General features: G+C 69.6%; 48 protein-coding genes, 1 tRNA gene, 3 rRNA genes and 1 pseudogene (2 of these 53 running past the window's edge). 42 read left to right on the plus strand and 11 right to left on the minus strand.

All coding sequences use genetic code 11. The features are described 5' to 3' along the window. The 13 genes from pheS to FHX68_RS00360 all read left to right on the plus strand — a co-directional run. Positions 1-624, plus strand: partial view of a phenylalanine--tRNA ligase subunit alpha gene (gene pheS / locus FHX68_RS00300; protein ID WP_141380253.1) — the 3' portion only. The gene continues 417 nt to the left of window position 1, outside the view; the window shows 624 of its 1,041 coding nt (coding positions 418-1,041); the start codon falls outside the window, past its left edge; its stop codon occupies positions 622-624. After that, positions 624-3,143, plus strand: a complete 2,520-nt coding sequence (gene pheT, locus FHX68_RS00305) for a phenylalanine--tRNA ligase subunit beta (protein WP_141380252.1) — start codon at positions 624-626, stop codon at positions 3,141-3,143. The genes pheS and pheT overlap by 1 nt, the downstream gene beginning before the upstream one ends. Positions 3,144-3,222: 79 nt before the next feature. Continuing rightward, entirely contained in the window at positions 3,223-3,993 is a 771-nt protein-coding gene (locus tag FHX68_RS00310) for an ABC transporter ATP-binding protein (RefSeq protein ID WP_141380251.1), read from the plus strand. Next, positions 3,975-5,558 (plus strand): hypothetical protein, encoded by a 1,584-nt coding sequence (locus FHX68_RS00315; protein WP_141380250.1) that lies wholly within the window; start codon positions 3,975-3,977, stop codon positions 5,556-5,558. Before FHX68_RS00310 ends, FHX68_RS00315 begins: the two co-directional genes overlap by 19 nt. 8 nt (positions 5,559-5,566) lie before the next feature. Then, a complete protein-coding gene (locus tag FHX68_RS00320; protein WP_141380249.1) occupies positions 5,567-6,571 on the plus strand; it encodes an NAD-dependent epimerase/dehydratase family protein in 1,005 nt (334 codons plus the stop codon). A 298-nt stretch (positions 6,572-6,869) separates the two neighbouring features. Then, on the plus strand, positions 6,870-7,916 hold the full coding sequence (gene argC / locus FHX68_RS00325) for an N-acetyl-gamma-glutamyl-phosphate reductase (protein ID WP_141380248.1): 1,047 nt from the start codon (positions 6,870-6,872) through the stop codon (positions 7,914-7,916). Continuing rightward, complete coding sequence (gene argJ, locus FHX68_RS00330) at positions 7,913-9,088, plus strand: bifunctional glutamate N-acetyltransferase/amino-acid acetyltransferase ArgJ (protein WP_229661520.1); 1,176 nt, start codon at positions 7,913-7,915, stop codon at positions 9,086-9,088. The genes argC and argJ overlap by 4 nt, the downstream gene beginning before the upstream one ends. After that, positions 9,085-10,011, plus strand: a complete 927-nt coding sequence (argB, locus tag FHX68_RS00335; RefSeq protein ID WP_141380247.1) for an acetylglutamate kinase — start codon at positions 9,085-9,087, stop codon at positions 10,009-10,011. The genes argJ and argB overlap by 4 nt, the downstream gene beginning before the upstream one ends. Then, a complete protein-coding gene (locus FHX68_RS00340; protein ID WP_141380246.1) occupies positions 10,008-11,285 on the plus strand; it encodes an acetylornithine transaminase in 1,278 nt (425 codons plus the stop codon). Before argB ends, FHX68_RS00340 begins: the two co-directional genes overlap by 4 nt. Next, positions 11,282-12,205 (plus strand): ornithine carbamoyltransferase, encoded by a 924-nt coding sequence (gene argF, locus FHX68_RS00345; RefSeq protein ID WP_141380245.1) that lies wholly within the window; start codon positions 11,282-11,284, stop codon positions 12,203-12,205. The genes FHX68_RS00340 and argF overlap by 4 nt, the downstream gene beginning before the upstream one ends. After that, on the plus strand, positions 12,202-13,308 hold the full coding sequence (locus tag FHX68_RS00350) for a heparan-alpha-glucosaminide N-acetyltransferase domain-containing protein (protein WP_229661519.1): 1,107 nt from the start codon (positions 12,202-12,204) through the stop codon (positions 13,306-13,308). The genes argF and FHX68_RS00350 overlap by 4 nt, the downstream gene beginning before the upstream one ends. Before the next feature lie 129 nt (positions 13,309-13,437). Next, on the plus strand, positions 13,438-14,910 hold the full coding sequence (gene argH / locus FHX68_RS00355; RefSeq protein ID WP_373288702.1) for an argininosuccinate lyase: 1,473 nt from the start codon (positions 13,438-13,440) through the stop codon (positions 14,908-14,910). Positions 14,911-15,066: 156 nt separating this feature from the next. Beyond that, positions 15,067-15,717, plus strand: coding sequence for a SatD family protein (locus FHX68_RS00360; protein WP_244926819.1), 651 nt, complete (start codon positions 15,067-15,069; stop codon positions 15,715-15,717). 4 nt (positions 15,718-15,721) lie between these two features. On the opposite strand, the gene FHX68_RS00365 is transcribed toward FHX68_RS00360, so the two are convergent. After that, entirely contained in the window at positions 15,722-16,315 is a 594-nt protein-coding gene (locus FHX68_RS00365) for a hypothetical protein (protein ID WP_174799107.1), read from the minus strand. 136 nt (positions 16,316-16,451) lie between these two features. Here FHX68_RS00365 and tyrS point away from each other — a divergent pair, with 136 nt between their 5' ends. From tyrS to der, 26 genes are all read left to right on the plus strand, one after another. Next, the gene (tyrS, locus tag FHX68_RS00370) at positions 16,452-17,765 is read left to right on the plus strand and encodes a tyrosine--tRNA ligase (RefSeq protein ID WP_141380243.1); all 1,314 of its coding nucleotides are present in this window, start codon (positions 16,452-16,454) and stop codon (positions 17,763-17,765) included. Between the two features lie 9 nt (positions 17,766-17,774). Next, positions 17,775-18,572 carry a DUF4184 family protein gene (locus tag FHX68_RS00375; protein WP_141380242.1) on the plus strand — a complete coding sequence of 266 codons (798 nt, stop codon included), beginning with the start codon at positions 17,775-17,777 and terminating at the stop codon, positions 18,570-18,572. Between the two features lie 19 nt (positions 18,573-18,591). Beyond that, positions 18,592-19,665 (plus strand): LacI family DNA-binding transcriptional regulator, encoded by a 1,074-nt coding sequence (locus FHX68_RS00380; RefSeq protein ID WP_141380241.1) that lies wholly within the window; start codon positions 18,592-18,594, stop codon positions 19,663-19,665. 184 nt (positions 19,666-19,849) lie between these two features. After that, positions 19,850-21,397 carry a multiple monosaccharide ABC transporter ATP-binding protein gene (mmsA, locus tag FHX68_RS00385; protein WP_141380240.1) on the plus strand — a complete coding sequence of 516 codons (1,548 nt, stop codon included), beginning with the start codon at positions 19,850-19,852 and terminating at the stop codon, positions 21,395-21,397. Further along, on the plus strand, positions 21,394-22,767 hold the full coding sequence (mmsB, locus tag FHX68_RS00390) for a multiple monosaccharide ABC transporter permease (protein WP_141380239.1): 1,374 nt from the start codon (positions 21,394-21,396) through the stop codon (positions 22,765-22,767). The genes mmsA and mmsB overlap by 4 nt, the downstream gene beginning before the upstream one ends. A gap of 65 nt (positions 22,768-22,832) precedes the next feature. Then, entirely contained in the window at positions 22,833-23,957 is a 1,125-nt protein-coding gene (locus FHX68_RS00395) for a substrate-binding domain-containing protein (protein ID WP_141380238.1), read from the plus strand. A gap of 922 nt (positions 23,958-24,879) precedes the next feature. Beyond that, a 16S ribosomal RNA gene (locus FHX68_RS00400) occupies positions 24,880-26,403 on the plus strand. A gap of 378 nt (positions 26,404-26,781) precedes the next feature. Beyond that, positions 26,782-29,885, plus strand: a 23S ribosomal RNA gene (locus tag FHX68_RS00405). 101 nt (positions 29,886-29,986) lie between these two features. Continuing rightward, positions 29,987-30,102: ribosomal RNA gene (gene rrf / locus FHX68_RS00410) — 5S ribosomal RNA — on the plus strand. The 16S, 23S and 5S rRNA genes sit together here, the layout of an rRNA operon. Positions 30,103-30,188: 86 nt before the next feature. Further along, positions 30,189-31,661 carry a putative RNA-binding protein gene (locus tag FHX68_RS15620; protein ID WP_244926820.1) on the plus strand — a complete coding sequence of 491 codons (1,473 nt, stop codon included), beginning with the start codon at positions 30,189-30,191 and terminating at the stop codon, positions 31,659-31,661. Further along, a complete protein-coding gene (locus FHX68_RS00425; RefSeq protein ID WP_141380907.1) occupies positions 31,661-32,698 on the plus strand; it encodes an HAD-IIA family hydrolase in 1,038 nt (345 codons plus the stop codon). The genes FHX68_RS15620 and FHX68_RS00425 overlap by 1 nt, the downstream gene beginning before the upstream one ends. 109 nt (positions 32,699-32,807) lie before the next feature. Continuing rightward, positions 32,808-32,969 (plus strand): hypothetical protein, encoded by a 162-nt coding sequence (locus tag FHX68_RS15060; protein WP_170214257.1) that lies wholly within the window; start codon positions 32,808-32,810, stop codon positions 32,967-32,969. Beyond that, on the plus strand, positions 32,966-33,778 hold the full coding sequence (locus tag FHX68_RS00430; protein ID WP_141380908.1) for a TlyA family RNA methyltransferase: 813 nt from the start codon (positions 32,966-32,968) through the stop codon (positions 33,776-33,778). The genes FHX68_RS15060 and FHX68_RS00430 overlap by 4 nt, the downstream gene beginning before the upstream one ends. Continuing rightward, positions 33,775-34,752 (plus strand): NAD kinase, encoded by a 978-nt coding sequence (locus tag FHX68_RS00435; RefSeq protein ID WP_141380909.1) that lies wholly within the window; start codon positions 33,775-33,777, stop codon positions 34,750-34,752. Before FHX68_RS00430 ends, FHX68_RS00435 begins: the two co-directional genes overlap by 4 nt. Continuing rightward, positions 34,749-36,446: a DNA repair protein RecN gene (gene recN, locus FHX68_RS00440; RefSeq protein ID WP_141380910.1), complete on the plus strand. Its 1,698-nt coding sequence runs from the start codon at positions 34,749-34,751 to the stop codon at positions 36,444-36,446. The genes FHX68_RS00435 and recN overlap by 4 nt, the downstream gene beginning before the upstream one ends. A gap of 14 nt (positions 36,447-36,460) precedes the next feature. Next, positions 36,461-38,167 (plus strand): CTP synthase, encoded by a 1,707-nt coding sequence (locus FHX68_RS00445; protein ID WP_141380911.1) that lies wholly within the window; start codon positions 36,461-36,463, stop codon positions 38,165-38,167. Next, positions 38,160-38,861, plus strand: a complete 702-nt coding sequence (locus tag FHX68_RS00450) for an NUDIX domain-containing protein (protein WP_141380912.1) — start codon at positions 38,160-38,162, stop codon at positions 38,859-38,861. The genes FHX68_RS00445 and FHX68_RS00450 overlap by 8 nt, the downstream gene beginning before the upstream one ends. Beyond that, complete coding sequence (xerD, locus tag FHX68_RS00455) at positions 38,858-39,781, plus strand: site-specific tyrosine recombinase XerD (protein ID WP_141380913.1); 924 nt, start codon at positions 38,858-38,860, stop codon at positions 39,779-39,781. The genes FHX68_RS00450 and xerD overlap by 4 nt, the downstream gene beginning before the upstream one ends. Before the next feature lie 73 nt (positions 39,782-39,854). Beyond that, positions 39,855-40,502 (plus strand): vitamin K epoxide reductase family protein, encoded by a 648-nt coding sequence (locus tag FHX68_RS00460; RefSeq protein WP_229661576.1) that lies wholly within the window; start codon positions 39,855-39,857, stop codon positions 40,500-40,502. Positions 40,503-40,651: 149 nt separating this feature from the next. Further along, the gene (locus FHX68_RS00465) at positions 40,652-41,485 is read left to right on the plus strand and encodes a ParA family protein (RefSeq protein WP_141380915.1); all 834 of its coding nucleotides are present in this window, start codon (positions 40,652-40,654) and stop codon (positions 41,483-41,485) included. Continuing rightward, complete coding sequence (locus FHX68_RS00470; protein WP_141380916.1) at positions 41,469-42,329, plus strand: segregation and condensation protein A; 861 nt, start codon at positions 41,469-41,471, stop codon at positions 42,327-42,329. The genes FHX68_RS00465 and FHX68_RS00470 overlap by 17 nt, the downstream gene beginning before the upstream one ends. Then, positions 42,319-42,888: an SMC-Scp complex subunit ScpB gene (gene scpB / locus FHX68_RS00475; RefSeq protein WP_141380917.1), complete on the plus strand. Its 570-nt coding sequence runs from the start codon at positions 42,319-42,321 to the stop codon at positions 42,886-42,888. The genes FHX68_RS00470 and scpB overlap by 11 nt, the downstream gene beginning before the upstream one ends. Further along, on the plus strand, positions 42,885-43,667 hold the full coding sequence (locus FHX68_RS00480; protein ID WP_141380918.1) for a pseudouridine synthase: 783 nt from the start codon (positions 42,885-42,887) through the stop codon (positions 43,665-43,667). Before scpB ends, FHX68_RS00480 begins: the two co-directional genes overlap by 4 nt. 9 nt (positions 43,668-43,676) lie before the next feature. Next, the gene (locus FHX68_RS00485; protein WP_141380919.1) at positions 43,677-44,798 is read left to right on the plus strand and encodes a prephenate dehydrogenase; all 1,122 of its coding nucleotides are present in this window, start codon (positions 43,677-43,679) and stop codon (positions 44,796-44,798) included. Continuing rightward, the gene (cmk, locus tag FHX68_RS00490) at positions 44,795-45,487 is read left to right on the plus strand and encodes a (d)CMP kinase (RefSeq protein WP_141380920.1); all 693 of its coding nucleotides are present in this window, start codon (positions 44,795-44,797) and stop codon (positions 45,485-45,487) included. The genes FHX68_RS00485 and cmk overlap by 4 nt, the downstream gene beginning before the upstream one ends. Then, positions 45,477-47,000 (plus strand): ribosome biogenesis GTPase Der, encoded by a 1,524-nt coding sequence (gene der / locus FHX68_RS00495; RefSeq protein WP_141380921.1) that lies wholly within the window; start codon positions 45,477-45,479, stop codon positions 46,998-47,000. Before cmk ends, der begins: the two co-directional genes overlap by 11 nt. Positions 47,001-47,190: 190 nt before the next feature. On the opposite strand, the gene FHX68_RS00500 is transcribed toward der, so the two are convergent. Both FHX68_RS00500 and FHX68_RS00505 read right to left on the minus strand, forming a co-directional pair. After that, entirely contained in the window at positions 47,191-47,931 is a 741-nt protein-coding gene (locus tag FHX68_RS00500) for an anaerobic ribonucleoside-triphosphate reductase activating protein (protein ID WP_141380922.1), read from the minus strand. Continuing rightward, on the minus strand, positions 47,901-49,865 hold the full coding sequence (locus FHX68_RS00505; protein ID WP_373288714.1) for a ribonucleoside triphosphate reductase: 1,965 nt from the start codon (positions 49,863-49,865) through the stop codon (positions 47,901-47,903). The genes FHX68_RS00500 and FHX68_RS00505 overlap by 31 nt, the downstream gene beginning before the upstream one ends. 97 nt (positions 49,866-49,962) lie before the next feature. On the opposite strand from FHX68_RS00505, the gene FHX68_RS00510 reads away from it, so the two are divergent. Both FHX68_RS00510 and FHX68_RS00515 read left to right on the plus strand, forming a co-directional pair. Beyond that, on the plus strand, positions 49,963-50,865 hold the full coding sequence (locus FHX68_RS00510; RefSeq protein ID WP_141380923.1) for an NUDIX hydrolase: 903 nt from the start codon (positions 49,963-49,965) through the stop codon (positions 50,863-50,865). 50 nt (positions 50,866-50,915) lie between these two features. Next, entirely contained in the window at positions 50,916-51,293 is a 378-nt protein-coding gene (locus tag FHX68_RS00515; RefSeq protein WP_244926821.1) for a ribosomal maturation YjgA family protein, read from the plus strand. On the opposite strand, the gene FHX68_RS00520 is transcribed toward FHX68_RS00515, so the two are convergent. From FHX68_RS00520 to FHX68_RS00535, 4 genes are all read right to left on the minus strand, one after another. Further along, entirely contained in the window at positions 51,256-52,092 is an 837-nt protein-coding gene (locus tag FHX68_RS00520; protein WP_229661573.1) for a lysoplasmalogenase family protein, read from the minus strand. The genes FHX68_RS00515 and FHX68_RS00520 overlap by 38 nt on opposite strands. 74 nt (positions 52,093-52,166) lie before the next feature. Beyond that, positions 52,167-52,529: an RNA-binding S4 domain-containing protein gene (locus tag FHX68_RS00525; RefSeq protein ID WP_141380924.1), complete on the minus strand. Its 363-nt coding sequence runs from the start codon at positions 52,527-52,529 to the stop codon at positions 52,167-52,169. Positions 52,530-52,557: 28 nt separating this feature from the next. Further along, entirely contained in the window at positions 52,558-52,953 is a 396-nt protein-coding gene (locus tag FHX68_RS00530) for a tautomerase family protein (protein WP_141380925.1), read from the minus strand. 15 nt (positions 52,954-52,968) lie between these two features. Continuing rightward, positions 52,969-53,547: a GNAT family N-acetyltransferase gene (locus tag FHX68_RS00535; protein ID WP_141380926.1), complete on the minus strand. Its 579-nt coding sequence runs from the start codon at positions 53,545-53,547 to the stop codon at positions 52,969-52,971. A gap of 183 nt (positions 53,548-53,730) precedes the next feature. Here FHX68_RS00535 and FHX68_RS00540 point away from each other — a divergent pair. Beyond that, positions 53,731-53,804, plus strand: a tRNA-Pro gene (locus tag FHX68_RS00540). A gap of 191 nt (positions 53,805-53,995) precedes the next feature. Here the strand turns inward: FHX68_RS00540 and FHX68_RS00545 are convergent. The 4 genes and pseudogenes from FHX68_RS00545 to FHX68_RS00560 all read right to left on the minus strand — a co-directional run. Next, entirely contained in the window at positions 53,996-54,844 is an 849-nt protein-coding gene (locus FHX68_RS00545) for a tyrosine-type recombinase/integrase (RefSeq protein WP_229661572.1), read from the minus strand. Positions 54,845-54,867: 23 nt separating this feature from the next. Next, positions 54,868-55,146 (minus strand): annotated as a pseudogene (locus FHX68_RS00550) (integrase core domain-containing protein); the annotation flags it as partial. 34 nt (positions 55,147-55,180) lie between these two features. Next, a protein-coding gene (locus FHX68_RS00555; protein WP_425325853.1) for an IS3 family transposase occupies positions 55,181-56,379 on the minus strand; the annotation gives its coding sequence in 2 pieces (ribosomal slippage) (positions 55,181-56,107 and positions 56,110-56,379; 1,197 coding nt in all). A gap of 170 nt (positions 56,380-56,549) precedes the next feature. Beyond that, positions 56,550-57,671 carry the 3' portion of an ATP-binding protein gene (locus FHX68_RS00560; RefSeq protein ID WP_141381579.1) on the minus strand. 402 nt of this gene lie beyond the right edge of the window, so only the last 1,122 of its 1,524 coding nucleotides appear in the window; its start codon lies off the right edge, out of view — the gene reads right to left on this strand; it ends in the stop codon at positions 56,550-56,552.

The following is a 57,671-nucleotide window of genomic DNA, read 5'->3' on the forward strand; positions in this document are numbered from 1 at the left end:
GAGCTCGAGCACGAGTGGTTCAACTTCGACGCCCTGAACTTCGACCTCGACCACCCGGCACGTCAGATGCAGGACACGTTCTTCGTCGACCCGGTCGAGCGTCACCTGGTGCTGCGCACCCACACGAGCCCCGTGCAGGTGCGGTCGATGCTCGAGCGCGAGGTGCCGATCTACGTGCTGTGCCCGGGACGGGTCTACCGCACCGACGAGTTCGACGCGACGCACCTGCCCGCCTTCGTGCAGTTCGAGGGACTCGTCGTCGACAAGGGCATCTCGATGGCGAACCTCAAGGGCACGCTCGACCACGTCGCGCGCCAGCTGTTCGGACCCGAGGCGAAGACCCGCTTCCGCACCAACTACTTCCCGTTCACCGAGCCGTCGGCCGAGCTCGACCTGTGGCATCCGACGTTCAAGGGCGGCGCCCGCTGGATCGAGTGGGGCGGCTGCGGCATGGTGAACCCCAACGTGCTGCGCGCGGCCGGGATCGACCCCGAGGTCTACTCGGGCTTCGCGTTCGGGATGGGAGTCGAGCGGGCGCTGATGTTCCGCTCCGACGTGCAGGACATGCGCGACATGGCCGAGGGCGATGTGCGCTTCAGTGAGCAGTTCGGAATGGTGGTCTGATGCGCGTCCCTCTCTCCTGGCTGCGTGAGTACGTCGACGTCCCGGCGGATGCCACGACGGACGACATCTTCGCGGCGCTCGTCTCGATGGGTTTCGAAGAGGAGGAGGCGCTCTCCTTCGAGGTGACCGGCCCCGTCGTCGTCGGCCAGGTGCTCTCGTTCGACGAGGAGCCGCAGAAGAACGGCAAGACGATCCGCTGGTGCCAGGTGGACGTCGGCGAGGCGGAGCCGCGCGGCATCGTGTGCGGCGCCTCGAACTTCTTCGTCGGCGACAAGGTCGTCGTCTCGCTCCCCGGCGCCGTGCTGCCCGGCCCGTTCCCGATCTCGGCCCGGAAGACCTACGGACATGTCTCGGACGGCATGATCGCCTCGGCGCGCGAGCTCGGACTCGGCGACGAGCACTCCGGCATCCTGCGCCTCGGCGAACTCGGCCTCGACCCGGCGCCGGGGACGGACGCGATCGCCCTGCTCGGCCTCGACGACGTCGCGGTCGACGTGAACGTCACGCCCGACCGCGGCTACGCACTGTCGATCCGTGGCATCGCCCGCGAATACGCGCACGCGACGGGAGCGGAGTTCCGCGACCCGGCCGCGCACGAGTGGGATGACGTGCAGCCCGGCAGCGGCTTCCCGCTCGCCGTCGACGACCAGAGCCCGATCCGCGGCCGCGTCGGCGCGAGCGAGTTCGTCGTGCGCGTCGTCCGCGGCGTCGACCCGGCGCGTCCGACCCCGCCGTGGATGGTCGCACGGCTCACGCTTGCGGGCATCCGCTCCCTCGGCATCCTCATCGACATCACCAACTACGTGATGCTCGAGCTCGGCAACCCGATCCACGGCTACGACCTCGACCGCCTCCAGGGCGGCATCACGGTGCGCCGCGCCGGCGCGGGGGAGAAGCTCACGACCCTCGACGGCAAGGAGCGCGCGCTCTCGACCGAAGACCTGCTCATCACCGACGAGTCGGGCCCGATCGGTCTCGCCGGTGTGATGGGCGGCGGCACGACGGAGATGACGGATGCCACGCGCAACGTGCTCATCGAAGCGGCGATCTTCGACACCGTGTCGATCGCGCGCACCGCGCGGCGTCACAAGCTGCCCTCGGAGGCGTCGCGCCGGTTCGAGCGCGGCGTCGACCCGCTGATCCCGTTCGTCGCGGCCCGCCGCGTGGCCGACCTGATGGTCGAGCTCGCCGGCGGCACGCTCGACGCGGAGCTCGGCGGAGCGCTGTACGGCGAGGTGTTCGTGCCGTCGATCGAGCTGCCGCGCGCGTTCGTGCCGGCCCTGATCGGCGTCGACTACACGGATGCCGAGATCACCGGCGCGCTCGAGACGATCGGCTGCGAGGTCACGGCGCTTCCGGACGCGGACGCGGGCTGGGAGGTCATCCCGCCGTCATGGCGCCCCGACCTCACCGACCGGTGGACGCTCGCCGAAGAGGTGGCGCGCATCCACGGGCTCGACCGCATCCCGTCGGTGCTGCCGACCCCGCACGGCGTCAGCGCCGGGCGCGGCCTCACGCCGCTGCAGAAGGGGCGTCGCCGTGTCGCGAACGCGCTCGCCGCCGCCGGGTTCGTCGAGACGCCGTCGTTCCCGTTCACGACCTCGGAGGCGAACGACCTGCACGGGTCGGCGTCGGGCGAGCACGTCGAGCAGGTGAAGCTCGCCAACCCGCTCGACGGTCAGGCGCCGTACCTGCGCCGCTCGCTCGTGCCGGGGCTCCTGCAGGTCGCGCACCGCAACCACTCCCGCGGGTTCACCGACCTCGCCCTGTTCGAGACCGGGCTCGTCTTCACCCCCGAGCCGGGGGTGGCCTACGGCACCGACGAGGTGCCGCCGCTCGGCGAACGCCCGAACGACGAGACCCTGGCGGCCCTGACCTCCGCGATCCCGCCGCAGCCGCGTCACGTCGCGGTGCTGCTGACGGGGAACGCCGCGCCCAAGCGCCCCGGACACGCGCCCGTCGCCGCCGACCTCGCCGACGCGCTGTCGGCCGTCGAGGCGATCGGCGCGGCGGCGGGCGTGCGCATCGAGGTGGCGCAGGGGCAGCGCGCGGCGCTCCACCCCGGCCGCACGGGCGTGCTGTCGGCGGCGGGCGTCGAGGTCGGCTACGTCGGCGAGCTGCTGCCCGCCGTGTCGGCGGCGGCGGACCTGCCGGGCCGGGTGTACGTGGTCGAGCTCGATCTCGACGGCGTCCTGTCGCTCGCCGGGACGCCGGAGGTCGACGCGTCGCTGTCGGGATTCCCCGCCGCCACGCAGGACGTGTCGCTCGTCGTGGGCGACGACGTCGTGGCCGGTGACGTGCGGGCCGCGCTCATCGAGGGTGCCGGAGAGCTGCTCGAATCGGTGCGGCTCGTCGACGACTATCGCGGGCAGGGCCTCGAGGCGGGGCAGAAGAGCCTCACGTTCGCGTTGCGCTTCCGGGCCGACGACCGCACGCTGACCGCCGCCGAGGCGACCGAGGCGAAGCTCGCCGGCGTCGCCGTGGCCGCCGCGCGGTTCGGCGCGACCGTGCGCGAGTAGCGGGCTCGCCGGTCGGCAGTGGGGCGGGGGTTCCCGCCCCACTGCCGTTCCCGGGGTGCGCTGACTAGGCTCGGTGGGGATGATCGAGACATCCGCCGTCCCCGCCCTGCAGCTGTCGGGCCTCGTCAAGCGCTTCGACGACAAGGTCGCCGTCGCCGGCATCGACCTGGTGGTGCCACCCACCTCGTTCTACGGCCTCGTCGGGCCGAACGGCGCCGGAAAGACCACGACGCTGTCGATGGCGACGGGGCTGCTGCGTCCCGACGCGGGCACGGCGTGGGTGCACGGCGTCGACGTCTGGGCCGACCCGGTCGCGGCGAAGGCGATGATCGGCAACCTCGCCGACGGGGTGCGGCTGTTCGACCGTCTCACCGGCGAGCAGCTCATCACTTACACGGCGATGATGTTCTCGGTGCCGCGCGAGCAGATCGCGCCGCGCGTGGCCGACCTGCTCGACCTGATGGACCTCCGCGAGGCGGCGGGCGTCATCGTCGCCGACTATTCGGCCGGCATGACGAAGAAGGTCGCCCTCGCGTGCGCGCTCGTGCACGCGCCGCGCCTGCTCGTGCTCGACGAGCCGTTCGAGTCGGTCGACCCCGTCTCGGCGGCGAACATCGAAGACGTGCTGCGCTCGTACACCGCGACGGGCGGCACCGTGATCGTCTCGAGCCACTCGATGGACCTCGTGCAGCGCATGTGCGACCACGTCGCGGTGATCGCCGCCGGCCGGGTGCTCGCGGCGGGCACGGTCGACGAGGTGCGCGGCGCGCAGTCGTTGCAGGACCGTTTCGTCGAGCTCGTCGGCGGACGGCACACGAGCGAGGGGCCGGCGTGGTTGCGACAGTCCTGAGGCTCCGCTACCGCATTCTCGGCAACACGCTCGCGCGGCGGCCCTGGCAGCTGGTCGGGTTCTGCTTCGGCATCATCTGGGCCCTCGGCATCCTCGCACCCGTCGTCTCGGTGCTGATCGGCCTCTCCCGCCTCGACGATCTCGCCCCGGTGCGCGCCGTCGCGATCCTCGGCGGCTCGGCCCTCCTCCTCGGCTGGATCGTCGGCCCGCTCCTGATCGCAGGCGTCGACACGACGGTGGATGCCACGAAACTCGCGACCTTCCCGCTGACGACCCGTCAGGTGATGACGATCCTCACCGCGACCGGGCTCACCGGCATCCCCGGCATCGCGACGTCGATCGCGGCGCTGGCGACGCTCCTCCTCTGGGTGCGCTCGCCGCTCGCCACGCTGGTGGCCGTGCCCTGCATCGCCCTCGCGGTGCTCACCTGCGTGATCGCGAGCCGCCTGGCATCCGCCCTCAGCACCGGGCTCGGCGGCAACCGTCGCGGACGCGAGCTCGTCGGCACGATCGTGCTCGTGGCGGTCATCTTCGCGGGGCCGCTCGCCACCGGCGCCGTCGCCGCACTCTCCAACGCGGGCGACGTCGGCGCACAGTTCGGCCACGCGTCCGTCGTGCTCGGGTGGACGCCCTTCGGCGCCGCGTGGGCCGTGCCGGGCGACGTCGCCGCGGGGTCGTACGTCACGGCGGCGCTGAAGTTCGTGATCGCCGCCGCGACCGTCGCCGTGCTGTGGGCGGCGTGGCACGCGGCGCTCACCCGCGCCACGGTGTCGCCGCCGCGGCAGACGACGCGCTCGGTGCGGCCCGGGCGACTGGGCCTGTTCGGCGTCATGCCCACGGGCGGCGTCGGCGCGACGTGGGCGCGCTCGCTGACCGGCTGGCTGCGCGACCCTCGCTACCTGCGGCAGCTGATCGTGGCGCCGCTGTTCCCGATCCTCTTCGCCTTCACCGGCGGCGTCGACGGGTTCATGTTCGCGGCGTCGCCGATCTTCGTCGCGTTCGTGCTGTGCATCGCCGGGTACAGCGACATCTCCTACGACGGCACGGCGTTCGCCTCGGTGCTCTCGAGCGGCATCCGCGGGCGGCAGGACCGGTGGGGCCGCATTCTCGGCGCCGCCTGCGTCGGCGTTCCGCTCACGATCGCGATCGCGGTGATCACGGCGATGATCGGCGGTCACGCGTCGACCCTCCCTGCGATCCTCGGCGCAGCCCTCGGTCTGCTGCTGGCCGGATACGGGGTGACGGCGGTCTCGTCGGCGCTCATCGTCACTCCGGTCGCCGCGCCGGGCGACAGCCCGTTCAAGACGGTGCCCGGACAGACCTTCGTCAGCGGGCTCCTCGTCTTCGTGGTGCTCGGCGCCTGCGGCCTCCTCGCTGCGCCCGCGCTCATCGTCGGGATCATGGGCATGGTCGGCGGCGACCCCGCCGTCGGCGTCGCCGCCCTCGCCGTGGGAGTTCTCGGCGGCGCCGTCGTCACCGTCGCGGGCGTGCTGATCGGCGGGCGCACCCTCGAGCGCACGGCGCCCGACCTGCTGCAGCGCATCAAGGCGTTCCCGGTCGGCTGAGGGTCGTCATGACCGACGTGCTGATCCTCGGCGGAACCGGCTGGCTCAGCGGCCGCATCGCCGAGCGGTGGATGGATGCCGGGGCATCCGTCACGTGCCTCGCGCGCGGCACCCGGCCGGTTCCATACGGCGCCCGGCTCGTCGTCGCCGACCGGGATGAACCGGAGGCGTACGACGCCGTGCGGGGTCGGGACTGGGACGAGGTCGTCGAGGTCTCGTCACGGAGCACCCACGTCGCCGCCGCGGCTGCAGCGCTCGCCGGCGACACGCGGCACCTCACGTACGTCTCGAGCGTCTCGGTGTACGCCGCGAACAACGAGGAGGGCGCCGACGAGGGGGCATCGCTCGTCGAACCCGCCGCGCTCGGCGACGACGGCGACTACGCCCGGGCGAAGGCGGCATGCGAGGCGGCCGTGCGCGCCGCCTTGCCGCACCGCACGGCGATCGTCCGGCCGGGTCTCATCGGGGGGCCCGGCGACCCCACCGATCGCTTCGGGTATTGGGTGTCGCGCTTCGCGCTCGCCGAGGGCGGTGCCGTGCTCGTGCCGGACGCACCAGTCGTGCGCGTGCAGGTCATCGACGTCGACGATCTGGCAGCGTTCGTCGCCGCCCTCGGCGCCGCAGGCTTCAGCGGCACGGTCAACGCGGTCGGGGATCCGTCGCCGCTTCCCGCGGTGCTCGCGGCCGCACGCGAGGCATCCGGACACACCGCCGAGGTCGTCCCGGCCGCCCCCGACTGGCTCGCCGCGCAGGGCGTGCAGCACTGGATGGGACCGCGCTCCCTCCCGCTGTGGCTGCCCGACGACATGCCGGGCTTCGCGACGCGCTCGAACGCCGTCTACCGGATGCTGGGCGGTGCCCTGCGTCCACTGCGGGAGACGCTCGTGCGGACTCTCGAAGACGAGCGGGCGCGCGGGCTCGACCGGGCACGGAGCGCCGGAATCACGCGCGAGGACGAGCTCGCCCTCATCGCGGCCCTGCGTTCGGGAGGAGATCTGCACGCGGGAGGGTGAATCGGGGCCCGCGGTCCTCCCGAGTGCAGAAGTCCGCCCGAACGCCGCCGCGACGGCCGGACCGTCCCGACCCACCCCGAGGCTCCCGACACGGATTTGCGGCCCTGCGGGCGCGGGCGGTAGGGTCGCGGCATGCTCGTGGCCGACCCGCTCACCGTCTCGACGGTGTTCCGCGCGCCCCGACGTCTCGACCTCCGCGGCCGCCGACTGTAGGCGACCCCGCATGCTCCCCGTCGCCGGGTCGAGCAGTGGGAGTCGCCGTCTCCGGCCCCGAGCCCACAGACAATAAGGTTGAGAAATGACCTATTCGGTCGCCGTCTCCGGCGCCTCCGGCTATGCGGGTGGCGAGATCCTGCGCCTGCTCGCCGCCCATCCCGACATCGAGATCACCACCGTCACCGCGCACAGCAACGCCGGCGACCCGCTCGCCGTGCACCAGCCGCATCTGCGCTCGCTCGCGCATCTCACGCTCCAGCCGACCACCCCCGAGGTGCTCGCCGGGCACGACATCGTCTTCCTCGCGCTGCCGCACGGCCAGTCGGGGCAGTACACCGACGCGCTCGCCGGCACGCCGCTCGTCATCGACGCCGGCGCCGATCACCGGCTGACGTCGGCGGATGCCTGGGCGCAGTTCTACGGCGGCGACTTCCACGACCCGTGGGTCTACGGCGTCCCCGAGCTCCCCGGCGGCCGCGCCGCGCTCGCCGGGGCCAGCCGGATCGCGGCGCCCGGCTGCAACGCCTCGACGGTGTCGCTGAGCCTCGCGCCCGGCGTCGCCGCGGGCGTCATCGACCCGTCCGACATCGTGAGCGTGCTCGCCGTCGGCCCGTCGGGGGCCGGCAAGAGCCTCAAGACGAACCTCCTCGCCGCCGAGATCCTCGGCTCGGCGAACCCGTATGCCGTCGGCGGCACGCATCGCCATATCCCCGAGATCCAGCAGGCGCTGGCCGCGGCCGGCGCGTCGGCGGGGGTGACGCCCGACGTGCGGATCTCGTTCACGCCGGTGATCGTGCCGATGGCGCGGGGCATCCTCGCCGCCTCGTCGGCGCCGATCGCGGCGGGCGTGACCGACGCGCAGATCCGGGATGGCTGGCAGTCGGCCTACGGCGACGAGAGCTTCGTGCAGCTGCTGCCCGAGGGGCAGTTCCCGCGCACCGCCGACGTGCTCGGCGCGAACACGGCCCTTCTCGGCCTCGCGATCGACCGCTCCGCGAACCGCGTCGTCGTGGTCGCCGCGGTCGACAACCTCGTGAAGGGCACCGCGGGTGCCGCCATCCAGTCGATGAACATCGCCCTCGGCCTCCCCGAGGACCGGGGCCTGACCGTGAACGGAGTCGCCCCGTGACCGCCACGTCTGCGCAGGGAGTGACCGCGCCCGCAGGGTTCGAGGCGGCGGGGGTCGCCGTGGGCCTCAAGTCCACCGGCGAGCCCGACGTCGCCGTCGTCGTCAATCGCGGCCCGCTCGCCGTCGGGGCCGCCGTCTTCACGAGCAACCGCGCGAAGGCGAACCCGATCCTGTGGTCGCAGCAGGCGATCGCCGACGGCGTGGTCGAGGCGATCGTGCTGAACTCCGGCGGCGCGAACTGCTTTACGGGCAGCTTCGGCTTCCAGACGACGCACCAGACCGCCGAGAAGGCCGCGGAGCTGCTGGGCATCAGCCCCGGCGACGTGCTCGTCTGCTCCACCGGGCTCATCGGGACGGGCGACGAGACGTTCCGCGCCAAGGTGCTCACGGGCACCGAAGACGCGATCTCGCAGCTCTCCGCGGACGGCGGCGAGAGCGCCGCGCGCGCGATCATGACGACCGACACCGTGCCCAAGACGAGCACGCACACCGGCGACGGCTGGACGATCGGCGCGATGGCGAAGGGCGCCGGCATGCTCGCGCCGGGCCTCGCGACCATGCTCGTCGTCCTCACGACCGACGCCGTGCTCGACGCCGCCGAGGCCGACGCGCACCTGCGCGCGGCGACGCGCGTGAGTTTCGACCGGCTCGACTCCGACGGCTGCATGTCGACGAACGACCAGGTGACACTCCTGGTCAGCGGGGCATCCGGGATCACCCCCGACCCCGCCGCCTTCGGCGCGGCGCTCACCGAGGTCTGCCTCGACCTGGCCGCTCAGCTGCAGCGCGACGCCGAGGGCGCGAGCCACGACATCACGATCCGCGTCGTCGGCGCCGTCTCCGAGGCCGATGCGGTCGAGGTGGGCCGCTCCGTCGCCCGCAACAACCTCTTCAAAACGGCGATCTTCGGCAACGACCCCAACTGGGGGCGCGTGCTCGCCGCGATCGGCACCACCCAGGCATCCTTCGACCCCTACGCGGTCGACGTGAGCTTCAACGGCGTGCGCCTGTGCAGTGCGGGAGCGCCCGACCGTCCCCGCGAGGAGGTCGACCTGACGCCCCGCGCGACCGACGTGCTCATCGACCTCCAGGCGGGGGACGCCTCCGCGACGATCCTCACGAACGACCTGACGCACGACTACGTCCACGAGAACAGCGCGTACAGCTCATGAGCGAGAACACGAGCGAGGCCACGCCGGAGAAGATCCAGCACACGACGCCCGAGCAGGCCGCCGAGAAGGCAGCCGTGCTCATCGAGTCGCTGCCCTGGCTGCAGCGCTTCCGCGACCAGATCATCGTCATCAAGTACGGCGGCAACGCGATGGTGTCCGAGGAGCTGCAGGATGCCTTCGCGCAGGACATCGCCTACCTGCGCTTCGTCGGGGTCAAGCCCGTCGTCGTGCACGGCGGGGGACCGCAGATCTCGCAGATGCTCGACCGGCTGTCGATCCCGAGCGAGTTCAAGGGCGGCTACCGCGTCACCTCGACCGAGGCGATGAGCGTCGTGCGCATGGTGCTGACCGGGCAGGTGAACCCGCAGCTGGTCGCCCGGATCAACGCCTATGGGCCGTTCGCGACGGGCCTCTCCGGCGAGGACGCGGGGCTCTTCCGTGGGCGTCGCCGGGGCGTCGTCATCGACGGCACCGAGCACGACCTCGGCGCCGTCGGCGACGTGGTGGCGGTCGACCCGCAGCCGGTCCTCGATCAGCTCGCGGCGGGGCGCATCCCGGTGGTGTCCTCCATCGCCCCCGACCACGACAATCCGGGGCATTCGCTCAACGTCAACGCCGACGCCGCGGCGTCCGCGCTCGCTGTCGCGCTCGGCGCGGCGAAGCTCGTCGTGCTCACCGACGTCGCGGGCCTCTACGCCGACTGGCCGAACCGCGACTCGCTCGTCTCGCACCTGACGGCGGCGGAGCTTCGCGCGATGCTGCCGCGGCTCGAATCGGGCATGATCCCGAAGATGCAGGCGTGTCTGGATGCCGTGGACGGCGGCGTCGACACGGCCGCGATCATCGACGGACGCCAGCCGCACTCGGTGCTGGTGGAGGTCTTCACAGAACAGGGAATCGGAACAGAGGTGGTGGCGCAGTGACCAGCGCACACGCGCAGAGCGCACAGGAGAATCCGGCGGCGCCGTGGCAGGACGACGCGTCGCGCGACCTGACCCGCAACGTCGGCGATCGGCTCGCCCTCATCGTGCGCGGCGAGGGCGCCTACCTGTGGGACGGAGCCGGACGGCGCTACCTCGACTTCCTCGCGGGCATCGCGGTGGTCTCGCTCGGGCACGCGCATCCGGTGTTCGTCGAGGCGGTCTCGCGCCAGGCGGCGACCCTCGCACACGTGTCGAACTACTTCGCGACACCGCCGCAGCTCGCCCTGGCGGCCCAGCTCAAGCGCCTCGCCGGCACGGGACCCGAGGGGCGCGTGTATTTCGGCAACTCCGGCGCCGAGGCCAACGAGGCCGCGTTCAAGCTCGCCCGGCTGCACGGTCGAGGGTCGGAGGGACAGGCGCCCCGCCCGCGGATCCTCGCGCTGAAGAACGCGTTCCACGGGCGCACGATGGGCACCCTCGCCCTCACCGGCAAGCCGTCGATGCAGGAGCCCTTCCTGCCGATGACGCCGGGCGTCGAGTTCCTCGACTCGACGATCGAGGCGCTCGAAGAGGCGATGGATGACCGTGTCGCGGCACTGTTCGTCGAGCCCATCAAGGGCGAGGCGGGGGTCATGCCGCTTCCCGAGGGCTACCTCGAGGCGGCGCGCGAGATCACGGCGCGCCACGGCGCTCTGCTGATCGTCGACGAGATCCAGACCGGCGCCGGCCGCACCGGGGAGTGGTTCGCGTTCCAGCACGCGGGCATCACCCCCAACGCGATCACGGTCGCCAAGGGCATCGGCAGCGGCTTCCCGATCGGCGCCCTCATCACGTTTGGCGCGGCGGGGGAGCTCTTCTACCCGGGCACCCACGGCTCGACGTTCGGCGGCAACGCGCTCGGCACGGCCGTGGCATCCGCGGTGCTCGGCGAGATCGAGCGCGCCGACCTGCTCGAGAACGCCACGGCGCAGGGCGAGCGCATCCGCGCGGCGATCGCGGCGATCGACTCGCCGCTCGTCGAGGGCACGCGCGGTCAGGGCCTGCTCATCGGTGTGGCGCTCCGGCATCCGGTCGCCGGCGCGGTCGTCGCGGCGGCGCAGGAGCACGGACTGATCGTGAACGCCGCCAACGACCTGACCATCCGCCTCGCGCCGCCGCTCGTCATCGGCGATGTCGAGGTCGACGAGTTCGCCACCCTGTTCGCCCGCGCGCTCGCGACCGTCGGCGACGCTCTGCTGCTCGATGACACCCACCCCTCGGAGGTTTCCGCATGACCCGCCACCTGCTCCGCGACGACGACCTGAGCCCGGCCGAGCAGGCCGAGATCCTCGATCTCGCGGTCTCGCTGAAGAAGGACCGCTGGAAGCTGAAGCCCCTCGAGGGCCCGCAGACCGTCGCGGTGATCTTCGACAAGAGCTCGACCCGCACCCGGGTGTCGTTCGCCGTCGGCATCGCCGACCTCGGCGGGTCGCCGCTCATCATCTCGACGGCCAACAGCCAGCTCGGCGGCAAGGAGACCCCGTCCGACACGGCGCGGGTGCTCGAGCGCCAGGTCGCGGCGATCGTGTGGCGCACCTACGCGCAGGCGGGGCTCGAGGAGATGGCGCGCGGCACGACCGTGCCCGTGATCAACGCGCTGAGCGACGACTTCCACCCGTGCCAGCTGCTCGCCGACCTCCTCACGATCCGGGAGCACAAGGGGGAGCTGAAGGGCCTCACCCTCACGTTCTTCGGTGACGGCACGTCCAACATGGGCCACTCGTACGTGCTCGCCGGAGTCACCGCCGGCATGCACGTGCGGGTCGCGTCGCCCGAGGCCTACGCGCCGCGCGCCGACGTCGTCGCCGACGCCGAGCGCATCGCCGCCACGACCGGCGGCTCGGTCACGCTCTACACCGATCCCGACGAGGCCGCCGCCGGCGCCGACGTCATGGTCACCGACACGTGGGTGTCGATGGGCAAGGAGGAGGAGAAGTCGGCACGCCTGCGCGACCTCGGCCCGTACAAGGTGACGACCGAGACGATGGGCCACGCGGCATCCGATGCCATCTTCATCCACTGCCTGCCCGCCGATCGCGGATACGAAGTGGATGCCGAGGTCATCGACGGTCCGCAGTCGGTGGTCTGGGACGAGGCCGAGAACCGGCTGCACGCGCAGAAGGCGTTGCTCGTCTGGTTGCTGCGCCAGCAGTGAGACCGGTCGGGGTCGCCGCCCTGAACGCGCCCGCGCGCGTGCAGGGGGTCGACCTCGCGCGCGGGCTCGCGGTGCTCGGCATGCTCGCCGCGCACCTGCTCACGATCGAGAGCTTCGACCCGACCCGCCCGGAGACCTGGATCGACATCGCGAACGGGCGGTCGTCGATCCTCTTCGCGACGCTCGCGGGCGTATCGATCGCGCTCCTGAGCGCGGAGCCCGGCTCAGGAGGCACGCGCCCCCAGACCGGCCCTGCGCTCTCGCTCACCCGGCGCCGGCTCGTGGTGCGCGCGGTGCTCATCTGGCTGCTGGGCGCGGCGCTGATCGCGACGGGCGTGCCGGTGTACGTGATCCTCCCGGCCTACGCGCTGCTGTTCCTGTTCGGGGCGACGCTGCTGACGCTGCGCACGCCGACCCTCTGGATCACGGCGGCCGCGCTCGCCGTCGTCATGCCGTGGGTGCAGCCCGTGCTCGACGCGCTGCCGATCTGGCAGGGCGAGTCGGGGTCGGATCTCGCCGCACTCGTCGGCTGGCACTATCCGTTCCCGCTCTGGGCCGCGTTCCTCCTCGCGGGCATGGCGGCCGGGCGCAGCGACCTTCGATCGGTCCGGACGGATCTGGGTCTGCTCCTCGGCGGCCTCGCCGCCGTCGTGGTCGCCGGGATCGGCGCGTCGGTCACCACCCGTGCCCTGGCCGCGGCGCCCGAGGGCGGCTCGCTCGGCGGCTGCCTGCAGACGGTGCTGACGGATGCCGCGCACTCGGGCGGACTCTGGGAGATCATCGGGTCGGGCGGGGGAGCGCTGGCGACCCTCGGCGCGTGCGTGCTCGTGTGCCGCACGCCCGTCTCCGCGGTGCTGCTGCCGCTGCGCGCGGTCGGGTCGATGCCGTTGACCGCGTACGTCGGGCAGCTCTGCGTGTGGGCTCTCTGGGCGGCGGCGGTGCTCGGCGACACGGGCGACCTCGGCGGCTTCCGCGCGCTCGACCCGTTCTGGCCCTTCGCCCTCGGCACGATCCTCGCGTGCACGGCGTGGGCGCTGCTGTGGGGTCGCGGCCCGCTCGAGCGGATCGTCGCGACGCTCACTCGGCTGCTCGTGCCCCGCTGACGGCGCGGTGGCGCGCGCGCCGAGGTGCTGGAACCTGTCGTCACCCCGGTGCGATGGCGACGGATCGCGGCGCCTCGGGCGGCCGGTGCCGGACGAGATGACCCACGGATGCCTCGGTAGGCTGTGCGGGTGACCGACTCGACCGCACCCTCCGCTTCACCCGAGCCCGCCGCGCCGCACGGCGCATCCCACGGGACCAACGAGGGTGCGCTGTGGGGTGCGCGATTCGCGTCCGGTCCCTCGCCCGAGCTCGCTGCGCTCAGCCGGTCGACGCACTTCGACTGGGTGCTCGTCCCGTACGACCTCGCCGGCTCGCACGCCCACGCCGCCGCCCTCGCGGCGGCGGGGTATCTCACGGCGGACGAGGAGGAGCGGATGCACGCCGGCCTCGACGCGCTGGCGGCGGCCGTCGCCGACGGGTCGCTCGTCGCCGCCGACTCCGACGAAGACGTGCACGGCGCGCTCGAGGCGGCGCTGATCGCCGAGGTCGGCGCCGAGCTCGGCGGAAAGCTCCGCGCCGGGCGCAGCCGCAACGATCAGATCGCCACGCTCGTGCGCCTCTACCTGCTCGACCACGCGCGCGTCATCGCGCGCGACGTCCTTCGCCTGATCGACGCGATCGTCGCACAGGCCGAGGCGCACCCGGAGGCCATCATGCCCGGGCGCACCCACCTGCAGCACGCGCAGCCCATCCTGCTCGCCCACCACCTGCAGGCGCACGCGTGGCCGCTGGTACGCGACCTCGAGCGCCTGCGCGACTGGTCGGTGCGCGCGTCCGTCTCGCCCTACGGCGGCGGGGCCCTCGCCGGCGCCACGCTGGGCCTCGACCCGCAGCTCGTCGCCGATCGGCTGGGTCTTGCGCGCCCGGCGGAGAACTCCCTCGACGGCACGAGCGCCCGCGACGTCGTGGCCGAGTTCGCGTTCATCGCGGCGATGATCGGGGTCGATCTGTCCCGCTTCGCCGAGGACATCATCATCTGGAACACGCGAGAGTTCGGCTTCGTCACGCTCGACGACGGGTATTCGACGGGGTCGAGCATCATGCCGCAGAAGAAGAACCCCGACATCGCCGAGCTCGCGCGCGGCAAGGCCGGCCGGCTCATCGGCAACCTGTCGGGTCTGCTCGCGACGCTGAAGGCGCTGCCGCTCGCCTACAACCGCGATCTGCAGGAGGACAAGGAGCCCGTCTTCGACTCGATCGCGACCCTCGAGGTCGTGCTGCCGGCATTCGCGGGCATGGTGGCGACGCTCCGCTTCGACACCGTGCGGCTGGCGGAGCTCGCGCCGGCCGGCTTCTCCCTCGCGACCGACGTCGCCGAGTGGCTCGTGAAGCAGGGCGTGCCGTTCCGCGACGCGCACGAGGTGTCCGGATCGCTCGTGCGGGCCTGCGAGGAGCGGGGGATCGGTCTGGAGGATGCCGACGACGCGCTGCTGGCGTCGGTGTCGCCGCTGCTGACGCCCGCCGTCCGCGAGGTGCTCTCGATCGAGGGATCGGTCGCGAGCCGCACCGGCGGGGGCGGCACGGCGGGGGTCCGCGTCACCGAGCAGCGCGCGGAGCTGACGGCGCGCGCCCAGACCGCCGCGCACGCGCTCGGTCTCTGAGCCTCGCGGGGCGGCGCCACGGGGTGACACCACGATGCTGCGTCCCGGCGCCCGCGAGCTTATATCCAGCGAATATCAGCTATTAGCTTCTCTTACCGAAAAATAAGCCTTAGTCTTATCTGTATGCAGGCGCGAAAAGAAGCGACGAACACGACGGTGACGGAAGCGCCCGCCACCGAGGTGGCGGTCATCGCCGACATCGTCGGCTCGCGCACGCTCGACGATCGTGCGGCCGCGCAGCGCGCGATCGACGCCGTGATCGAACGGGTCGAGCGCGATGCGCCGCTCGCGACCCGGCCGCTCCTGCCCGTCGTGGGCGACGAGCTGCAGGGGAGCTACCCCACGCTCGCGGCCGCGATGCTCTCGCTCCTGCTCGTGCGCCTCGCGCTGCCCGACGGCGTGGAGTGCCGCTACGGACTCGGCGTCGGCGCCTCGGGTGTCGTGCCGTCGCGGGCCGGCGATCTGACCGAAGGCCCCGCATGGTGGGCGGCCCGCGAGGCGGTCGAGACGGTGCACGCGCTGCAGGAGCGGACGATCCCCGGCGCACGCACCTGGATCGTCGCGGCCGAGGGGGAGGACGAGGCATCCCTTCGGCTCTCCAACGCCTACCTGCTCGCCCGCGACCAACTGGTGAGCGCGATGAGCGAGCGCACGCGCCGACTGGCGTACGGGCGCCTGCTCGGGCAGACGCAGAAAGAGCTCGCGCGCGCCGAGGGCATCACCCAGTCGGCGGTGTCGCAGGCGCTCGCCGCCGCGGGGGTCGGCGCGCTCGTCGAGGGCGCGCGGCAACTGCAGGAGGCGCTCTGACCGGTCAGCGCAGCGCCAACGGCACGATCGCCGAGACCGCGCACGCCCACAGCAGGCTCGCGAGCGTGCCCACGATGAACCGCTCACGCGCGGCGGGGGTCGCGAGCTCGGTGAATCGGCCGATGCCCTTCAGCGCGACGAGCACCGCGATCACCGCGGGGAAACCCGCGACGATGCCGAGCGCCGCGGCGAGCCGCTCGAGGTAGCCGATCGTGGCGCCGCCGCGCAGGATCTCCTCCTGGCGCGGCGGAGCGGGCGGTTCGCCCATGAGCTCGACGAGGATGCCTCCGCGCGGGCCCTCGGCGCTGCGCCCGCCGTCGGCGACGGTGAGCACCCACCGCGCGACGGGGTTGCCTCCGAATGTGGCCAGCGCGACGGCGAGCAGGGCGAGGACCGCGCCGTACAGCGCCGGCACGTGCCACGGCAGCACGGCGACCAGCACGAGGCAGAGGACCACGATGCCGCTCGCCACGAGCAGAGCGGTGCCGCGCGGGCGGCGCACCGAGACGGTGACGAGCGCGAGGGCGGCGCACAGCGCCAGGAAAAGGAAGATCGCCACAACGGTCGTGACGAGCAGGTCGGCAGCGGCGGCATCCACGCGGCCAGTCTGGCACGGACGCCCGACACCGGCCCGGGGACACGAGCGGGGGCACGAGCGGGGGCACGACCCGGGACTCGACCCAGGGCACACGCGACAGTCAGGTCGCCCGAACCGGCGCTGGTAGCCTGGGCGCGTGTCTGAAACCGTCGTGAACGCGCCCGTGCGCGCACTGACGCCCGCCAACGACCCCACGTTCGAGAACGTCTGGGACGAGATCGTCTGGCGTGGCCTCGTGCACGTGTCCACCGATCAGGAGTCGCTCCGCGAGCTCCTCGCCGGTGAGCCGATCACGTATTACTGCGGCTTCGACCCGACGGCGCCGAGCCTGCACCTGGGCAACCTCGTGCAGCTGCTCACGATGCGCCGACTGCAGCTGGCCGGACACCGCCCGCTCGGACTCGTCGGCGGGTCGACGGGCCTCATCGGCGATCCGCGTCCGACCGCCGAGCGCACGCTCAACACGAAGGACACCGTCGCCGAGTGGGTCGGGTACCTCCGCTCCCAGGTGGAGCGGTTCCTGAGCTTCCAGGGCGAGAACGCCGCCCGCATGGTCAACAACCTCGACTGGACGGCGCCGCTGTCGGCGATCGACTTCCTCCGCGAGATCGGCAAGCACTACCGCGTCGGCACGATGCTGAAGAAGGACGCCGTCGCGGCGCGCCTGAACTCCGAGGCCGGCATCAGCTACACCGAGTTCAGCTACCAGATCCTGCAGGGCATGGACTACCTCGAGCTCTACCGCCAGTACGACTGTGTGCTGCAGACCGGCGGGTCCGACCAGTGGGGAAACCTCACGAGCGGCACCGACCTGATCCACCGCGTCGAGGGTCGGTCGGTGCACGCGATCGGTACGCCGCTGATCACCAACAGCGACGGCACGAAGTTCGGCAAGAGCGAGGGCAATGCAATCTGGCTGGATGCCACGATGTGCAGCCCGTACCGGATGTACCAGTTCTGGCTGTCGACCGCCGACGCCGACGTGATCGAGCGCCTGAAGATCTTCACGTTCCTCACCCGCGCCGAGATCGAGGAGTACGAGGCGCTGGTCGAGGCCGAGCCGTTCCGCCGTGCTGCGCAGAAGCGCCTCGCGCGCGAGGTGACGACGTTCGTGCACGGCGCGGAGGCGGCGGAGGCCGTCATCGCGGCATCCGACGCGCTCTTCGGTCAGGGAGACCTGTCCGCCCTCGACGCCGCGACGCTCCGCAGCGCCCTGGACGAGCTGCCGAACGCCGAGGTCGCCGCGGGCAGCTCCGTCGTCCAGGCGCTCGTCGACACGGGTCTCGTCGCGAGTCTGTCCGAGGCGCGTCGCGCGATCGCCCAGGGCGGCGTCTCGCTCGACGGGGCGAAGGTCGAGGACGAGGATGCGGTCGTGACTGGATCGCTGCCCGGCGGGGTCTCGGTGCTCCGCCGCGGGAAGAAGACCCTCGCCGGCCTCTTCGTCGTCTGACCTGCGCCCGTGCCCTTCACCCCGAGCCACGCCGTCGTGGCGCTGCCGTTCGTGCGCACGCCGCTGCTGCCGGCCGCCATCGCCGTCGGGGCGATGACCCCCGACCTGCCGCTGTTCCTGCGCGGCACGCCGCTCAGCTATCAGGCGACGCACACGAACGTGCTGCTGTCGACGGTGCTCGCGGCGGGACTCCTCGCCCTCTGGTACGCGCTCCTGCGCCCCGCGGGGCGCGAGCTCTCGCCGGACGCGCTGGCGCGCCGCCTGCCGCCGGAGTGGGATGCCACCGGCGCCGCCGTCTGGCGGACGATCGGCGGCGACCGTGCGCGCTCGCCGATCGCCGTCGCCGCGCTCCTGATGATCGTCTCGCTCGTCCTCGGGGTGCTTTCGCACATCGCGTGGGACGCGTTCACGCACGAGGGCCGCTGGGGCGTGCGGCTGATCCCCGCCCTCGCGGATGACTGGGGTCCGCTGCCGGGCTACAAGTGGGTGCAGCACGGATCGAGCGTCATCGCGCTCGTGATCCTCGCCGGCTACGGCGTGTGGTGGCTCGCGCGGCGGCGCGAGGCATCCGTCGAGCGGGTGCTGCCCTCGTGGGTGCGTCGTGCGTGGTGGGTGTCGCTGCCGGTCGTGCTCATCGCTGCGTGGGCCCTCGGGCTCGCGGCGTACGGCCCGCTGAGCGCGGAGTGGACGGCGCAGCACCTCGCGTACCGCGTGCTGCCGCCCGCGTCCGCCGTCTGGGGCGTCGCGACCCTCGCGCTGTGCGCGGTCGTCGTCGTGATGCGCCGCCGTCGGCGCGCCCGCGCGTGACGCCCGCGCCGGCGGTAATGTGAACGTGCACATCGAAGGCGAGGGCACCGTGACGGCAGGCGAGGAGCGCACGCGCACCGCGAGCATCCGCGATGTCGCGCGGGCCGCCGACGTCTCGTATCAGACCGTCTCGCGGGTGCTCAACGGGCATCCGTCGATCCGCCCGGCGACCAAGCAACGGGTCCTGGATGCCATGGCCGAGCTCCGCTACCGTCCGAACCAGGCGGCGCGGGCGCTCGTCACGAGCCGGTCGCGCACGCTCGGCGTGGTGCTCGGCTCGCGCGGCGAGTACGGGCCGACCTCGAGCCTCGCGGCGCTCGAGGACGCCGCCCGCGAGCGCGGCTACTGGGTCACCTCCGCCTACATCAGCGACACGCGCCCCGAGACGATCCGCGCCGCGGTGGAGCACCTGCGCCGGCAGTCGGTCGAGGGCCTCATCGTGCACGCGCCGCAGGTGCGGGTGTTCGATGTGCTTGCCGAGCTCGATGTCGACGTGCCGTACCTCGGGCTGCATTCGGCCGAGCGCGGCATCGCCGAGATCGCCGAAGACCAGGTGCACGGCGCGCGCCTGATCACCGAGCACCTGATCTCGCTCGGTCATGTCGAGATCCTGCACGTCGCCGGTCCGCAGGACTGGATCGAGGCGGAGAGCCGCATGCGCGGCTACTTGCACGCCCTCTCCGACGCCGACCTCCCGACCCGGCCGCCGATCCTCGGCGACTGGACGGGCGACTTCGGCTATCGCGCCGCGATGGAGCTGTCGCGCCGGCTGGATTTCACCGCCGTCTTCGCCGCGAACGACGCGATGGCCCTCGGGCTCCTGCACGGGTTCCGCGACGCCGGACTCGATCTGCCACGCCAGCTGAGCGTCGTCGGCTTCGACGACATCCCGCTCGCCCGTCACGGCTGGCCGCCGCTGACGACCGTGCACCAGAACTTCACCGGGCTGGGGGAGCGGGCGGTGCGGGCCCTGCTGGATGCGATCGGCGCCCCCGCTGCGGAGGGCGAGGACATGCCGGTGGAGGCATCCGACGTCGTTCCCCGGGTGGTCGTGCGGGAGTCCACCGCGCCCGCACCGCTGCGCGCGCGGTGACCTCTCGGCTGACCCGGTGACCTCTCAGGCGCGCGCCGGGTGACCTCTCCATAACAGGCCGATAACGGCGCCCCGCCTCGATTGACACGCGGGCGGCGAGGGTGCACGATGATGAGGCAATGTGAACGGTCACATCTAGCGGTCCACGAACGGACCATGGCACACGACGAGGAGGTCGCGCACGATGACGGACGCAGTCCCGATCCTGGAGATGCGCTCCATCACCAAGGAGTTCCCGGGTGTGAAGGCCCTCAGCGACGTGTCGATCACGGTGGCGGCGGGCGAAGTGCACGCGATCTGCGGTGAGAACGGCGCCGGCAAGTCGACGCTGATGAAGGTGCTCTCCGGGGTGTACCCGTACGGCACGTACGACGGTGAGATCTGGTTCCGCGGCGAGGTCGTCGAGTTCAAGGACATCCGGGCCAGCGAGCAGGCGGGCATCGTGATCATCCACCAGGAGCTCGCGCTGATCCCCGAGCTGTCGATCACCGAGAACATCTTCCTCGGCAACGAGATCGCGCACGGCGGAGTGATCGACTGGCCCGCGGCGCGCCTGCGCGCCATCGACCTGCTCGCCCGGGTGGGCCTGCGCGAAGACCCCGACACGAAGATCAAGCACCTCGGCGTCGGCAAGCAGCAGCTCGTCGAGATCGCCAAGGCGCTCTCGAAGGAGGTCAAGCTCCTCATCCTCGACGAGCCGACCGCGGCGCTCAACGAAGACGACTCGCAGCACCTGCTCGATCTGATCCTGTCCCTGAAGGGCAAGGGGATCACGTCGATCATCATCAGCCACAAGCTCAACGAGATCGAGCAGATCGCCGACGAGATCACCATCATCCGCGACGGGCGCACGATCGAGACGCTCGATCTGTCCGCCGGCGGCGTCGACGAGGACCGCATCATCCGCGGCATGGTGGGCCGCTCGCTGGAGAGCCGCTTCCCCGACCGCACCCCGCACATCGGCGAGGTGTTCTTCGAGGTGCGCGACTGGTGGGTGCAGCACCCGCAGGTGCCCGAGCGGATGGTCGCGAAGGGCTCGAACCTGGTCGTCCGCCGCGGCGAGATCGTCGGTCTCGCCGGTCTCATGGGCGCGGGCCGCACCGAGCTCGCGATGAGCGTGTTCGGCCGCTCCTACGGCAAGTACCTCTCCGGAACGCTGATCAAGGACGGCGAGGAGATCGTGCTGAAAGACGTGCAGTCGGCGATCGACCACGGCCTCGCGTACGTCAGCGAAGACCGCAAGGTGCTCGGGCTCAACCTGCTCGACACTATCAAGCGCTCGATCGTCTCGGCGAAGCTGTCGAAGGTCGCTCCCCGCGGCGTCATCGACGCGAACACCGAGAGCGACGTCGCGGACGACTACCGCAAGCGTCTGCGCATCAAGACCCCGTCGGTCGACGTCGGCGTCGCGAAGCTCTCCGGCGGCAACCAGCAGAAGGTGGTGCTGGCGAAGTGGATGTTCACCGATCCCGATCTGCTGATCCTCGACGAGCCCACCCGCGGCATCGATGTGGGAGCCAAGTACGAGATCTACACGATCATCCAGCAGCTCGCCGCGCAGGGAAAGGGCGTGATCCTCATCTCCAGCGAGCTGCCCGAGCTGCTCGGCATCTCCGACCGCATCTACACGATCTTCGAGGGGCAGATCACCGATGACCTGCCCGTCGCCGAAGCGACCCCCGAGAACCTCATGCGCAGCATGACCTCCGTACGACAGAAAGCACAGCGATGACCACCGAGACGGTTCCCTCGAAGAGCACAGGCGGCGGTTTCGCCGACCTCAAGAAGATGTTCGGCGGCAGCACGTCGTCGCTGCGCCAGTTCGGCATCCTGTTCTCGCTGATCGCGATCATCGTCGTGTTCCAGATCTGGACGAACGGCACGACCCTCTCACCGCAGAACCTGATCAACGTCGTCAGCCAGCAGTCTTACATCCTCATCCTCGCCATCGGCATGGTGATGGTGATCATCCTCGGCCACATCGATCTGTCGGTCGGGTCGGTGGCCGCCTTCGTCGGCATCATCGTCGCCAAGTCGATGGATGACTGGCAGGTGCCCTGGCCCGTCGCGATCGGCATCGGCCTCGTCGTGGGCGCGCTCGTCGGTGCCTGGCAGGGCTTCTGGGTCGCCTACGTCGGGGTGCCCGCGTTCATCGTGACGCTGGCCGGCATGCTCATCTTCCGCGGCGGCAACCAGTGGATCGGGCAGTCGACGACCACGCCCGTCCCGCCGGAGTACAGCTTCATCGGGTCGGGCTACCTGCCCGAGCTCCCCATCAACGTCAACTTCAACGTGCTGACGATGCTGCTGGGCCTCGTCGGTGTGGGCTGGGTGTTCTACAACGAGTACCGCCTGCGCCGCCAGCAGCACCAGATCGGAGTCGAGTCGGCGCCGCTGTGGGTGTCGGGCGTGAAGGTCGTGCTGCTGTCGGCGGCGATCCTCTGGGCGGCGTGGCTGTTCGCCACCGGCCGCCCGGGCACGAGCTTCCCGGTCTCGGGCGTGATCCTGCTCGTACTCGTGGTGGTGTACTCGTTCCTCACGAACCGCACGGTCTTCGGGCGCCACATCTACGCCGTCGGCGGCAACCGCATGGCCGCAGCCCTGTCGGGCGTGAAGGACCGTCGCGTCGACTTCCTCGTGATGATGAACATGTCGGTGCTCGCCGCCGTCGCGGGCATGATCTACGTCGGCCGCGCCACGGCGTCGGGCCCGCAGGACGGCAACGGCTGGGAGCTGGATGCCATCGCGGCGGTCTTCATCGGCGGCGCGGCGGTCTCCGGCGGCATCGGCACCGACATCGGGTCGATCATCGGCGGGCTCGTCATGGCCTTCCTCAACAACGGCCTCCAGCTGATCGGCGCCGGCGCCGACGCGATCGCGATCACGAAGGGTCTCGTGCTGCTGCTCGCCGTCGCGATCGACGTGATCAGCAAGCGCCGCGGCGGACCCTCGATCATCGGCATCTTCATGCGCCGCTTCGAGAACAAGGACGGCAAGGACGACAAGGACAAGAAGGCCGTCCTCCCCGAAACCATGCCCGCCGTCGCCCCGACGTCGGTCTCCAACGAGTCGAGCCTTCCGGCCGACCTTCCCCGGCAGTAGCCCTCGCGCTCTGCCACACGTGATACCCACACCAAGAGATACCCACAACAGAAAGTGATGAATCAATGAAGAGAATCGCACTCGCGGCGGCGGCGGCGGTAGCCGTCACGGCGCTCGCTCTCACCGGATGCTCGAGCTCGGGCGGCCGCGGCGGCGATGCCGGGGCCTCCGAGTCGGCCGCGGCGGGCTTCGCCGCCGACGCGACGATCGGTGTCGCGCTGCCCGATAAGACGTCGGAGAACTGGGTGCTCGCCGGCAACCTGTTCGAGAACGGTCTGAAGGACGCCGGTTTCAAGGGTGACGTGCAGTACGCACCGGCATCCAACACCGTCGCCGAGCAGCAGAACCAGATCTCGGCGATGATCACCAACGGTGCGAAGGTCATCGTCATCGGCGCGAAGGACGGCAAGCAGCTCGGCACGCAGCTGCAGCAGGCCGCCGACGCCGGCGTCAAGATCATCGCGTACGACCGCCTCATCGAGAACACGCCGAACGTGGACTACTACGTCGCGTTCGACAACTTCAAGGTCGGCGAGCTGCAGGGCCAGGCCCTGCTCGACGGTCTCGAGGCGCGGTCGGGTCACGCGGCCCCGTGGAACATCGAGCTGTTCTCGGGCTCGCCCGACGACGCCAACTCGGCGGTGTTCTTCAACGGCGCGATGAAGGTTCTGCAGCCGAAGATCGACGACGGCACGCTCGTCGTGAAGTCGGGTCAGACCGACATCCAGCAGACGGCGACGCAGGGCTGGAAGGCCGAGAACGCGCAGAGCCGGATGGACTCGCTGCTGACGGCGAACTACACCTCGGCCACCATCGACGGTGTGCTCTCACCGAACGACACGCTCGCCCGCGCCATCATCACCTCGGTGAAGCAGGCAGGCAAGGACATCTCGACGTTCACCGTGACCGGTCAGGACTCGGAGGTCGAGTCGGTCAAGTCGATCATGGCCGGTGAGCAGTACTCGACGATCAACAAGGACACCTCGCTGCTCGTCGAGCAGACCATCAAGATGATCGGCCAGCTCCAGAAGGGCGAAGAGGTCGACGTCAACGACACCGAGCAGTACGACAACGGCGTGAAGGTCGTCCCGGCGTACCTGCTGCCCCCGGTGATCGTCACGAAGGAGAACGCGGCCGAGGCCTACGCCAACAACCCGACGCTCCTCGACATCGTGAAGGCCGCGCAGTAAGCAGCCGACACCCACACCACGACGGCCCCCGCTCCTCGAGCGGGGGCCGTCGTCGTTCGCGCTACGTGTCTGCCAGCCACGATCCGCCGTCGCGCTCTCGACGATCGAATAGATCCATCGCCGCCGCCAGGAGGTGCCCGCACCGTGATCGAGCGCCTGCGCGGGGTGAGCGCCGGGAGCGGCCGTCTCGCCGGCCGGGTGCGGGTCGTCCCGCAGACCACCAGGATTGGGCCGCCGACCAGGCACTACCTCTCGCGACCGGCCCCACTCAGTGCGCACGACACGCCCGGGATGCGGCCTGGACTTGCCCGATCCCCAGAAACCATGTAACTTATTACTTGTTCGCCCCACAGGGAAGAGCGAGAAGGTCGGAAGGCCTCGCCCCCTCAAGCGGAGAACCAACCCAACCCAAACCTCTCAGCAGAGAGAACAAGGCCTTCTGGTCTAGGATGGGATCCCACTCCTCGAAGCTGTCGAAGAGTGCTGCTGGAGACGCTAAATCAGTCACAGACAGCCGACTTGACAAGCAGAGCGAGAGGGGATAAGATAGAGAAGTTGCACGGCGGGCTGGCTTGAAGCCGAAACGCTGAGCAAACGATCTAGCTTCGTGTGATGCGCGTCATCGCGTCTGACTCCGGTCAGAAACGCCGACTTGACAAGCGAAACAGGAAGTGTAAGATAGAGAAGTTGCCCTGCAGGGGAGGCCGAGAGGCCGAACGGCAGGAGCATCCGATCCTTGAGAACTCAACAGCGTGCACTTGTCAAATGCCAAATAACCTCGATTCAACTTCGGTTGAATGAGATTCCTTTGGATCAAAGTCCGGCACTCCGGTGCCGGCAACGGATAGTCAGCAATGACATCCCTTTGGTCAGATCAAACTCGCTCGGTCAGTCAATTTCCGGTTGATCGCAGCAACATTTCTTTATGGAGAGTTTGATCCTGGCTCAGGATGAACGCTGGCGGCGTGCTTAACACATGCAAGTCGAACGGTGAAGGCGGAGCTTGCTCTGCTGGATCAGTGGCGAACGGGTGAGTAACACGTGAGCAATCTGCCCCTGACTCTGGGATAAGCGCTGGAAACGGCGTCTAATACTGGATACGAGCTGCGAAGGCATCTTCAGCAGCTGGAAAGAACTTCGGTCAGGGATGAGCTCGCGGCCTATCAGCTTGTTGGTGAGGTAACGGCTCACCAAGGCGTCGACGGGTAGCCGGCCTGAGAGGGTGACCGGCCACACTGGGACTGAGACACGGCCCAGACTCCTACGGGAGGCAGCAGTGGGGAATATTGCACAATGGGCGAAAGCCTGATGCAGCAACGCCGCGTGAGGGACGACGGCCTTCGGGTTGTAAACCTCTTTTAGCAGGGAAGAAGCGAAAGTGACGGTACCTGCAGAAAAAGCGCCGGCTAACTACGTGCCAGCAGCCGCGGTAATACGTAGGGCGCAAGCGTTATCCGGAATTATTGGGCGTAAAGAGCTCGTAGGCGGTTTGTCGCGTCTGCTGTGAAACCCCGAGGCTCAACCTCGGGCCTGCAGTGGGTACGGGCAGACTAGAGTGCGGTAGAGGAGATTGGAATTCCTGGTGTAGCGGTGGAATGCGCAGATATCAGGAGGAACACCGATGGCGAAGGCAGATCTCTGGGCCGTAACTGACGCTGAGGAGCGAAAGGGTGGGGAGCAAACAGGCTTAGATACCCTGGTAGTCCACCCCGTAAACGTTGGGAACTAGTTGTGGGGTCCATTCCACGGATTCCGTGACGCAGCTAACGCATTAAGTTCCCCGCCTGGGGAGTACGGCCGCAAGGCTAAAACTCAAAGGAATTGACGGGGACCCGCACAAGCGGCGGAGCATGCGGATTAATTCGATGCAACGCGAAGAACCTTACCAAGGCTTGACATATACGAGAACGGGCCAGAAATGGTCAACTCTTTGGACACTCGTAAACAGGTGGTGCATGGTTGTCGTCAGCTCGTGTCGTGAGATGTTGGGTTAAGTCCCGCAACGAGCGCAACCCTCGTTCTATGTTGCCAGCACGTAATGGTGGGAACTCATGGAATACTGCCGGGGTCAACTCGGAGGAAGGTGAGGATGACGTCAAATCATCATGCCCCTTATGTCTTGGGCTTCACGCATGCTACAATGGCCGGTACAATGGGCTGCAATACCGCAAGGTGGAGCGAATCCCAAAAAGCCGGTCCCAGTTCGGATTGAGGTCTGCAACTCGACCTCATGAAGTCGGAGTCGCTAGTAATCGCAGATCAGCAACGCTGCGGTGAATACGTTCCCGGGTCTTGTACACACCGCCCGTCAAGTCATGAAAGTCGGTAACACCTGAAGCCGGTGGCCCAACCCTTGTGGAGGGAGCCGTCGAAGGTGGGATCGGTAATTAGGACTAAGTCGTAACAAGGTAGCCGTACCGGAAGGTGCGGCTGGATCACCTCCTTTCTAAGGAGCATCTGAAGTCTTCGGACTTCCAGAACCCTGATCAGAGCGAATGTCTCTGCAGGGAGCTCATGGGTGGAACATTTGACGAGGTGCCGAGGAGCGAACCTCGAGCAAGTACCACCTTCGGGTCTGGAACGTTCGAGTCGAGCAAGTCGGCACACGCACGCTGTTGGGTCCTGAGGGACCGGATGTCGCCTTCGGGCGGCGACCAACCTCAGGACCTTTTCTAATGTCGGCAGCGCCGGTTGCGGAGAAGGTACCGCCCGTACTTTGAGAACTACACAGTGGACGCGAGCATCTTCGAGATGATTAATCATCTCGTGAAGATGATCTTAAAGATCATTAGTCAATTTCAATTGACGATTCAAACTCATGTGATTTCAAGTCTTTAAGAGCAAACGGTGGATGCCTTGGCATCTGGAGCCGAAGAAGGACGTAGCAATCTGCGATAAGCCTCGGGGAGTGGATAAGCACACTTTGATCCGAGGGTCTCCGAATGGGGAAACCCCGCCGGGCGGCGTGCCGACCCGGTGACTCCCGCCTGAATATATAGGGCGGGTAGAGGGAACGTGGGGAAGTGAAACATCTCAGTACCCACAGGAAGAGAAAGCAACCGCGATTCCGTTAGTAGTGGCGAGCGAAACCGGAACAGGCTAAACCGAGTACGTGTGATATCCGGCAGGAGTTGCGTATTCGGGGTTGTGGGACTTTTCAGGCTGCTCTGCCGAGCAGCCGGCGTTACAAGAAGGTATAGACGAACTGGATTGAAAGCCAGGTCATAGAGGGTGCAAACCCCGTAGTCGAAATGCCTCCCTTGGCGCGAAGAGTATCCCAAGTAGCACGGGGCCCGAGAAATCCCGTGTGAATCTGTCAGGACCACCTGATAAGCCTAAATACTCCCAGATGACCGATAGCGGACAAGTACCGTGAGGGAAAGGTGAAAAGTACCCCGGGAGGGGAGTGAAATAGTACCTGAAACCGTTTGCTTACAAACCGTTGGAGCAGCCCTAGCAGCTGTGACAGCGTGCCTTTTGAAGAATGAGCCTGCGAGTTAGCGATACGTGGCGAGGTTAACCCGTGAGGGGTAGCCGTAGCGAAAGCGAGTCTGAATAGGGCGATTCAGTCGCGTGTCCTAGACCCGAAGCGAAGTGATCTATCCATGGCCAGGTTGAAGCGACGGTAAGACGTCGTGGAGGACCGAACCCACTTAGGTTGAAAACTGAGGGGATGAGCTGTGGATAGGGGTGAAAGGCCAATCAAACTTCGTGATAGCTGGTTCTCTCCGAAATGCATTTAGGTGCAGCGTTGCGTGTTTCTTGCCGGAGGTAGAGCTACTGGATGGCCGATGGGCCCTACAAGGTTACTGACGTCAGCCAAACTCCGAATGCCGGTAAGTGAGAGCGCAGCAGTGAGACTGTGGGGGATAAGCTTCATAGTCGAGAGGGAAACAACCCAGACCACCAACTAAGGTCCCAAAGCGCGTGCTAAGTGGGAAAGGATGTGGAGTTGCCTTGACAACCAGGAGGTTGGCTTAGAAGCAGCCACCCTTGAAAGAGTGCGTAATAGCTCACTGGTCAAGTGATTCCGCGCCGACAATGTAACGGGGCTCAAGCACGCCACCGAAGTTGTGGCATTGACATTATTGGTAGGCCTTCGTGGTCCAGCCGTGTTGATGGGTAGGAGAGCGTCGTGTGGCCAGCGAAGCGGCGGTGTGAACCAGCCGTGGAGGCTACACGAGTGAGAATGCAGGCATGAGTAGCGAAAGACATGTGAGAAACATGTCCTCCGAAAGACCAAGGGTTCCAGGGTCAAGCTAATCTTCCCTGGGTAAGTCGGGACCTAAGGCGAGGCCGACAGGCGTAGTCGATGGACAACGGGTTGATATTCCCGTACCGGCGAAGAACCGCCCAAGCTAATCCAGTAGTGCTAAGTGTCTGAATCCCACTGACGGATCCCTTCGGGGTGAAGCGTTGGGCCTAGCGCACGAACCCATTCTGGTGCGGTTAGCGTATTAACAGGTGTGACGCAGGAAGGTAGCCCAACCCGGGCGATGGTTGTCCCGGGGCAAGTGCGTAGGCCGAGAGATAGGCAAATCCGTCTCTCACATAGGCTGAGACACGATGCGGATAAAAAGTGGGTGATCCTATGCTGCCAAGAAAAGCATCGACGCGAGGTTCTAGCCGCCCGTACCCCAAACCGACTCAGGTGGTCAGGTAGAGAATACCAAGGAGATCGAGAGAATCGTGGTTAAGGAACTCGGCAAAATGCCCCCGTAACTTCGGGAGAAGGGGGGCCTTCGGCGTATTAGGACTTGCTCCGAAAGCGTTTGGAGGCCGCAGAGACTAGTGGGTAGCGACTGTTTATTAAAAACACAGGTCCGTGCCAAGTCGCAAGACGATGTATACGGACTGACGCCTGCCCGGTGCTGGAAGGTTAAGAGGACCGGTTAGCCGCAAGGCGAAGCTGAGAATTTAAGCCCCAGTAAACGGCGGTGGTAACTATAACCATCCTAAGGTAGCGAAATTCCTTGTCGGGTAAGTTCCGACCTGCACGAATGGCGTAACGACTTCCCAACTGTCTCAACCACGAACTCGGCGAAATTGCACTACGAGTAAAGATGCTCGTTACGCGCAGCAGGACGGAAAGACCCCGTGACCTTTACTACAGCTTGGTATTGGTGTTCGGTGTGGCTTGTGTAGGATAGGTGGGAGACTTTGAAGCGGTGACGCCAGTTACCGTGGAGTCATTGTTGAAATACCACTCTGGTCACTCTGGATATCTAACTTCGAACCGTAATCCGGTTCAGGGACAGTGCCTGGTGGGTAGTTTAACTGGGGCGGTTGCCTCCCAAAAAGTAACGGAGGCGCCCAAAGGTTCCCTCAACCTGGTTGGCAATCAGGTGTCGAGTGTAAGTGCACAAGGGAGCTTGACTGTGAGACTGACAGGTCGAACAGGGACGAAAGTCGGGACTAGTGATCCGGCAGTGGCTTGTGGAAGCGCTGTCGCTCAACGGATAAAAGGTACCTCGGGGATAACAGGCTGATCTTGCCCAAGAGTCCATATCGACGGCATGGTTTGGCACCTCGATGTCGGCTCGTCGCATCCTGGGGCTGGAGTAGGTCCCAAGGGTTGGGCTGTTCGCCCATTAAAGCGGTACGCGAGCTGGGTTTAGAACGTCGTGAGACAGTTCGGTCCCTATCCGCTGCGCGCGTAGGAAATTTGAGAGGATCTGACCCTAGTACGAGAGGACCGGGTTGGACGAACCTCTGGTGTGCCAGTTGTTCTGCCAAGAGCACCGCTGGTTAGCTACGTTCGGGATGGATAACCGCTGAAAGCATCTAAGCGGGAAGCCGGCCTCAAGATGAGATTTCCATGCCTTCGGGCGAGAGGCTCCCAGCCAGACTACTGGGTTGATAGGCCGGATGTGGAAGCGCGGTAACGCGTGAAGCTGACCGGTACTAATAAGCCGATGACTTGATAACACACCGTTTTAGGTGCTTGCGTCCACTGAGTGGTTCTCGATGTACGGTCGAGAACCGCATAACAATGACTATTGTTATGCAGACTGAAACATCAATAGTGTTTCGGCGGCCATAGCGTGAGGGAAACGCCCGGTTACATTCCGAACCCGGAAGCTAAGCCTCACAGCGCCGATGGTACTGCAGGGGGACCCTGTGGGAGAGTAGGACACCGCCGGACTTCTTTCGTGAAAAGGCCACCCAGAGTTGGGTGGCCTTTTCTCGTTGATACGCTCTTTCGTTGAGACGATGAGAAGGGATGCCGCCATGGCTGATGCAGAGCGACCGCGTCGAGAAGATCCGCGTCGACCCTCGGCAGGTCGGCCCGCACAGGGCGGCTCGCGCACGCCCCGCACGTCGCGCGACGGAGAGCGGAAGCCCTACGCTTCGCGCGACGGGGAGCGGAAGCCGTATCCCAAGCGTGATGGTGAGCGGAAGCCGTACGCCCCGCGCGACGGTGAGCGGAAGCCGTACGCCCCGCGCGACGGTGAGCGGAAGCCGTACGCCCCGCGCGACGGGGAGCGGAAGCCGTACGCCCCGCGCGACGGGGAGCGGAAGCCGTACGCCCCGCGCGACCGGGAGCGTAAGCCGTATCCCAAGCGTGATGGTGAGCGTAAGCCGTACGCCCCGCGCGACCGGGAGCGTAAGCCGTATCCCAAGCGTGATGGTGAGCGTAAGCCGTATGCCCCGCGCGACGGGGAGCGGAAGCCGTATCCCAAGCGTGATGGTGAGCGTAAGCCGTATCCCAAGCGTGATGGTGAGCGGAAGCCGTTCCCGAAGCGCGACGGCGACCGCCGGACGTCCCGGCCGCCGCAGGGTTCGGACCGTCGCTCGACCGAGCCCGGGCCGGTGCTGCCGGCCGACGTCACCCCGCAAGACCTGGCATCCGCAGCACGAAACGAACTGAAGACGCTGAGCAAGGAGAACGCCGAGCAGGTGGCCCGCCATCTCGCGATGGCGGCGCGTCTCATCGACGACGATCCGCAGCTCGCCCATCAGCACGCCCTCGCTGCCTCACGCAGCGCCGGGCGCATCGCCGTGGTCCGGGAGACCGTCGCGATCACCGCGTACGCGATCGGCGACTTCGCCCTCGCCGTGCGCGAGCTGCGCACCTTCCGTCGCATCTCGGGGCGCGACGACCAGATCGCCCTCCTCGTCGACAGCGAGCGTGGCGTCGGGCGCCCCGACCGCGCGCTCGAGGTCGGCCGCGCCGTCGACCGGACGGCGCTCCCCGTCGAGGTGCGCGTCGAGCTTGCGATCGCGATGTCGGGCGCGCGGCTCGACCTCGGCGAGAACGAGCGTGCGCTGCAAGAGCTCGACATCCCCGAACTCGACCCCGACCGCGCCTTCTCATGGAGCCCGGGCCTGTTCGCCGCCCGTGCCGCCGTGCTCGAAGAGCTCGGACGTCTGGACGAGGCGGCCCAGTGGCAGCGCCGCGCCGAGATCGCCGAGGACGTGATCGGCGCCCGCGAGGCCGACAGCGAGACGCTCCTCATCGAGGAGATCGATGAAGTCGAGCTCGACGACGAGATCGACGATCTCGACCCCGACGGCGAGGATGCTGTGGCGCCCGCCGCCGCTGAGTCCGAGTCGGATGCGGAGCCGGAGCCGGAGCTCGCGACCGAGATCGCACCGGAACCCGCGCCCGCCTCCGTTGAGGACGAGGTCGACGAGATCCTCGCCGAGGCCGGCACCGACGATGCCGCGGGCGACGCTCCCGACGCCGAGTCCACGCGCTGATGAGCCTGTTCTCGCGTCGCGCCGAACGGACGCCCCTCGACGGGGTGGACGCGGTCCTCGCCGACCTCGACGGCGTGGTGTACGCAGGCCCCGGCCCGCTGCCCTACGCCGTGGAAAGCCTCACCCGGGCGGCCGACACTCGCCGACTCGGGTACATCACCAACAACGCTTCGCGGCGCGACAGTGCCGTCGCCGAGCACCTCCGCGAACTCGGCCTCACGGCGACCCAGCCCGACGACGTCGTCACGAGCCCGCAGGCCGCGATGCGGCTCCTGCGCGAGCGCGTGGAACCCGGTGCCACGGTGCTCGTCGTCGGCGGTGACGGCCTCGTCTACGAGCTCGAGAAGGCGGGATATCGCGTCACGCGGAGCGCTGACGACGTTCCCGCCGCCGTCGTGCAGGGCTTCGCGCAGGACGTCGGCTGGCTGCAGCTCGCCGAAGCCTCCTACGCTCTCGCCCTCCCCGAAGACGAGGGCGGGATCCCCTGGATCGCCACGAACACCGACTGGACGATCCCGCAGGCGCGGGGGATCGCCCCGGGAAACGGAACCCTCGTCTCCGCCGTGCACACCGCGGTGGGACGTCTCGCCGTCGTCGCCGGCAAGCCCGAGCGGCCCATCTTCGATGAGGCGGTGGCACGCTTCGGGGCGAGGCATCCGCTGTTCATCGGCGACCGACTCGACACCGACATCGCCGGGGCTCAGGCCGCCGGCATCCCCTCGGCGCTCGTTCTCACCGGTGTCGACCGGCCGAAGCACGTGCTCGCCGCTCCGACCACGTCGCGGCCGACGTTCATCCTCGGCGACCTGCGCGAGCTGCACGAGCCGTACCCCGAGACGGTCGTGCAGGGCGACGTGACGACGGTCGGCACCGCATCGGTGCGGATCGACGGCCCCGACGTGCACATCATGCGCGCCGGCGATCGCCCCATCGACCTCGTGCGCGCGGGCGCGGCCGCCATCTGGGCCACCGGCCGCGCGATCTACGGCTTCCGCGTGCCCGAGCAGCTCTACGCCGACCCGTTCCACCGACCCTGACCGGCGCTGCACGGCGCTGCGCGAAGCGTCACGGCGCGGCACGGCGGCCGGTGAGATCCCCGGTGCGGTCGCACGGTCACGGGGGCGGTGGGCGCGTATCGTGGAGGGCATGTCGATGGATGCCGCTGACGCCGACGCTCGCCGCGACGATCTGCTGTCCGCGCTCGAGGTGATCGAGCAGCAGCCGCTCGCCGAGCGCGCGAACGCGTACGCCTCGCTCCACGACGACCTCGCGCGGCGCCTCGAGTCGGGTCCGCGGGAAACCGCGTGACGGCCCGCCTGGACGCCGCCGTCGCGGCGCGCGGCCTCGCCCGATCGCGCACGCAGGCGGCGCAGCTGATCGAAGCCGGTCTCGTCTCGGTCGACGGCGCGCCGGTCGTCAAGTCCTCGACGAAGGTCTCGGACACGCAGGAGATCACCGTCGCGGCATCCGACCACTACGTCAGCCGCGCGGCGCACAAGCTCCTCGCCGCGCTCGATGCGTTCGAGGTTCTTGTGGCGGGTCGCGTGTGCCTCGACATGGGGGCCTCGACGGGCGGCTTCACGCAGGTGCTCCGCGAACGCGGCGCGGCGCGGGTGTACGCCGTCGACGTCGGGCACGGCCAGCTCGACCCGCTCATCGCCGGCGACCCCGGCGTCACGGCCGTCGAGGGATTCAACGTGCGGTACATGACCCCCGACAGCCTCGCCGCGGCGGCCGACGCACCGACGGCGCCGGAGCTCATCACGGGGGATCTCTCGTTCATCTCCCTCACCCACGTGCTGCCCGCCGCGGCCGCGGTCGCCGCGCCGGGCGCCGATCTCGTGCTGCTCGTGAAGCCCCAGTTCGAGGTCGGCCGCACGGGCGTGCGGGAGGGACTCGTCGCCGATGCCGCCGCGCGCGCCGACGCGGTCGCCGGCGTGCTCTGGGCGGCGTGGGACGCGGGGCTCGGCACGTTCGGCGTCATCGCCTCGCCGATCGCCGGCACGCACGGCAACCACGAGTATCTCGTGCACCTGCGCCCCGTGCCCGGCCCGGAGGCGGCGGGCAATCCGACAGAATATCTGGAGACCGTGAACCGACTGGCGGGAGCGAAATGACCGGCACGACCGAACGGCCGCGCGAGATCCTCGTGGTCGCCCACGCGCGCCGCGAAGACACCGTGCGCGCCGCTCGCCGGGTGATCGCGGCGCTCCAGGCGGCCGGGGCCCGTCCGGTGCTGCCCGACGGCGACGACGAACTGCGCGACGCCCTCGCCGGCGTCGGTCACCTGCAGACGCTCGGGGTCGACGTCACGGTCGACGACCTCGAGCTCGCGATCGTGCTCGGCGGCGACGGCACCATCCTGCGCGCCGCGGAGCTGGTGCGCAGCGGCACCGCGCCGATCCTCGGCATAAACATGGGGCACGTCGGCTTTCTCGCGGAGATCGAGGCCGACGTCATCGACGACGCGATGCGCCGCGTGATCGACCGCGACTATGACGTGGAAGAGCGCATGACGCTGGCGGTCGACGTGACGGATGCCAGTGGCGCCCGCATCTACGAGACGTGGGCGCTCAACGAGGCCACCGTCGAGAAGGCGGCGCGTGAGCGGATGATGGAGGTCATCCTCGAGATCGACAGCCGGCCGCTGTCGAGCTTCGGATGCGACGGCGTCGTGATCTCGACGCCCACCGGATCGACCGCCTACAACTTCTCCGCCGGCGGCCCGGTGATCTGGCCAACCGTCGAGGCGATCGCCGTGGTGCCGCTGTCGGCGCACGCCCTCTTCGCGCGGCCGCTCGTCGTGGGGCCCGAGGCAACCGTCGCGATCGAAGTGCTCGCGCGCACCGACGGCACCGGCATCCTCTGGTGCGACGGGCGCCGCTCGCACGACCTGCCGCCCGGCGCCCGCGTCACCGCGCAGCGTTCGCCCGAACCCGTGCGGCTCGCGCGGCTGCACCCGGCCCCGTTCACCGACCGGCTCGTGCGTAAGTTCCAGCTGCCCGTGGCGGGGTGGCGCGGCCCGGCCTCGACCACGCCGACCGGCCCTGAGACCGCCGCGCCGGCCGTCGCCGAAACCGGCTCTGCATGATCGAGCAGATCACCCTCCGTGACCTCGGGGTCATCGCCGACGCGACCCTGCCGATGGGGCCGGGGTTCACCGCGATCACCGGCGAGACCGGCGCAGGCAAGACGATGGTCGTCACCGGACTCGGCCTGCTGATGGGCGCGCGCTCCGACGCGGGCACCGTTCGATCGGGCGCCGACCAGGCCGCCGTCGAAGGCGTGTGGATCGTGCCGGAGAGCGGCGCCGTCGCCGACCGCGTCGCCGACGCCGGGGGAGAGGTCGAGCCGATCGGGGCAGGCCGAGCCGAGCTGTACCTCGCGCGCACCGTGACCGCCGAGGGCCGCAGCCGCGCGAGCGTCGGCGGCCGCACCGCCCCCGCCGGGGTGCTGGCCGACCTCGCCGAGCACCTCGTCGTCGTGCACGGCCAGTCCGACCAGCTGCGGCTGCGCTCGGGCGCCGCCCAGCGCGACGCGCTCGACCGCTTCGGCGCGGAGAGCATCGAGCCCGCCCTGGCCCGCTACCGCGCCGACTTCGACGCGGCGCGGGCGTTGCGCACCGAGCTCGACGAGCTGACGACCCACCGCGACGAGCGCGTCCGCGAGGCCGACGACCTGCGCGCCGCGCTCGCCGAGCTCGAGCAGGTCGACCCGCAGCCGGGCGAGGACGTCGAGCTCGCGCAGCGCGCCGAGCGTCTCGCCAACGCCGAAGAGCTGCGCCTCGCCGCGACCGCCGCGCACGAGGCGCTCTCGGGTGAGGACGACGCCCCCGACGTCGTCACCCTCCTCGCCGAGGCGCGCCGCGCGCTCGAGCGACTCGCCTCGAGCGACCCGGCGCTGGCCGCGCACGCCGCGACGCTCGAGGAGCTCGGCTACCGGGCATCCGATCTCGCCACCGACTTGAGCGGCTACCTCGCCGACCTCGACGAGACCGGCCCGCACGAGCTCGCCGCGGTCGAAGAGCGCCGCGCCGCGATCGCCGCGATCGTGCGTGCGCACGGCACCCTCGCCGACGCGCTGGCGCTCCGCACCGAGGGCGGCCTGCGCCTCGCCGAGCTCGACGACGACGGCGACCGCGTCGAGCGCCTGGCCGCCGAAGTCGCCGCAGCGGAGACGACGCTCGACGAGAGCGCCGCCGCGCTCACCGCGGCGCGCACCGCCGCGGCCGAGCGGCTCTCCGACGCCGTGACCACCGAGCTCCACGCCCTCGCCCTGCCCGACGCGCGCGTGGTCGTGGCCGTCGCCCCCGGCACGCCGGGCGTCGCCGGGCGCGACGAGGTCTCGATCCTGCTCGCCCCGCACCCGGGGGCGGAGCCGCGGCCGGTCGCCAAGAGCGCGTCGGGCGGAGAGCTCAGCCGCGTGATGCTCGCGATCGAGGTCGTCATCGCCGGCACCGGCGGCGTGCCGACCTTCGTCTTCGACGAGATCGACGCCGGCATCGGCGGGGCCGCCGCGATCGAGGTCGGGCGGCGCCTGGCATCGCTCGCGCAGGCGAGCCAGGTGATCGTCGTCACCCACCTCGCGCAGGTCGCGGCATTCGCCGGCAACCACCTGAGCGTCGTCAAGGCGAGCGACGGCAGCGTCACGGCATCCAGCGTCCGGGCGCTCGCGGGTGCGGAGCGCGAAGCCGAGATGGCGCGGCTGCTGTCGGGCCTGCCCGATTCGCCCGCCGCGCTCGAACACGCGCGGGAGCTGCTCAGCCTGGGCGGCGCGGAGGCCTGATAGGATGAAAGCCCGTGACGGACACTACTTCAGACGCGGGCAAGACTTCAGACGGCACCACCAAGCACATCTTCGTGACAGGCGGTGTCGTCTCGTCGTTGGGGAAGGGCTTGACAGCCGCTTCGCTCGGCAATCTGCTCACCGCGCGCGGCCTGCGCGTCGTGATGCAGAAGCTCGACCCCTACCTGAACGTCGACCCGGGCACGATGAACCCGTTCCAGCACGGCGAGGTCTTCGTCACCGATGACGGCGCCGAGACCGACCTCGACATCGGTCACTACGAGCGCTTCCTCGACATCGAGCTGAGCCAGGCCGCCAACGTCACGACGGGGCAGATCTACTCGCAGGTGATCGCGAAGGAGCGTCGCGGCGAGTACCTCGGCGACACCGTGCAGGTGATCCCGCACATCACCGACGAGATCAAGCGCCGCATGCGCCTGCAGGCGACCGAGACGCCCCGCCCCGACGTCATCATCACCGAGATCGGCGGCACGGTCGGCGACATCGAGTCGCAGCCGTTCCTCGAGTCGGCCCGGCAGATCCGTCACGAGCTGGGCCGGAAGAACGTCTTCTTCGTGCACGTCTCGCTCGTGCCGTTCATGGGCGCGTCGGGGGAGCAGAAGACCAAGCCCACGCAGCACTCCGTGCAGGCGCTGCGTCAGATCGGCATCCAGCCCGACGCGCTGGTGCTCCGCAGCGACCGCCCCGTCACCGAGTCGAACAAGCGCAAGATCGCGCTGATGTGCGACGTCGACGAGGATGCCGTGGTCAACGCCGTCGACGTGCCGTCGATCTACGACATCCCCTCGATGCTCAACGAGCAGGGCCTCGACGCGTACATCGTCGACGCGCTCGGCCTCGACCAGAAGGCCGACGACGTCGACTGGACGCGCTGGAGCAAGGTGCTCGGCGCCGTGCACAACCCGAAGCACGAGGTCACGATCGGCCTCGTCGGCAAGTACATCGACCTGCCCGACGCCTACCTGTCGGTCACCGAGGCGCTGAAGGCCGGCGGCTTCGCGCAGGACACGAAGGTCACGGTGCGCTGGATCGCGTCCGACCTCTGCGAGACGCCCGAGGGCGCGGAGAAGGCGCTCGCGCCGCTCGACGGCATCGTCGTGCCCGGCGGCTTCGGCATCCGCGGCATCGAGGGCAAGCTCGGCGCGCTGCGGTTCGCGCGCGAACAGGGTCTGCCGACGCTCGGCATCTGCCTGGGGCTCCAGTGCATGGTGATCGAGTACGCGCGCAACGTCGCCGGCATCGCGGATGCCTCCTCGAGCGAGTTCGACCCCGACACCGCGCACCCCGTGATCGCGACGATGGCCGAGCAGGTCGACATCATCGACCACGGCGACATGGGCGGCACGATGCGCCTGGGCCTGTACGAGGCCGAGCTCGCGGAGGGCTCGCTCGCCGCCGAGGTCTACGGCGCGCACCGCGCGAGCGAGCGTCACCGCCACCGCTACGAGGTCAACAACCGCTACCGCGACCAGATCGCCGATGCGGGCCTATGGTTCTCGGGTCTCTCGCCCGACCACGGCCTGGTCGAGTACGTCGAGCTGCCCCGCGATGTGCACCCGTACTACATCGCGACGCAGGCCCACCCCGAGCTCCGCTCCCGCCCGACCGAGGCGAACCCGCTCTTCCGCGGCCTCATCGCCGCGGCTCTCGACCGCCACCGCGCGAGCGAGCTGTTCAAGGACGAGGTCGAGGATGACTGAGCTCTCGGCGGGTCTCGCCGACGAGCCGGCCGAGGTCGAGATCATCCGGACCGAGCGGGTTTTCCACGGCCGGGTGTGGGACGTGCGACGCGACGAGTTCGCCTACAACGGGGCATCCATCGTGCGGGAGTACGTCGACCACACCGGCGCGGTCGCGGTGCTCGCGCTCGACGACGACGACCGGATGCTGCTGATCAAGCAGTACCGGCACCCGGTGCGCATGCGCGACTGGGAGATCCCTGCGGGCCTGCTCGACATCGCGGGCGAAGACCCGCTCACCGCCGCGCAGCGCGAACTGGCCGAGGAGGCCGACCTCGCCGCGGCGCAGTGGGACGTGCTGGGGGAGTTCACGACGAGCCCCGGCGGCAGCGACGAGGCGATCCGCATCTACCTCGCGCGCGGCCTCACCGCGACGGCCGAAGCGTTCGACCGCGACGAGGAGGAGGCCGACATCGAGGTGCGCTGGGCGAGCCTCGACGAGGTCGTCGACGCGGTGCTCGCCCGTCGCGTGCAGAACCCGTCGCTGATCGTCGGCGCGCTCGCCGCGCACGCCTCGCGTGCCCGCGGATGGTCGACGCTCGCGCCCGCGGACAGCCCCTGGCCCGGTCGCCCGCGGCCGCGCGGCGGCGACGCCGGGTCCGCGGCCGGTGCGGCGGAGTCCGGGGCGGCGGAGTCCGGAGCGGCGGCCGAGTGAAGCCCGCCCGCGCCGTCGACGCCTACCTCAGGCACATCACGATCGAGCGCGGCCTCTCCGAGCACACCGTCGCCGCCTACCGGCGCGACTTGGCCGGGTACCGCACCTGGCTGCAGGAGCGCGGCATCGACGATGTCGACGAGGTCACGGCGGCGCTCGTCGCCGAGTTCGCCGCCGCGCGCGCCTCGGCCGAGCCGCCGCCCGCGGCGACCTCGCTCGCCCGTCTGCAGTCGTCGGTGCGGGGCCTCCACCGCTTCCTCGTGCGCGAAGGGCTCGCGCAGACCGACCCCAGCGATCGGCTGCGGCCCCCGAAGGCGCCCCAGCGACTGCCGAAGGCGCTCTCGATCGAGCAGATCGAGGCGCTCCTCGATGCCGCGGGCCCCGCACCGGGCGACGCCGTCGACACCGACATCGTGCGTCTGCGCGACCGCGCGCTGCTCGAGCTGCTGTACGCGACCGGGGCGCGCGTGTCAGAGGTGATGCAGCTCGACGTCGACGACCTCGCGCACGGCGACGTGCTGCGCGTGCGCGGCAAGGGCGCCAAGGAGCGCATCGTGCCCGTGGGCTCGTACGCGCGCGCCGCGGTCGACGCCTACCTCGCCCGCGCCCGCCCCGAGCTTTCCCGGCGCGGCCGCGCGAGCGCCCGGCTCTTCCTCGGCGCACGGGGCGCCCCCCTCTCTCGCCAGGGCGCCTGGCTCGTCATCCAGGCCGCAGCGGAAAGGGCGCAGCTGAGCGCGCACGTGTCGCCGCACACCTTCCGGCACTCGTTCGCGACGCATCTGCTGCAGGGCGGCGCCGACGTGCGCGTCGTGCAGGAGCTCCTCGGGCACGCGTCGGTCGCGACGACGCAGATCTACACGCACGTCACCGTCGACGCCCTCCGCGACGTGTACCTCACCTCGCACCCCCGCGCCCGCTGAGTGCGGCTGAGCGCGGCTTATTCACGGCGCGGATGCCGCAGCGCCGGCCCCACGGCGGAGCAGGATGAGCGCCATGAGCGAAGGCCCCGCGGCTGCCCTGTACCGACCCTCCCGCGCGATGGCGATCTGGTGGATCGCGGCGGGGGTCGCCGGGGGCATCGTCTCGTTCCTGCTGTACCACGAGTACATCGCGCAGCTGCGCGGCGATACACCGCTCATCTCGTGCAGCATCAGCCCCGTGGTCACCTGCGGGCCGAACCTGCTCTCGCCCGGCGGCAACCTGCTGGGCTTCAGCAACTCGGTGATCGGCATGGTGCTGTTCACCGGACCGATCTTCGCCGGCGCGTCGGCGCTCGCCGCGACCGAGGGCCTGCCCGCCTGGTACTGGCGCACCTACACGGTGTTCGTCGCCGGCGCGTTCCTCCTCGTCCACTTCTTCGCCTACCGCAGCGTCTTCGAGTACTCGTCGCTGTGCCCGTGGTGCATGATCATCTGGCTCGTGACGATCCCGCTGCTGTTCACCGTGCTGGGCTGGACGCTCCGCGCGGGGGTCTGGGGTGGCTCGGGCGCCGGGAGCGCTCAGGGCACCTCGCGCGCCGGGAGCAGGCGACAGCGGGTCGGCGCCGCGATCCTGTCGTGGCTGCCGCTCATCGTGCTCGCCGACTACCTCCTCATCGCCGTCACCGCGCAGCTGCGCCTCGACGTGCTCGGCAGCCTCTGACCTGCCCCCTTCCGGCCCCGCCTCGCTCGGTGACACGGGCGCCTGTGCGAGAATCGCAGGGCGGGTCCTGGGAAGGACGGCAGAAAGCAGGAGTGTCGGTGGCGGAGAAGACGCGGGGGACGAAGACGGCCCGGGCGGAGGATGTTCCGATGGGGCCGACCGGTCGCCCCTACCACGGGTTCCCGACCCCGCCCGCGCTGAGCTCGCACGGCCCCGCCCGCATCATCTCGCTCTGCAACCAGAAGGGCGGCGTGGGCAAGACCACGACGACCATCAACCTCGCCGCCTCGCTCGCCCAGTACGGCCGACGCGTGCTCGCGGTTGACTTCGACCCCCAGGGCGCGCTCTCGGCCGGCCTCGGCATCACCACCCACGACGTGCCGACGATCTACGACCTGCTGCTGGACACCAAGCGCGACCCGCACGAGGTCATCGTGCAGACATCCACACCGGGCCTCGACGTCCTTCCCGCGAACATCGACCTGTCGGCGGCGGAGGTGCACCTCGTCAACGAGGTCGCCCGCGAGACGATCCTCTCGCGCGTGCTGCGCAAGGTCTCGGGGGAGTACGACGTCATCCTCGTCGACTGCCAGCCCTCGCTCGGCCTCCTCACCGTCAACGCGCTGACCGCGAGCCACGGCGTGCTCATCCCCCTCGAGTGCGAGTTCTTCGCCCTGCGCGGCGTCGCGCTGCTCGTCGAGACCATCGACAAGGTGCGCGACCGCCTGAACCCGGCGATCGAGCTCGACGGCGTGCTCGCCACGATGTACGACCCGCGCACCCTGCACTCCCGCGAGGTGCTCGAGCGGGTCGTCGAGGCGTTCGGCGACGACGTGCTCGAGACCGTCATCGGGCGCACGGTGAAGTTCCCGGATGCCTCGGTGTCGGGCGTGCCCATCACCCAGTTCGCCCCCGAGCACGCGGCGGCCCAGGCGTACCTGCGTCTCGCGCGGGAGCTGGTCGACCGTGGCGCCGTCGCCTGACGACGCTTCGCCGTCGCGGGACCGGGCACCGGAGGCATCCGCGCCCGAGGCATCCTCGCCCGAGCCGGGCTTCCGCGTGTCGCTCGCCGGGTTCGACGGCCCGTTCGACCTGCTGCTGACGCTCCTCGGCAAGCACGAGCTCGACATCACCGAGATCTCGCTGTCGAAGGTCACCGACGAGTTCATCTCGTATCTGAAGGGTCTCGATGCCGAGGAGGAGCTCGAACAGGCATCCGAGTTCCTCGTCGTCGCGGCGACGCTGCTCGACATGAAGGTCGCGGGGCTGCTGCCGCAGGGGGAGCTCGTGGATGCCGAATCGGTCGCCCTCCTCGAGGCGCGCGACCTGCTCTTCGCCCGCCTGCTGCAGTACCGGGCGTTCAAGGAGGTGTCGGCGTGGTTCGAGCGGAGCCTGCGCCGTGAGGACCGGCGGCACGTGCGGGCGGTGCGCCTCGACGAGAAATACCGGAACGCCGTGCCCGAGCTCGTCTGGACGCTCTCGAAGGACGACTTCGCCGCGATCGCGCTGATGGCCTTCACCCCGAAGGAGATCCCGCACGTCGGGCTCGACCACCTGCACGCGCCGCTCGTGTCGATCCGCGAGCAGGCCGCCGTGGTCGTCACGCTGCTGCGGGCGGCGGGCACGCTGAGCTTTCGGGAGCTCGTCGCCGGCACGACGCAGACCGGCGTCGTCGTCGCGCGCTTCCTCGCGGTGCTGGAGCTCTACCGGCACGCCGCCCTCTCGTTCGAGCAGCTCGAGCCGCTCGGCGAACTGACCCTGCGCTGGACCGCGGAACGCTGGTCCGAAGAGAACCTCGCCACGTTGGGAGCCGACTATGACCACTGAACCCGCCGATATCGCGCGACGGATCGAGGCGATCCTGCTCGTCGTCGACGAGCCGCAGAGCCTCGTCGCGCTCGCCGCGGCGGTCGGCTCACCCGTGCCCGCGGTGCGCCAGGCCGTTGACGCGCTGGTCGCCGACTACGACGGCGAGGCCGGCGGGCCGCGCCGCGGCTTCGAGCTGCGCGTGGTCGGCGGCGGCTGGCGCCTGTACGTGCGCGAGGAGCACGACGACCTGGTGTCCGAGTTCGTCAACGCGCAGGCCCCGACGCGGCTGTCGCAGGCGGCGCTCGAGACCCTCGCGGTCATCGCGTACAAGCAGCCCGTCACGCGCAGCCAGGTCGCCGCGATCCGCGCGGTCAACGTCGACTCGGTGGTGCGCACCCTCGTCGCGCGCGGGCTCATCACCGAGCTGTTCGCCGACCCCGAGACCGGCGCGATCAACTACGGCACGACCGACGCGCTCCTCGTGAACCTCGGCATCAACTCGCTCGAGGAGCTGCCGCACATCTCGCCACTGCTCGACGATGGTGCCGACGGGTTCGAGAGCGAGGTGCTGCGATGAGCGGGGCGGAATCCACCGAGGGCGTGCGCCTGCAGAAGGTGCTCGCGAACGCCGGCGTCGCCTCGCGGCGCGTGTGCGAGGAGTACATCGTCGACGGCCGCGTGCGGGTGAACGGCCGTGTCGTCACCGAGCTCGGGACGCGCATCGACCCGACATCCGACCTCGTCGACGTCGACGGCACCGCGATCCAGCTGGATGCCACGAAGCGCTACATCATGCTCAACAAGCCGGCCGGGTTCGTCTCGTCGATGAAGGACGAGCAGGGGCGTCCCGACCTCCGCCGCTTCACGCGGGAGTGGCCCGAGCGGCTCTACAACGTGGGCCGGCTCGACGCGGAGACGAGCGGACTGCTCGTGCTCACCAACGACGGCGACCTCGCGCACGTGCTCGCGCACCCCTCGTTCGGGGTCACGAAGGTCTACATCGCGAAGGTGTCGGGCCGGGTGACGCCCCAGACGATCGCGACCCTCACCCGGGGGATCGAGCTCGACGACGGCCCGATCGCCGCGGACAAGGCGCGACTGCTCGACGCGTCGGGGACGGGGGGGCGCGGCACGAGCCTCGTGGAGCTGACCCTGCACTCCGGGCGCAACCGCATCGTCCGGCGCATGATGGCCGCCGTCGGTCATCCCGTCATCGATCTCGTCCGGCGTCAGTTCGGGCCCCTCCACCTGGGAGCCCTCCCGGCGGGGCAGGCGCGGGAGTTGACTACAGTGGAACGCGGCGCCCTGCTCACCGCGGCGCGCCGGGCGGCGCCCACGCCGCCCGGGGACTCTTAGGCGGAGACTGTGACCGACTCGATCACGACGGGTGCCGGCGTGCGCGCCGCGCGCACTTCGGGGACCGTGCGCGTCGTCGGGGCGGGCCTGCTCGGCGCGAGCATCGGCCACGCCCTGCGCGGGCTCGATGTCGACGTCGCGCTCGCCGACGCGTCTCCCGCGCAGCTGCGCCTCGCCGTCGACTACGGCGCCGGCCGCCCGGCCGACGACGGCGACGACCCCGCGCTCATCGTCGTGGCGGTGCCGCCCGACGTCGTCGCCGACGTGGTCGAGCGCGAGCTGCGCGCCCACCCGCGGGCCGTCGTCACCGACGTCGCGAGCGTCAAGCTCGAGCCGCTGCACGCGCTGCGCGAGCGCGGCGTCGACCTCACCCACTACATCGGCTCCCACCCGCTCGCCGGGCGCGAGCGGGGCGGCGCGATCTCGGCGCGCGCCGACATCTTCGTCGGCCGCCCGTGGGTCGTCTGCCGCGACGGCGAGACGCCGGCCGCCGACCTCGCCGTCGTCGAGGGGCTCGCCCTCGACCTCGGCGCGACGCCCCTCGAGATGACGCCGGAGGAGCACGACCGCGCCGTCGCGCTCGTCTCGCACGTGCCGCAGCTGGTGGCATCCCTGCTCGCCGGCCGCTTCGTCGACGCCGCCGACGGCTCGCTGCGCCTCGCCGGCCAGGGCGTGCGCGACACGACCCGGATCGCCGCCTCGGCGCCCGAGCTCTGGGTCCAGATCCTCGGCGCCAACGCCGAGCCGGTCGTGGACGTGCTCGACGCCCTCGCCGACGACCTCCGGGGCGTCGCCGAGGCCCTGCGCCACCCCGAAGCCCCCGGCGCCCGCCGCGCGGTCGCCGACACGATCCGCCGCGGCAACGACGGCGTCGAGCGACTGCCCGGCAAGCACGGCCAGAACCGCCGCTTCGAGTCGCTCGTCGTCATGGTCGACGACACCCCCGGCCAGCTCGGGCGCCTCTTCGGCGAGCTCGGCGAGCTCGGCGTCAACGTCGAGGACCTGCGCCTCGAGCACTCGCCCGGCGCGCAGTTCGGCCTCGCGGAGATCAGCGTCGTCCCGGGCGCCGTCCGTCACGCCGAAGAGGGCCTCGCCGCCCGCGGCTGGAAGATCGCGAGCCTCCCCTCATGACCCTCACCATCGCCATCGACGGGCCCGCCGGCTCGGGCAAGTCCAGCGTCTCGAAAGAGGCCGCGCGGCGCCTGAGCTACGGCTACCTCGACACCGGCGCCGCCTATCGGGCCCTCGCCTGGCACACGCTCGCGCGCGGGGCGGACACCGCGGACGAGGCCGCCGTCATCGACGCGGCATCCGACTTCCCCTACGCCATCTCGCTCGACGCCGACGATTACTGGGTGCGGGTGGGCGACACCGACGTGACCTCCGCGATCCGCGAGCTGCGCGTCTCCGCCGCCGTCAGCGGCGTCGCCCGGGTCGCCGCCGTGCGGGAGCGGGTCAACGACCTGTTCCGCACGCTCGTCGCGGCATCCGCCCTTCCCGGCGTCATCGTCGAGGGGCGCGACATCACGACCGTCGTCGCGCCCGACGCGCCGGTGCGGATCCTCCTCACCGCCGCGCCGGAGGTGCGCGCCGCCCGGCGCAGCGCCGAACTCACCGACGAGGATGCCGCGGCCGTCGCCACGGCCCTCCACCGCCGAGACGCCGCCGACAGCCAGGTCGTCGACTTTCTCACCGCCGCCGATGGCGTGAGCGTCATCGACTCGACCGACCTCGATTTCGCACAGACCGTGGAGGCCGTCCTGCGGGTCGCCGCCGCGGGCGGTGCCGCACCCACCCAGGAGAACCACGATGGCCGCTGACGACGAGTACGAAGGCGGCCCCGACCGCCTCGAAGAGAAGATGGCGGACCTCGACGAGGAGCTCGCCGAATCGCGCGCCGAGGCGCTGCGCGCGTCGCTGGCCGACTACGACCTCGACGACGAAGACGCCGACCTGCTCGCCGGGCTCACCGCCGGCGGCGAGGTCGTCGAGCTGCTGCCGGCGCTGCCGGTGGTCGCGATCGTCGGGCGGCCGAACGTCGGCAAGTCGGCGCTCGTGAACCGCATCCTCGGCCGCCGCGAGGCCGTCGTCGAGGACACCCCGGGTGTCACGCGTGACCGCGTGACGTACAAGGCCGAGTGGATGGACCGCCGCTTCACCCTCGTCGACACGGGCGGGTGGGAGCCGGATGCCAAGGGCATCGACCGCTCCGTCGCCGCGCAGGCCGAGGTCGCGATCGACCTCTCCGACGTGGTGCTGTTCGTCGTCGACGCGATGGTCGGCGCGACGGCGACCGACGAGGCCGTCGTGCGGCTGCTGCGCACCACGAAGAAGCCCGTCTTCCTCGTCGCGAACAAGATCGACGACGCTCGGCAGGAGCCGGAGGCCGCGGCCCTGTGGAACCTCGGTCTCGGTGAGCCCCACCCCGTCTCGGCGATCCACGGGCGCGGCGTCGCCGACCTCCTCGACGAGGTCATGAAGGTGCTGCCCGACGTCTCCGCCGTCGCGAAGGCGGAGCTCGGCGGCCCGCGCCGGGTCGCGATCCTCGGGCGCCCGAACGTCGGCAAGTCGTCGCTGCTGAACAAGGCGGCCGGCGAGGAGCGCGTCGTCGTCAACGAGCTCGCCGGCACCACCCGCGACCCGGTCGACGAGATCGTGGAGCTCGGCGGCAAGCTGTGGCGCTTCGTCGACACTGCCGGCATCCGTCGCCGTGTGCATCTGCAGCAGGGCGCCGACTTCTACGCGTCGCTGCGCACCTCGGCGGCGCTCGAGAAGGCCGAAGTCGCCGTCGTCGTGCTGGATGTCTCGCAGTCGATCAGCGTGCAGGATCTCAACATCATCGACCTCGTGCTCGAGTCGGGGCGTGCGCTCGTGCTGGCGTTCAACAAGTGGGACCGCCTGAACGACGACGACATGGAGAACGCCGACCGCCGCCGCTACCTCGAGCGTGAGATCGAGCAGGATCTCGCGCACGTGCAGTGGGCGCCGCGCGTCAACATCTCGGCGCGCACGGGCCGGCACCTTGACAAGCTCGTGCCCGCGCTCGAGACGGCGCTCGCCTCATGGGATCAGCGGATCCCGACGGGCAAGTTCAACGCGTTCCTCTCCGAGCTCGTCGCCGAGCACCCGCACCCGCTGCGGGGCGGCAAGCAGCCCCGCATCCTGTTCGGCACGCAGGCCTCGACCCGCCCGCCGACATTCGTGCTGTTCACCACCGGGTTCCTCGACCCCGGCTACCGCCGGTTCATCCAGCGGCGCCTGCGCGAGGTCTTCGGCTTCGAGGGCACGCCCATCGTCACGAACATGCGCGTGCGCGAGCGCCGCCAGCGCTGACCCGCCCGGCGGGCGGTGCGGTGCGGTGCCGCGGGCGCGTCCGTACCCCGCGCTCGCGGTTCATAACGTCGGAGATTCGGCGCGTGACAGGCTCCTGACGAGCCAGAACGCCGCTCGGACGCGAAATCTCCGACGTTGTGAACGGGCGCCCCCGGGCACCCCGGCCCGCGAGGCGGCCCGGCGGCCCCGCTCAGCGCACGACGAGGCTCGCGAAGCGGTCGGTCGGCAGGTCCGCGAGAGTGAGCGCGGATGCCTCGGCATCCATCGGCTCGATCCGGGGGAGCGGGCTGCGCGCTCCCGTCTCGCGGAACCGCTGCACCGCCCAGCAGTCGACGCCCGCGTCCGCCAGGCGACAGCCGAGCTCGCGCAGCCCGCTGTCGTCGATCGCGGCGGGGTGCACGGTCGTGCGCACCTCGAGGTCGAGCGGGCGGTCGGATCCGGCCCGCAGCAGCCGGTTGCCGAGCACGAGCTCGAGCGACCGCCACGCGTTCTCGGCGCTGTGCGGGCGGCCCGTGACGGCGTCGTACCCGCCCGGGAGCGCCTTGATGTCGAGCCCGACCCAGTCGACGTGCGGGAGCGCCTGCGCGAGAAGACCCGGATAGGCGCCCCCGGTGTGCAGCCCGACGCGGAAGCCGAGCGAGCGCACGATGTCCATCGCGGGCAGCAGGGCGCGCTGCAGCGTCGGCTCTCCGCCGGAGAACACGACCCCGTCGAGCAGCCCGATCCGGTCGCAGAGCAGGTCGAGCACGTCGCTCCATGAGTACGCGCCCTCGGCTCGCGGGTCGATGAGCGCCGGGTTGTGGCAGTAGAAGCAGTTCCACGGGCATCCCTGCAGGAACACCGTCGCGGTCAGCATGTCGGGCCAGTCGACCGTTGAGAACGGCGTCACGCCGGCGATGTTCAGCTCACTGGCTGCGGTGACCCGTGCCATGGTGCCTCCTCGCGGACCGAATCACCCGAATCTGTCGAGTCTCCCGAGACCGACGAGTCACCCGGATCGCCGGGTGTCGCGGTGGAGAAGTAGGTCCGCTCCTGAGCTTCCCCCTTCTTGCCGATGTTGAAGCTCTCGATGGGCCGGAAGTAACCCATCACGCGCGTCCACACTTCGCAGGCGGCACCGCAGTCGGGGCACTGCTCGTGGTGGCCCGAGCGGTAACCGTGGGCCGGGCAGATCGAGAACGTCGGCGTGACAGTGATGTAGGGCAGCCGGAAGCGCGACAGCGAACGGCGCACGAGTTCGCGGCACGCCTCCGCGCTCGGCATCGCCTCGCCCATGTAGAGGTGCAGCACGGTGCCGCCGGTGTACTTCTGCTGCAGCGGCTCCTGCAGCGCCATCGCGAGGAACGGGTCGGCGGTGTACCCGACCGGCAGCTGCGACGAGTTCGTGTAGTAGGGGTTGTCGTCGGTGCCCGCGTGACGGATGCCGGGGAGGCGTGCGATGTCCTCCTTCGCGAACCGGTAGGTCGTCCCCTCGGCGGGGGTCGCCTCGAGGTTGAACAGGTGGCCGGTCTCCTCCTGGAACTCCACCATGCGCGCCCGCACGTGGTCGAGCAGCCGCGCGGCGAGGGCCATGCCCGCTTCGGTCGTGATGTCGTCGGCGCCGCGGGTGAGGTTCCGCACATACTCGTTGATGCCGTTGACGCCGATCGTGGAGAAGTGGTTGTCGATCGTGCCGAGGTAGCGCTGCGTGTAGGGGAACAGACCGCCGTCGAGGTGGCGGGCGATCGTGGCGCGCTTGGCGACGAGGCTGTCGCGGGCGATCTCGAGCAGTTCGTCGAGGCGCGCGAGCGCGGCATCCTCATCGGCGGAGTGCACGAAGCCGATGCGCGCGCAGTTGATCGTCACGACGCCGATCGAGCCGGTTTGCTCCGCCGAACCGAAGAGGCCGTTGCCGCGCTTCAGCAGCTCGGTGAGATCGAGCTGCAGGCGGCAGCACATCGAGCGGATCATGTGCGGGTCGAGGTCGGAGTTGACGAAGTTCTGGAAGTACGGGAGGCCGTACTTCGCCGTCATGGCGAACAGGGCGTCGGTGTGCGGACCGTGCCAGTCGAAGTCCTTGGTGATGTTGTAGGTGGGGATCGGGAAGGTGAACGCGCGCCCGTCCTGGTCGCCCTCGGTGAGCACGTCGATGAACGCGCGGTTGATGAGCGCCATCTCGTCGGCGAGGTCGCCGTAGGTGAACGGCTGCACCTCGCCGCCAATGAGGGGACGCTGGTCGGCGAGGTCGTCGGGGCACACCCAGTCGAAGGTGAGGTTCGTGAAGGGGGTCTGCGTGCCCCAGCGGGAGGGCACGTTGAGATTGAAGACGAACTCCTGCATCGCCTGCCGCACCTGGGGGTAGGTGAGGGCGTCGAGCCGCACGAACGGCGCGAGGTAGGTGTCGAACGAGGAGAACGCCTGCGCGCCCGCCCACTCGTTCTGCAGCGTGCCGAGGAAGTTCACGAGCTGGCCGAGGGCGCTCGAGAAGTGCTTCGGCGGTGCGGAGGCGATCTTGCCGGGCACGCCGTTGAACCCCTGCTCGAGCACCATGCGCAGCGACCAGCCGGCGCAGTAGCCCGCGAACACGTCGAGGTCGTGGATGTGCAGGTCGCCTTCGCGGTGCGCGGTGCCGGCTTCGGGGGCGTAGACCTCGTCGAGCCAGTAGTTGGCGATGAGCTTGCCCGCGGCGTTGAGGATCATCCCGCCGAGGGAGTAGCCCTGGTTCGCATTGGCGTTGACGCGCCAGTCGGCGCGGGCGAGGTATTCGTCGATCGTCTCGGCGACCGAGACGGTGCGGGGGGATGCCATGGTGTGCTGCTCTCTGTGTCGTGCGGGTGGTCGGGTGAGTCGGGTGGTAACACGCTCTTTGGTATGACCACACCATATCTTGTGGTCTGACACCGAATTCGGAGCAGATGTGGTGTGTCGCGTACATCTCGGTCATCTGCGCGCCGCCGGCGCACGAGTGTGACAGGCTGATACGGTGACGATCGTGCCGCCCGCCCCGGGGGAGCCGCGCCGCCCCGAGGGGCCGCGCGATCCCGGCGACGCATGGGTCGTGACCGACGACGGGGCCCGGTACTGGGGGCGGTTCGGCGCAGCGGGGCTGCTCGCGGTCGACCCGCGACGCGGGGTGCTGCTGCAGCATCGCGTCGCCTGGAGTCATCACGGCGACACGTGGGGCCTTCCCGGCGGCGCGCGTCACGAGGGGGAATCGGCCTGCGATGGGGCGCTGCGGGAGTCGGCCGAGGAGGCCGGCGTGCCCGGTGACGCGGTGCGCCCACGACTGATCAGCGTGTACGACATCGGGGGGTGGTCGTACTCGACCCTCGTCGCCGACGTCACGACGCCCTTCGAGCCGGTGATCAGCGACCCCGAGAGTCGCGAGCTGGCCTGGGTTCCGGTCGACGAGGTGGAGTCGTACCTGCTGCATCCGGGGTTCGCCGCCTCGTGGCCGCGGCTGCGCGGTCTGCTGCCGGTGCGGCCCGCGCTCGTCGTCGACGCCGCGAACGTCGTCGGCTCGGTGCCCGACGGCTGGTGGCGCGACCGGGCCGGCGCCACTGCGAAGCTGCGCGACGCGCTCGCCGCCCTCGCCGAGCGCGGGGTGGATGCCTCGGCGCTCGATCTGCCCGAGAGCACCTGGTTTCCCGAGCTCGTGCTCGTCGTCGAGGGGAAGGCGCGCGCGCTCGCCGACGATCCCGCCGGCGCCGTGCGCGTGGTGCGCGCGGACGCCGCCGGAGATGACGCGATCGTCGCGGCGGCGCAGGACCTGCGAGCGGAGGGCCGCTCGGTCATCGCCGTGACGAGCGACCGCGAGCTCTCCGAGCGGCTCGAGCGCAGCGAGGCATCCGTTCGGCCCGTCTCGTGGCTGCGCGGTCAGCTCTGACGCGTCGCGCCGCGACCCGGCGCCGTGTCGTCGCGGTGCTCGGAGCGTGCGTGATCGTCGTTGCCGGGCTCGTCGTGCACGGACTGCCGGGCGCGTCGGCCCTCTCCGATATCGCGGGCGACGCGCTGTACACGGCTCTGGTCTACCTCGGCGTGGTCGCGGTGTGGCCACGCTGGTCACCTGCGGTCGCCGGTGCGGTGGCGGCGGGCTGGTGCGTCGCCGTCGAGCTGTTCCAGCTGACGGGGCTGCCGGCGCGGTGGGGAGAAGCCTGGTCGCCTGCCGCGCTCGTGTTCGGCTCGGCGTTCGACGCGCGCGACCTCGTCGTCTACGTGGCGACGGCCGCGCTTGTGGCCGGAGCGGACGCCGCGGGGGCGTCGGTGGCATCCGCGCTCACGCGGCGCCGGAGGTCTCCCGCGGCGCGTCGGTGATCGCGTTGCTGTCAGCGAGGGCGTGGGGGCGTCGGGCGCGGAGCAGGGCCACCGTGCCCGCGGCGAGCAGCCCCTGGCCGAGGCCGTAGGTCGACATCACCGCGACATCTCCGATGACGGCGTCGGCCCCGGGGAGGAACAGCCGCAGTGCGAGCAGGGTATCGGAGGCGAGGAAGAGAAGGCCCCCGAGCGCGGTCGCGCGCGAGCCGAGTGCTGCCGCGGCGGCGGTGCCAGCGAGGACGAGCCCGTATGCGGCGACACCGACTGCGAGGGCGCCGAGGTGGGGCCAGAGGAGGACGATCATCACGATCCACCAGACCGCGTAGACGAGGGTCCATCGCGGGAGACGCCGCCTGGCCGGCGCGGCATCCCCGGCGCCGGTGTCGCCGGCGCGGCGCGGGCGCGTGTCGCGGAGTCCGCGGGTGAAGAGGGCGATGTAGAGCAGGTGGGCGACGCCGAAGCAGATCAGCATGGGCGGGAGTTCTGCCCCGAAGAACGGGAAGAACAGGCCCGCGCCGTCGCCGAGCCACGAGAACGCGAGCGCGAGCAGCAGGAGGGCGGCCGCGCGCCGGGCTCTCCGGATGGTCGGGGCGGTCCGCGCATCCGAGGTGGGGGCGAGTGCGGGAACGACCGCGAGCGCGAGCGCGGGCATGATCGCGAGCTTGGTGGGGGAGACGAGCGATGCGGGGCCGACCATCAGCGTCACGAGATGCGCGGCGAGGACGACGAGATAGAGGCCGAATCCCCACCAGTGCGCGCGTGCGCGGCGAGGCTCGGATGGGGCAGAGGGTGAGGACACGGGCGCTCCTTTGCGCGGGGACAGCGGGTGGTGCTCAGGCTCGGAAGGCGGGTGCGGGTGGGGATGCCGGTGGGTCAGTCGCGCCCGCGCAGGTGGTCGATCTCGCGGCGCTCGCGCTTGGTGGGTCGGCCGGCGCCGCGATCGCGAACGGCGGTGAGGGCGACGGGTTCGCGCGCGGGCGTGCGGTCTTCGGCGGCGAGGACGGCGAGGGGTGCGCCGACGCGTTTGGTCAGCAGCTGGCGGACGACCAGGATGCGGTCGAATCCGGAGATGCGCACGCGCAGCTCGTCGCCGATGCGCACGGGTTGGGAGGCTTTCGCCTTGTCGCCGCCGACGCGAACGTGGCCGGCTCGGCAGGCGGTCGTGGCGGCGGAGCGAGTCTTGTAGACGCGCACGGCCCACAACCAGGCATCCACCCGCACCGATCCGTCGCTCACGCTGTCGATTCTCGCATCGCCGGGCGGGTCACACCTCGACGGCGAACCCGAGGTCGGCGTCGGCGGCGGGGACGCCGGCGGTCGTGCCCCAGTTCTCGAGCGGGATCTCGCGCAGGATCACACTCACGTGGCCGCGCGGGATGCCCGCGACGGCGAGCCGGACGGCGATCTCGGCGTAGAGGCGACGCTTGGCGTCGAGCGAACGACCGGCGAAGCAGTCGATCGTGACGAGCGTGTAGCTCTCGGGGGGCGCGAGCCCATCGGGCGGGTCGAAGCGCTCGGGAGCGTGCGCGATCAGGCGTACGCCGCGATCTTCGCGGGGGATGCGGAAGGCGGCGACGAGCGCTTCGTGCACGGCGTCGAGGATCTGGCGCGCACTGTCAGCGGCGTAGCTGCGGCGGACTTCGACGAGAGTCTTCGGCATGGACAGCCTCCGGGGTCAGGCGAGGGAGAGCGAGACGATCGGGCGGCTGCGGGTCGGGCGGGCGACTTCGGTGAAACCGGCGTCGACGAAGGTCGACAGGGCGCCGTGGTAGAGGTCGTTCGCGGATGCCTTGGCCACAGCGGTGTCGACCGGGTAGCCCTCGACGACGCGGGCGTCGTGGGCGCGGGCATGGTCGACGGCGGCGTCGAGGAGGCGGGCCGCGATGCCGTTGCCGCGGTGCTCGCGGCGCACCACGAAGCACGTGATCGCCCAGACCGAGGGGTCGTCGAAGGGTTCGGGGGACTGCTGGAAGTTGCGCGTGCGCGCCAGGCGCGGCTGGTCGGGGCGCGGTGAGACCTTCACCCAGCCCGCGGCCTCGTCGTCGACGTAGGCGAGGAGCGCGGAGGCGACGGGCGCGGCGAGATCGCCGCGCAGGAGCTCGCGCCGCTCGTCGCGGGTGGCGGCGCTGAAGTCTTTGGCTCGCAGCATCCACCACTGGCACCAGCACGAGGCGCCGTCGCCCGCGCCGGTGAGCGCGTGCTCGACGTCATCGAAGCGATCGGCAGATGCCGCGGCAATGCGGATCTCAGTCAAGCGCCGACCCTACCGGCCGCCACCCACACGCACCACGCGTCGGTTCGCGAGGGGCATCGGGACAGGCTACGATAGGGGAGTTGTCCGCGTGCGGACGACGGACCGGGATGTGGCGCAGCTTGGTAGCGCACTTGACTGGGGGTCAAGTGCGGTGGCGGCTGGTTCAGCCTAAAAAGTGAACAACGGGATGTGGCGCAGCTTGGTAGCGCACCTGACTGGGGGTCAGGGGGTCGCAGGTTCAAATCCTGTCATCCCGACAGGAAAGCCCAGGTGAGAGCATGTTTCTCGCCTGGGCTTCGTCGTTTCAGTGGTCCTCTTCGGAGGGGTTTATGAAAGCGTCCGCCGGGCGTTGTTGGTGCCTGTCGAGGTGCTCCAACTGAGGCCGTTGTGACGAGCCGGGACCTGGCCGGGACCTGGAGCCCGATTTTGCCTCGATCCGCGACCGTTTTCATCGCCCGGGAGCCGCTGTCCGACGCGTCTTGGCAGGAGGCTCGCGGGTGGGGTTTTCCTGTCCGTCGAGGAACGCGTTCGCGCGGGCCGCGGCGTCGGTGAGGTGTCGGGTGTCGGGGTGCAGGTAGCCGCGGCTCGTCTCGATGGACTTGTGTCCGAGGATGCCTTGGAGGACATGGAGGGGGATGCCGGCGTCGGCGAGCCAGGTGGCTCCGGTATGACGAAGCCCGTGCCGAGTGAGGCTCGCCAGTTCAAGATCGGTGACGAGCTGATCCCATTTCGTCGCGTCCCTGACGGAGGCGGTAGTGAGCACGCCGCCGCGGGGTCCGGTCAGCAGCCGGTCCTCGGGCTCGCGGTCGGCGGTGAGGCGCTCGAGCACGGGGGTGAGCGCTTGCAGGATCGGAACGCGCCGGATGTCTCGTCCCTTGGTTTGTTTGGTGACGAGGCCGCCTGCGCCTGGGTAGGTTTGGCGGCGGATCGTGACGATCCGTTGGTCCCAGTCGATGTCGCCGACTTGAAGCCCTGAGATTTCGGAGCCGCGGGCGGCGAGGAGCGCGCAGAGCATCACGAAGTCGGAGTAGCTCTGATGCACCTCCCCACACCGATCCGCCAGCGCCGTGAGGGTCGCGAGGTCTTTGAGCGCGTGGACGCGCGGTGACTGGTCGTTTTCTTTCAGGTTGAGGGCTGATTTCCCGAGGGAGCGTCGGGACCGGTTGCGGGCGGGGTTGCTGGGCAGGAGGTCATCGCGGACGGCTTCGTCGAGGACGCGGACGAGGGGCGCGATGGTGTTCTTGATGGTCGACGCGGAGTGCTGTGTTTCCCACTGGTCGATGGTGCGATCGATCATCCCGGCCGTGATCTGCGACAGCGCTAGGTGTACTTCCCCGTGAGGTTGTGAACGCGGGCTGAGGGGGTCTGGCCGCCGATCCCGGTGTGGGGTCTGTGGTGATTGTAGTGATGCAGCCAGGTCTCGTATGCCGCGGCTCGCTCTGCTTCGCTGGCGTAGGGCTTGGCGTAGGCCCATTCGGCGGCGAGGGTGCGGTTGAAGCGTTCGACCTTCCCGTTGGTCTGCGGCCGATACGGCTTTGTCCACTTGTGCTTCACACCGTCGCCGAGCGCGTCCGCGAACGCGTGTGACCGGTAGCACGCGCGGGAATGCTGAGCCTTTGGTTGACTCGTTTCCTTATCCCGCCAGGCAGGCGGGGTGTTTCATGATGGTCTCGAACTCGATGGGCGTCAACTTCCCGAGTCTTCGTTGACGGCGGCATCGGTGGTAGCGTGCCTCGATCCAGTACACGATCGCGAGGCGAAGCTCGTCACGGGTGGTCCACTGCTGCTGGTTGAGGACGTTCTTCTGCAGCAGACTGAACCAGTTCTCCATGGCCGCGTTGTCCGCGCACGCGCCGACTCTGCCCATCGATCCGCGCAGCCCGAAGTGTCGAAGGGCACGCCGGAATCTACGGCTTCGAAATTGACTGCCTCTATCGGAATGCACCGTCACCCCGGCTGGCTTACCGCGCCGGTGGAATGCGTCGGTGAGCGCGTCAACGGCCAGTCGGGCCTTCATCCGGTCGCTGATCGAGTAGCCCACGATCCGGTTGCTGAACACGTCCTTGACCGCGCACAAGTACACCTTGCCCTCACCGGTTCGGTGTTCGGTGATGTCGGTGAGCCACAACTCGTTGGGCCGGTCGGCGGTGAAGTCACGTCTGACATGGTCGTCGTGCACGGCAGGACCCGGCCGGCGATGCTTCCGAGAGCCCTTGCGGCGGTGCGCGGCCGAGAACATGCCCTCCTGCGAGCACACCCGCCACACGCGACGCTCAGACACCTGCCAGCCGTCGTCGACGAGTTCGTCGGAGATGAGCCGGTACCCCTGACAACGGTCCTCATCCCACACGTCCCGGGCAGCGTTGATCAGATGCGCCTCGTCCCAGTCGCGATCGCTGACCGGATTGGCCAGCCACTGGTAGTACGCCTGCTTGGAGAAGCCGAGGACCCTGCACGCCACCGCGACCGACACCCTCACGGGGGCGCCGGCCGCAGCCAGTTCACGGACGAGCGGGAACACTATTTTGGGGACGCAGCACCGATCCGAAGGTTCGCTTGCGAAAGATACGCCGCGGCCTTCCGGAGGATCTCGTTCTCCATCTCCAACTCGCGGATCCGCTTGAGCATCTTCGCCTGCTCACGCTGCCCGTCCCGATCGCTCGACGCCGCCGGCGCGATCCCGCGGCCGGCCAGCTCGACGTTACGCACCCACGCCTGCAACGCCGACTTCGAGATCCCCATATCCGCGCAGACCTGCTTCTGCGACATTCCCTGCGTGAGCACCAGAGCGACCGCGTCGCGCTTGAACTCCTCCGAAAACTTCACCGGCATGACTTCATCCTTCCCGCCCCGATCCTTCAAATCAAAGCAGTCCCAGAGTCAACCAAAGCTTCAGCATTCCCACCCGTTATCGAGGGCCATCATGTTCCGCATCAGATCCTCGCCCGACAAGCCGCCAGAACCACCCGACCCCTGGTGCTCGGGGGTGGGTCCGTCTACGCTCAAGACAGGTCTCCGGATCGTTCAGGATTCGTGAACCTGCGGGGATTCTGAGTCATCCGCTGGGTCGTATCGAAGGCCCTCAACTCGTCAGGGTGCAACTGATGCTGGACGACGTATGACGATTCTTTGATCCGCCACAACCCCTGCCCGGTCCCCAAGGACGGGAGGAGCTTCTGTTCGGTGCCGGTGAGGCCGAGGGTCTTCCCGGTGGTGCCGATCTGGTCGGATTCTTGCCGGTAGATGATCCGCGACTCCGCGTTGGCGAGGAGGCTGTTGGCGAGGGAGCGCATGGCGGAGCCGTGGTCGCCGACGTTGTCGAGGTCGGTGAGCTTGTGGAAGATGAGCAGGTTCGCGATCCCGTAATGCCGGGCGAGCCGCCAGTGCGCGTCCATCCACTTCAGCAACGCCGTGTGCGACATGAGCCGCCACGCCTCGTCGTAGACCACCCACCGTTGCCCGCCGTTAGGGTCCAGCAGGGCGGACTCCATCCACGCTGAGGAGCAGGTCATCAGCACGGAGATGAGGGTGGAGTTTTCGACGACACGGGACAGGTCGAGGGTGATCATGGGCAACGTCGGATCGAAGGTCACCGTAGAGGGTCCGTCGAAGAGTCCTTGGAGGTCGCCGGAGACGAGACGGCGCAGGGCGTGGCCGACCATGCGCCCGTCTTCGGCAAGGCGGTCGTCATCTGTGGGGTCGGGAGTGAGGATGCGGTCAACGACCATCGGCAGGATCGGCACATCGTTACTCGCGACCACAGCCTGGAGCGCGATATCGATGACCGTGTGCTCCAACGGCGACAACGATCGCTCCAACACCGTCTCGGCAAGGGCACCGATTAGGTCACGGCGACGAGACGCAATCGTGGACGCCCACTCCGCGTCAGAGAGACCGCCGGGCCGGTAGCCCTCATCAAGCGGGTTCAAGCGGTTGCGCAGCCCGTGGCCGAGGACGATCGCTTTCCCGCCCACCGTCTCCGCAACCGCCGTGTGCTCACCCTTTGGATCGCCGGGGACGTACACGCGACGCCCGAACGGGATGCTGCGGGTGTAGAGCGACTTGGCGAGGGACGACTTCCCACTGCCGACGATGCCGGCGAGGACGAGGTTGGGGGCGGTGAT

The sequence above is a fragment of the Microbacterium lacticum genome (assembly GCF_006716815.1).
Classification (GTDB): domain Bacteria; phylum Actinomycetota; class Actinomycetes; order Actinomycetales; family Microbacteriaceae; genus Microbacterium; species Microbacterium lacticum.

Excerpts from the sequence above, each read along its gene's own strand:
- FHX68_RS00545 (WP_229661572.1), bottom strand. The coding sequence starts at position 54,844 with ATGATCGATCGCACCATCGACCAGTGGGAAACACAGCACTCCGCGTCG.
- FHX68_RS00435 (WP_141380909.1), top strand. The coding sequence starts at position 33,775 with ATGACCGGCACGACCGAACGGCCGCGCGAGATCCTCGTGGTCGCCCAC.
- FHX68_RS00465 (WP_141380915.1), top strand. The coding sequence starts at position 40,652 with ATGGGGCCGACCGGTCGCCCCTACCACGGGTTCCCGACCCCGCCCGCG.
- recN (WP_141380910.1), top strand. The coding sequence starts at position 34,749 with ATGATCGAGCAGATCACCCTCCGTGACCTCGGGGTCATCGCCGACGCG.
- FHX68_RS00425 (WP_141380907.1), top strand. The coding sequence starts at position 31,661 with ATGAGCCTGTTCTCGCGTCGCGCCGAACGGACGCCCCTCGACGGGGTG.
- FHX68_RS00460 (WP_229661576.1), top strand. The coding sequence starts at position 39,855 with ATGAGCGAAGGCCCCGCGGCTGCCCTGTACCGACCCTCCCGCGCGATG.
- FHX68_RS15620 (WP_244926820.1), top strand. The coding sequence starts at position 30,189 with ATGGCTGATGCAGAGCGACCGCGTCGAGAAGATCCGCGTCGACCCTCG.
- FHX68_RS00310 (WP_141380251.1), top strand. The coding sequence starts at position 3,223 with ATGATCGAGACATCCGCCGTCCCCGCCCTGCAGCTGTCGGGCCTCGTC.
- FHX68_RS00450 (WP_141380912.1), top strand. The coding sequence starts at position 38,160 with ATGACTGAGCTCTCGGCGGGTCTCGCCGACGAGCCGGCCGAGGTCGAG.
- argF (WP_141380245.1), top strand. The coding sequence starts at position 11,282 with ATGACCCGCCACCTGCTCCGCGACGACGACCTGAGCCCGGCCGAGCAG.
- FHX68_RS15060 (WP_170214257.1), top strand. The coding sequence starts at position 32,808 with ATGTCGATGGATGCCGCTGACGCCGACGCTCGCCGCGACGATCTGCTG.
- pheT (WP_141380252.1), top strand. The coding sequence starts at position 624 with ATGCGCGTCCCTCTCTCCTGGCTGCGTGAGTACGTCGACGTCCCGGCG.
- mmsA (WP_141380240.1), top strand. The coding sequence starts at position 19,850 with ATGACGGACGCAGTCCCGATCCTGGAGATGCGCTCCATCACCAAGGAG.
- argB (WP_141380247.1), top strand. The coding sequence starts at position 9,085 with ATGAGCGAGAACACGAGCGAGGCCACGCCGGAGAAGATCCAGCACACG.
- FHX68_RS00530 (WP_141380925.1), bottom strand. The coding sequence starts at position 52,953 with ATGCCGAAGACTCTCGTCGAAGTCCGCCGCAGCTACGCCGCTGACAGT.
- mmsB (WP_141380239.1), top strand. The coding sequence starts at position 21,394 with ATGACCACCGAGACGGTTCCCTCGAAGAGCACAGGCGGCGGTTTCGCC.
- der (WP_141380921.1), top strand. The coding sequence starts at position 45,477 with ATGGCCGCTGACGACGAGTACGAAGGCGGCCCCGACCGCCTCGAAGAG.
- FHX68_RS00320 (WP_141380249.1), top strand. The coding sequence starts at position 5,567 with ATGACCGACGTGCTGATCCTCGGCGGAACCGGCTGGCTCAGCGGCCGC.
- FHX68_RS00480 (WP_141380918.1), top strand. The coding sequence starts at position 42,885 with ATGAGCGGGGCGGAATCCACCGAGGGCGTGCGCCTGCAGAAGGTGCTC.
- scpB (WP_141380917.1), top strand. The coding sequence starts at position 42,319 with ATGACCACTGAACCCGCCGATATCGCGCGACGGATCGAGGCGATCCTG.
- FHX68_RS00395 (WP_141380238.1), top strand. The coding sequence starts at position 22,833 with ATGAAGAGAATCGCACTCGCGGCGGCGGCGGCGGTAGCCGTCACGGCG.
- FHX68_RS00500 (WP_141380922.1), bottom strand. The coding sequence starts at position 47,931 with ATGGCACGGGTCACCGCAGCCAGTGAGCTGAACATCGCCGGCGTGACG.
- cmk (WP_141380920.1), top strand. The coding sequence starts at position 44,795 with ATGACCCTCACCATCGCCATCGACGGGCCCGCCGGCTCGGGCAAGTCC.
- argC (WP_141380248.1), top strand. The coding sequence starts at position 6,870 with ATGACCTATTCGGTCGCCGTCTCCGGCGCCTCCGGCTATGCGGGTGGC.